The following is a 55,821-nucleotide window of genomic DNA, read 5'->3' as shown; positions in this document are numbered from 1 at the left end:
GACGACCAGGGCGTCGAGGGGCTCGGCGGTGGCCTGTTCATGGCGGAAGTACGCCAGGCCGTGCAGGGACAGGCCCTGCCAGTGGGCCGCCTGGACGACCGATGCCTCGGTGCCGGGCGGCAGGCGCAGGACGGCGTGCAGGCCGGCCGCGACACCGGTGACCTGGACGTCAGGGGCGCGTTCGGCGAGGGCGGTGACCAGGGCGTCCCGGCGTCGGCGGTAGCGCAGCCGGGAGGCGCGGACATGGCGGTCGTGGGCGCCGTGGGCGAGGAACTCGGCCAGGGTCAGCTGGTCGAGCACCCCGCAGGTGTCCACATCGCCCTTGGCCCGCGTCACCGGCTCCACCAGGGCGGGCGGCAGGACCAGCCAGGCCAGGCGCAGGCCGGGGGCGAGGGATTTGCTGGCCGTGCCGAGGTAGACGACATGGTCGGGGTCCAGGCCCTGGAGTGCGCCGACGGGCTGGCGGTCGTAGCGGAACTCGCCGTCGTAGTCGTCCTCCAGGACCAGGCCGCCGGTGCGGCGCGCCCAGTCCACGACGGCCGCGCGCCGGGAGCGGTGCAGGACGGCGCCCATGGGGAACTGGTGGGCGGGGGTGAGGAGTACGGCGCCGGCGTCGGTCAACTCCTCGGGATCCGTGCCGAGTTCGTCGAAAGGGAGGGGGGTGGTGGTGAGACCGGTCGCTGCCAGGATCTTGCGGTGTTCGGGGAGTCCGAACGACTCGACGGCGATCGTTCGGGCGCCGCGGGCTCGCAGGACCGTGCCGAGCAGGCGCAGGCCGTGGGGGAAGCCGGCGCAGATCACGATGCGTTCGGGGTCGGCGCGTACGCCTCGGGCACGGGAGAGATAGGTCGCCAGCGCCGTGCGCAGTTCGATGCGGCCGCGTGGGTCGCCGTAGCCGAGGACGTCGTAGGGGGCGGTGTTGAGGGCGCGGCGGGCCGCCTTGAGCCACTCGGCGCGGGGGAAGGCGGCGAGGTCGGGGGTGCCGGCGGTCAGGTCGTGGGTGGGGCGGGGGCGCGGGCGGCGGGTCGGGGCGGTGGCCGTGGGGGGTGTCGAGCGGCCCTCGGCGACTCGGGTGCCCGAGCCCTGGCGGGCGGTGAGCCAGCCCTCGGCGACGAGGTCGGCGTAGGCGTCGGCGACCGTGTTGCGGGCGATGCCGAGGTCGGCGGAGAGGGAGCGGGAGGAGGGCAGCCGGGTGCCGGGGGCCAGGCGGCCGGTACGGACGGCCTCGCGCAGGGCGTCGGTCAGGCCCCGGCGCAGGCCGGGTCCGGCGGTCGGCTCCAGGTGGAGGTCGATGCCCAGGGCTTCCGAAGTGGCCCATGTGTCTGCCATGGAAATGGACCATACTCCTGGGCCTTTCCCTTCGTAGGGTCGAGGGCATGACGATGACCAGTGATCACACCGCACCTGTCGAAGCCACGGTTGAACACGCCCCCGAGCACGCCCCCCGGCTGCGCTGGGCCGAGCAGGCGCCCGAGGTGTACAAGGCGATGGTCCGGCTCGACGCGGCCGCCCGGCGGGGCCTGGACCCGAAGCTGTTGGAGCTGGTGAAGGTCCGCGCCTCGCAGCTCAACCACTGCGCCTTCTGCCTGGACATGCACACCAAGGACGCCCTGGCGGCCGGGGAGAGCGTGGAGCGGATCATCCAACTCTCCGCCTGGGAGGAGTCGGCGCACTTCTACACCGAGAAGGAGCTCGCGGCGATCGCGTTGACCGAAGCGGTCACCGTGCTCACGGACGGTTTCGTGCCGGACGAGGTGTTCGCGAGGGCCGCGGCCCACTTCGAGGAGCCGGAGCTGGCCCAGCTGATCGCCGCGATCACGGTGATCAACGCCTGGAACCGCTTCGGTGTGACCTGCCGGATGGCGCCGGGCCACTACCAGCCGGGTCAGCGGTGAGCGTCGAGGCCTTTCGGGCCCTGCACCGGCGAACGGCTCCGGGCGACCCGCTCGTCCTGCCCGGCCCCTGGGACGCGGCGAGCGCACGGGCCCTTCAGGCGGCCGGGTATCCGGCGCTCGCCACTCCCAGCGCCGGGGTCGCCGCCTCCCTCGGGTACGAGGACGGGCAGACCCCGGCCGACGAGATGTTCGCGGCGGTCGCGCGGATCGTGCGGGCGGTGGACGTACCGGTGTCGGCGGATGTCGAGGGCGGGTACGGGCTCGCGGCGAAGGAGCTGGTGGAGCGGCTGCTGGAGGCGGGGGCCGTGGGATGCAACCTTGAGGACTCGGACGGGGGTGTGCTCAAGGACCCGCGGGAGCACTCCGAGTGGCTGGCCGAGGTGCGGGCCGCCGCCGGGGACCGGCTCTTCGTCAACGCGCGCATCGACACCTTCATCCGTGGGGTCGCGGAACCCGAACGGGCCATCGAGCGGGCCGCGTTGTACGTCGCCGCGGGCGCCGACTGCGTGTATCCGATCGGCGCCCCCGTCGCCGTACTGCCGCTGCTGCGGGCCGGGATCCAGGGGCCGATGAATGTGATCGCCAAGGTGGGCGAAGGCCCCTCGCCCGCCGAGCTCGGGGAGCGAGGGGCCACGCGGATCACCTTCGGGCCGTACTTGCAGCGCCGGGCCATGGAAGGGATCGCGGGGCTGCTGCGGTGACCGTCAGGACAGCCACGACCGCCAGGTGGACTCGTGGCTGTCCACCCACCTCTTCGCCGCCTCCTCGGGGGTCAGCTTCTGGTCGGCGATCATCAGGGAGACCTCGTTCTGGTCCTCGGTCGTCCACTTGAACTGCTTCAGCAGGGCCGCGGCCTCGCCGCCGTCCTTGGCGAAGTCGGCGTTGAGGTACTTCTGGAGCGGGGTGTGCGGATAGGCGCAGGCGACCTTCTCCGGGTCCGCGTCGCAGCCCTCCTTGTACGCCGGCAGTTTCACCTCGGTCATGGGGACCTTCTTGAACAGCCACTGGGGGGCGTACCAGTAGGTCAGGAAGGGCTTCTGCTCCTTGGCGAACTGCTTGATCTGGGTGATCTGGGCGGCCTCCGAACCGGCGAACACCACCTGGTAGTCCAGGTTCAGGTTCTCCACCAGCGCCTTGTCGTTGGTGACGTAGGAGGGCGAGCCGTCCATCAACTGGCCCTTGCCGCCGCTCTCCGGGGTGCGGAGCTGGTCGGCGTACTTGTTGAGGTTCTTCCAGTCGGTGACGTCCGGGTGCTGCTTCGCGAAGTACGTCGGGACGTACCAGCCGATGTGTCCGGTGACGCCGAGGCCGCCGCCGTTGACGATCGTCTTCTTGTCCTGGACGTACCGCTGCTCCTGGTCGGGGTGGCCCCAGTCCTCCAGGATCGCGTCGACCCGGCCCTGGCTGAGCGCGTCCCAGGCGGGGACCTCGTCGATCTGGACGGTGTCGACGCGGTAGCCGAGCTCGTGCTCCAGCAGGTATTGGGCGACGGCGACATTCGCCTGCGCGCCGACCCAGGACTGCACGGACAGGGTCACGGTCTTGGCGCCCTGGGCGTTGGCGAAGGGCGAGGCCTGCTTGGTCATGTCGGCGGCGCCGCAGCCGGTGAGCAGCAGCAGCGCGCCCACGGCAGCGGTCGTGGTGATGCGGACTCGCATGTCACGCTCCCTTCTTCGTGCGGCGATCCGTCGGCTGTGTCACCCGGTCGAGCATCAGGCCCAGGCAGACGATCGCGGCACCGGCCACCAGGCCCGTGGCCAGGTCGCCCTGGGCGAGGCCGAAGACGACGTCGTAGCCGAGCGCGCCACCGCCGACCAGGCCGCCGATGATGACGACGGCGAGGACCAGGACCACGCCCTGGTTGACGGCGAGCAGCAACGAGCGGCGGGCGAGCGGGAGTTGGACCTGCCACAGCTGCTGGGCCGGGGTCGCGCCGAGCGAGCGGGCCGACTCCAGGGCCGCGGGGTCGACCTGACGCAGGCCCTGTGCGGTGATGCGGACGACGGCGGGAAGCGCGTAGACGACGGCCGCCGCCACGGCGGGGGCGCGGCCTACGCCGAACAGCGCGACGACCGGAATCAGATACACGAACTGCGGCATCGTCTGGAAGATGTCCAGGACCGGGCGCAGGGCGCGGTCCACCCGGTCGCTGCGGGCCGCCGCGACGCCGGTCGCGATGCCCAGGACCAGGGTGACGGCGACGGCGGCGAGCACCTGGGACAGGGTGTCCAGGGACGGCTCCCACACGCCGAGCACTCCGATCGCAACCATGGCGAGGGTAGCGGTGAGCGCGGTGCGCCAGGTGCCGATCAGCCAGGCGAGGGCGGCGACGACGAGCAGCACGGCCCACCAGGGCAGCCACTGAAGGCCGTCGCGTACGGGGTCCAGGACCCAGGTGGTGAAGCGGCCGGCCCACTCCGCGGTGCCGCCGACGACGGGGACACCGGAGTAGAGGTGGGCGGTCATCCAGTCGACGGCTCGGTTGACCGGTTCGGCGATGTTCAGCACCCAGGTGTCGGGCCAGTCGAGGCGGCCCATCAGACGTCCGGCCACGGCGACGGCCGGCGCGGCGACGAGGGCGTACGCCCATCCCGCGCGGCCTGTGCGCTCGGTGCCGTCGCCTGCCGCGGCGGTGACGCGGTCCAGTACGACCGCCAGCAGCACGATCGGGATGCCGGCCGCCAGGGCCGCACCGACGTCGACCGAGGCGAGGGCCTGGTAGACGCGGTCGCCGAGGCCGCCGGCGCCGATGACGGACGCGATGACCGCCATGGACAGCGCCATCATGATCGTCTGGTTGACGCCGAGGAGGAGTTCCTTGCGGGCCAGCGGGATGCGGGCGGTCAGCAGCCGCTGGCGAGCGGTGGCGCCGAGGGAGTCGACGGCCTCCAGGACCTCCTTGTCGGCGCCGCGCAGGCCGAGCGCGGTGAGGCGGGCCATGGGCGGGGCGGCGTAGACGACCGTGGCGAGCACGGCCGCGGGGACGCCGATGCCGAAGATCAGGACGACCGGGAGGAGGTAGGCGAAGGCGGGGAGCACCTGCATGGTGTCCAGGACCGGGCGCAGGGCTCGGTCCATACGGCCCGAGAGGCCCGCGGCGAGGCCCAGGAGGGCGCCGACGACGACGGACGCGAGGACGGCGACCACCATCAGGGCGAGGGTCTGCATGGTCGGCACCCACATGCCCAGGGCGCCGCAGGTCAGGAAGGCGGCGGCGGCGCCGAGGGCGAGCCGCGCGCCGGCCACGCGCCAGGCGAACAGTGCGGCGAAGGCGGTGGTGCCGGCCCAGCCCGCGGCGAGGAGGAGCAGGTAGACGACGCGTACGGCGAGCACGACCGCGTTGCTGACGTGGCCGAGGAAGTAGAGGAACAGGGGATGGCTGTCCCGGTTGTCGATGATCCAGGTGCTGGTGTCGGTGAGGGGGGTGGTGAGGTCGACGGTGAGGGCGGTCGGCCAGGTGCCGCTGGCCCAGCGGGTGTGGGCAAGGGGGACGAGGATCGCCGCGGCGAGGGCCAGGACGAGGAGCTTGCGTCCGGCGGCGACTTTGAGGATGCCGGGTATCACCGCACGAGAGGCGGCTGCTGTGACGGTGGCCATCACACCAGCTCCTCGCTGGTGCCGGCGGCGGTGGGGATCGCTCCCCCGAGCCGGTCGGTATCCACCGCCAGGCCGGTTGCGCCTGCGACCACGTCGAGCAGGGCGTTCGCGTCCACCACGCCGAGACAGCGGCCGCTGTCCATCACCCGTGCCGGAGCGCCCGCGCGGGCCACCGCTTCGATGGCCTCCGACACAGTCGCGGTCGGGGCCACCGCCGGGCCGTTGCCCGCTTCCTCCGCCGACGCGGGACGCATAGCCGTGCGCACCGTCATGACCTGCTCGCGCGGTACATCACGGACGAACTCGCGGACGTAGTCGTCGGCCGGTGAGCCCACGATCTGCTCCGGGGTGCCCAATTGCACCACCTCGCCGTCGCGCATCAGCGCGATGCGGTCGCCCAGTTTCAGGGCCTCGCTCAGGTCGTGGGTGATGAAGACCATCGTGCGGCCCTCTTCGCGGTGCAGGCGGACGACCTCCTCCTGCATGTCACGGCGGATCAGGGGGTCGAGGGCGCTGAAGGGCTCGTCGAAGAGCAGCACCTCGGGGTCGACCGCCAGCGCGCGGGCCAGGCCCACCCGTTGGCGCTGGCCGCCCGAGAGCTGGCTCGGCCTGCGCTGCTCCATGCCCTCAAGGCCGACCTTGGCCACGACCTCGGCGGCCCGCTCGCGGCGCTCGGACTTGCCGACGCCCTGGATCTCCAGGCCGTACGCGACGTTGTCGAGGACCGTGCGATGGGGCAGCAGGCCGAAGTGCTGGAAGACCATCGCCGCGCGGTGGCGGCGCAGTTCGCGCAGGCGGGACTTATCCATGGCGCGGACGTCCTCGCCGTCGATGGCTATCGTGCCGGAGGTCGGCTCGATCAGCCGGGTCAGACAGCGGACCAGGGTGGATTTGCCCGAGCCGGACAGGCCCATGACGACGAAGACCTCGCCCTTGCGGACGCCGAAGGAGACGTCCCTGACCGCAGCCGTGCAGCCGGTGCGGGCGCGCAGGTCGGCGGGCGGGAGGGCGGACAGTTCGGGGTCCGTGGGGATGCGGTCCGCCTTGGGGCCGAAGACCTTCCACAGGCCCTCCACGGAGAAGACAGGGGTACTCATCACGCATCACCGCCGATCAGGTCGGCCGCGCGCTCCCCGACCATGAGCACGCAGATCATCGGGTTCACGGCGGGCATGGTCGGGAAGACCGAGGCATCGGCGATGCGGATGCCCTCAAGGCCGCGAATCCTCAACTGTGGGTCCACCACGGCCAGTTCGTCGTCGGCCGCGCCCATCCGGCAGGTGCCCGCCGGGTGGTACACGGTGTGCGCGACCTTGCGGGCGTACTCGCTGAGCTCCGCGTCGCCGAGGATCTCCGGACCCGGGCAGACCTCGCGCTTGAGCCAGCCGGCCAGCGGCTCGGTCTTGGCGATCTCGCGGGCAATGCGGATGCCGTCGACCAGCGTCTGACCGTCGTGGTCGTCCTCGTCGGTGAAGTAGCGGAAGTCAAGGGCGGGCTTGACCGAGGGGTCCGGGCTCGTCAGATACAGACGGCCGCGGCTCTTCGGCTTGGGGATGTTCGGGGTCATCGAGACGCCGAACTCCGGGCGCTCGTAGCCCAGTCGCTCCGGATTGTCCGTGAAGGGGATCTGGTAGAAGTGGAACATCAGGTCGGGGCCCGCGTGTTCGGGGTCGCGGCGCACGAACAGGCCCGCGTCGGAGTCCATCGCCGAGTTCTCCGGGATGGGTCCGTTCGTCTCCCAGACGATCACCGACTCGGGGTGGTCGAGCAGGTTCTCGCCGACGCCCGGCAGGTCCAGCGCGACGGGGATGCCGAGCGCCTCAAGGTCCTCGCGGCGCCCGATGCCCGAGTGCAGCAGCAGGCGCGGGGAGTCGACGGCCCCGGCGCACAGCAGCACCTCGCTGCGGGCGCGGACGAGGAACTCCTCGCCGTCCCCCGCGCGTACGTGCACGCCCTCCGCGCGCGTGCCGTTCAGCTCCAGCTTGTACGCCCAGGTCTCCAGCAGGATCGTCAGGTTGGGGCGCTCGTCCATCACCGGGTGCAGATACGCCACCGAGGCGGAGGACCGTTTGTTGTTCTCGGGGCGGTAGGCGAGGTCGAAGAAGCCGACGCCCTCGGTGAACGGCTTCTTGTTGAAGCCCTCCACGCGCGGGACGCCGAGGGCCTGCTGCGCCGCGTCGACGAAGTCGCGGGCGATGGCGTTCCGGTCCTTCTCGTCGACCGGGACGATGTTGTTCAGCAGACGGGCGTAGTACGCCTCCATCGGCACCGCGCCCCAGCCCTTGGCGCCGGCCGCCTCCCACTCGTCCCAGTCGGAGGGCAGCGGCTTGAAGGCGATCAGGGTGTTGTGCGACGAGCAACCGCCGAGCACACGGGCGCGGCTGTGCCGGATGTGGGAGTTGCCGCGCGGCTGTTCGGTGGTCGGGTAGTCGTAGTCGAGTTCGCCGCCGAGGAGGCCCATCCAGCGGCGCAGGGTCAGCACGTCGTCACGGCCGACGTCGCTCGGGCCGCCCTCGATGACGGCGACGGTGACATCGGGGTTCTCGGTCAGCCGGGAGGCGATGACGGACCCCGCGGTGCCGCCGCCGATGACGACGTAATCGTAGACATGGGTGTTCTCGGACAGGTGGGACATGGGGGGTTGCTCCAGGAAGGTGCGGGGAGGGGGTCAGCCGGCGAACCAACGGACTGGCTTCGGCGCGAGGTTCTGGTAGACGTGCTTGCTCTCGCGGTACTCGGCGAGGCCGGCGGGGCCAAGCTCGCGGCCGACGCCGCTCTTGCCGAAGCCGCCCCACTCAGCCTGCGGAAGGTAGGGGTGGAAGTCGTTGATCCAGACGGTGCCGTGGCGCAGCCGGCCGGCCACCCGGCGGGCCCGGCCCGCATCGGCGGTCCAGACGGCGCCCGCGAGGCCGTACTCGGTGTCGTTGGCGAGGGCGACGGCCTCGTCCTCGGTGCGGAAGGTCTCGACGGTGAGGACCGGGCCGAAGACCTCTTCGCGTACGACCCTCATCTCGCGGTGGCAGGCGTCGAGGACGGTCGGCTCGTAGAAGTAGCCGGCGCCGAGGCCCTCCGGGCGCTTGCCGCCGGTGCGCAGGATGGCGCCTTCCTCCAGGGCGGAGGCGACGTAGGCCTCGACCTTCGCGCGCTGCTGCGCGGAGACGAGGGGACCGCACTCGACGCCCTCGTCGGTGCCGCGGCCGAGGCGGATCTTCGCGGCGCGGCGGGCGAGTTCGGCGACGAAGCGGTCCCGTAGGGACTCCTCGACGATGAGGCGGGCGCCGGCCGAGCAGACCTGGCCGCTGTGGATGAAGGCGGCGTTGAGGGCCTGGTCGACGGCGGTGTCGAAGCCCTCGTCGGTGGTGCAGGCGTCGGCGAAGACGACGTTGGGGTTCTTGCCGCCGAGTTCGAGGGCGACCTTCTTCACGCTCGGGGCGGCGGCCTGGGCCACCTTGGTGCCGCTGACCAGGCCGCCGGTGAAGGAGACGAGGTCCACGTCGGGGTGCTCGGCGAGCCGGGCGCCGACCGAATGGCCGGGGCCGGTGACGATGTTGGCGACGCCGGACGGCAGGCCCGCCTCGGCCAGCAGGTCGATCAGGGCGACGGTCGTCAGCGGGGTGATCTCACTCGGCTTGACGACGAAGGTGTTGCCCGCGGCGAGCGCGGGTGCGACCTTCCAACTCGCCTGGAGGAGAGGGTAGTTCCAGGGCGTGATCAGGGCGCAGACGCCGACCGGCTCATGCACGACGACGCTGTGGATGTCGGGCGAGCCCGCGTCCACGACCCGGCCGGGGGCCTCGGCCGCGACGAGGTCGGCGAAGTAGCGGAAGGCGTCGGCGACGCAGTCGATGTCGACGCGGCCCTCTTCCAGGGTCTTGCCCGCGTCCCGGCTCTCCAGCGCGCCGAGTTCCTCGCGGTCGCGCACCAGGAGGTCGGCGACGCGGCGCAGGAGCGCCGCGCGTTCGGCGACCGGAGTGCGCGGCCAGTCCCCCTCGTCGAACGCGCGCCGGGCGGCCTCTACCGCCAGGTCGGTGTCCTTCTCGTCGCCCTCCGCGACCACGGCGAAGGGCCGGGCGACCGCTGGGTCGATGATGTCGCGAGTGGCGCCGGAGATCGCTTCGCGCCACTCGCCGTCGACATGGATCGTCCGTCGTTCCTGCTGCCTTGCCATGATCGGTATTGCCTTCCGTTCCTGTTCAGTTCCCCTGAGTCACATAGGTGTCAGCTTCGGGGACCGGCTCCGCCTGCCCTGGCCTCCCGGATGCATGCGCAATCCATGGCCGAACGTGGGCTGTGTCACTGAACATGCGGACAAATAGGGCGAACCGTACGCTGAGGGGGTGATGCGCACCACGGAGGTGACGCCATGGCCGTAAGGGCGCTGATCTCGGCCGCGGTGAGCGCGACGCTGTTGCTGGCGCCGGCGGCAGTTGCGGCGGCGCCGGCCGGGGACGATCCCACCGCGCAGGAGCTCGCCGACGAGGCGGAGGACAACCTCCTCGACGCGAAGTCCGTCCATCTGAAGCTCACGGATCGCAGCGCGGGGACGGAGACGAGCCGGACCCAGCCGACCTCGATGGATCTGGCGCTTGACCGGTCGGGGAACTGCGTCGGCACGATGGAGATGGGCTCGGACGGCGGCAGCGTCGAGATCGTCAAACGGGGCGAAGAGGTGTGGATGAAGCCGGACACGGCGTTCTGGAAGGCGCAGGTGCCGGGGGGTGAGGGTGACGCGGTGGCCGAGCTGTTCAAGAACCGCTACATCCATGGCTCCACGGATGACGCCCTGCTCAAGGGCATGGCCGACACCTGCGATCTGAACAACTTCCAGCGCGATGTGGGCACCGACTCCTCGCCCGGGGCCACCTCGCTGAAGAAGGGCGAGGAGACGACGCGCGACGGTACGAAGGTCATCCCGCTGGAGGGTGAGCTGGACGGCGCGCGGACCACGCTGTACGTCACGTCCGACTCTCCGCATCTGCTGGTCGAGGCCACACAGCGGGGCGACGACACCGATGTGCGGCTGACCTTCTCCGAGTACGACGAGCCGGTGCCGACCGAGACTCCGTCGGCCGACGAGACGGTCGACATCGGCAAGCTGCAGGACGAGTTGCAGAGCATCTAGACGAGGTCCTGGTAGGGCCAGTACCCCTCCGGCGGGTCCGCCAGCGCCTTGCGTATGTTCGCGCGGGATCGGGCCACCGTCTCCCGCCAGAGCGTGTACAGCTCCTCGGGGGTGTCCTCGGCGGCCGGACGCCACTCCCAGTCGGACCCGCGACCGGGGGTTCAAGCAAGATCTCGGTGTTCTCACTCATGCGCGGGAGCCTAGGCGCGGGCACTGACATTCACCCGCACTTTTCCGGGATGATTGACTGGACCGATTCTTTGACTACAGTCAAAGAAATATGGAACCCGTGTCGACGGAGCATGTGACGGCCTTCCGCCGTTTCAACCGCTATTTCACGCGCCGCATCGGCGCCCTCGACGACCACTACCTCGGCCAGGACCGCCCGCTCGGCGAGGCCCGGCTGCTGTTCGAGATCGGTGACGGAATCTCCCTGCGGGAGCTCAGAACCCGACTCGGCCTGGACGCAGGGTACTTGAGCCGGATGACCAAGGCACTGGAGGCGCAGGGCATGGTCGGGGTCCGGGTGCATCCGGACGACAGCCGGTCGCGGATCGTGGAGTTGACCCCGGCCGGCCGCGTAGAACTCAAGGAGCAGCAGCGGCGGGCCAACGCCCTGGTCTCGGACCTCCTCGGCGGTCTCACCCCCGGGCAACGCACCGATCTCACCGACGCCATGGCCACCACCCGCCGCCTCCTCCGCCTCGCCGCCATCACCGTCCGGCTCGTCGACGCCGCGAGCACGGACGCACGCGCGTGCCTCGACGCCTACGCCGCCGACATCGACGCCCGTTTCCCGGAGGGCTTCGACCCCGCCGATCTCGTACGGCCCGAGGAGGTGTCCGGGGACGCCGGGGCGTTCTTCGTGGCGTACGAGGAGGGGCTGCCGGTGGGCTGTGGGGCGCTGCGGCGGCTGGAGCCGGGCGTCGGCGAGATCCGGCATGTGTGGGTGCACCCGGAGGCCCGCCGCCTCGGACTCGCCCGCCGGCTCCTCGGCGCGCTCGAACGCGAGGCGTCCGCACGGCGGTTGTCGGTCGTACGACTGGACACGCATGCCGCGCTCAGCGAGGCTCAGGCGATGTACCGGGCGTGCGGGTACACGGAGATCCCGCGCTACGACGACAACGTCTACGCCAGCCACTGGTTCGAGAAGCGGCTCTCCTAGGACGTGGTTGACGTCCCGTCACGTGCAGTCGGCGCCCGTGGGGCAGAAGGAGGTCAGGGCCGTGGTGAGGGGCGCGCGGACGCGCTCCGGGGCCAGGTCCTCGGGACCGCTGGCGCGGATCGCGTACCTGGTGCCGTCGGCGGCCTCGAAACGGTGGTCGACGACCAGGCGGGGGCCCTTGTCCTCGTCGTCGTAGCGGTAGGTGAGTTCCTCGAAGCCGGGGCCGGAGTCGCGGGCGAGGGGCTGGTAGCCGGGACGGGTCGCGAAGCCGTAGCCGGGGGCGGTCTCCGCCTGCGACAGGGACTTTTCGAGGGTCGGCTCGGTGACCTTGAAGATCTGCAGCTGACGGCCGTCGTCCGGGGCGTCGTAGAAGACCACCGGGGCCTCCTCGCCCTGTCTCTGACGGCGGATCCAGTCCTCGGGGACGAGGAGGGCGTAGCCGACGGGGTCCTGGACGCGGCGGTAGCCGGGGGTGGCCGTGGTCGGCGGTGCGGAGGTGACGGTGACGTTCGTGCCCGGGGTGGCGCCGGGTGGGCTGCCGGCACCGCCGTCCCGGAGCAGGGCCCAGACGCCGGCTCCGGCGCCGACGCCGATCACCACCGCGGCCAGCACGGCCAGGAACAGCCGGTGTGGGCCGCCGGTGCGCGCAGGGTGATGGACGCCGCCGTAGGCCTGGGTGTCCGCCGCGGACCAGGGGGCCTGGCCCCGCTCCTCGCTCGGTTCGTGTCCCCATCCGCTCATCCCGCTCATCGCGAACCCCCGAATCACCGTGCCGGGCAACGCTTTTCCGACGGTAGCGGCAGAACGGGCCACAGGCCCCGTTCCGGCGGAAACCGGAACGGGGCCTGTGGGCGGAGGTTCTGACTGAGCCGAGGGCTCAGATGAGGCCGAGAGCGCGGACCGCGTCGCGCTCCTCCGCGAGCTCCGCGACGGAGGCGTCGATACGGGTGCGGGAGAACTCGTTGATCTCCAGGCCCTGGACGATCTCGTACTTGCCGTCCTTGCAGGTGACGGGGAAGGAGGAGATCAGGCCCTCCGGGACGCCGTAGGAGCCGTCCGACGGGATGCCCATGGAGACCCAGTCGCCGTCGGCGGTGCCGTTGACCCAGGTGTGGACGTGGTCGATGGCGGCGTTGGCGGCGGAGGCGGCCGACGAGGCGCCACGGGCCTCGATGATGGCGGCGCCGCGCTTGGCGACGGTCGGGATGAAGTCCTCGGCCAGCCACTTCTCGTCGCTCACGACCTCGGCGGCGTTCTTGCCGGCGATGGTGGCGTGGAAGATGTCCGGGTACTGGGTGGCGGAGTGGTTGCCCCAGATGGTGAGCCGCTGGATGTCGGCGACCGTGGAGCCGGTCTTCTTCGCGAGCTGGGTCAGCGCGCGGTTGTGGTCGAGGCGGGTCATCGCGGTGAAGCGCTCGGCCGGTACGTCGGGCGCGGAGGCCTGGGCGATGAGGGCGTTGGTGTTGGCCGGGTTGCCGACGACGAGGACCTTGATGTCGTCCGCGGCGTGGTCGTTGATGGCCTTGCCCTGCGGCTTGAAGATGCCGCCGTTGGCCTCCAGGAGGTCGCCGCGCTCCATGCCCTTGGTGCGGGGGCGAGCGCCGACGAGGAGGGCGACATTGGCGCCGTCGAAGGCGACGTTCGGGTCGTCGCTGATCTCGATGCCCCGCAGAAGCGGGAACGCGCAGTCGTCCAGCTCCATGGCCGTGCCCTCGGCGGCCTTGAGCGCCGGGGTGATCTCCAGCAGGCGCAGCTTGACCGGCACGTCCGCGCCGAGCAGCTGGCCGGAGGCGATGCGGAAGAGCAGGGCGTAACCGATCTGGCCGGCCGCGCCGGTGACGGTGACGTTCACGGGAGTGCGGGTCATGGCGTTCTCCGTATGACAGCTGGCGGTGGGGCGTCCCTGCCCCTGGGGTACGGGATCCCGTCCGCCCCGGCTTGTGACCGGTGCCCGCCGCGATGATCGATCACGGGTACGTTTGATCGATCTCTTGGCGTCAAGAGAGATCCAGCGGTCAGGCTATCGCGCATCCGGGATCCCGGACGTCCGGGTCGGTGTGGCCCACCCCACAGACCCCCGAAAGGGGCGGCCGCCCGGTCCGGGAGAGGAGGGACGAGGCGGCCGCCAGTGGGGGTACCGGTTGCCGGACTCCCGTGGGGGTACGGTGCGCGTGCCCGGGATGCCGACGACTATGCATACGCCCCGGAATCTCTTTTCGCCCTACTGCGTGCACCCCTCCTGCCCCGCCGCCAGCGTCACGCATGCCGTCGCGTCGCCCGCGTCCTTGACCGCGACCATCGGGGTGTACGCGATCGTGTCGCCGGCGACGGTGATCGTGCCCGTCTGTTCCGTCTTGCCCACGGTCACGCGCACCTCGTCGCCCTCTGCGCCCTGCGTGATACGCCCCCACGCGGCGCCGCACGTCTCGCTGTAACGGACCTCGACCACCGTCGTGCCGACAGTCGCCGTCTGCGCGGTCGTCACCAAGTCGCCGCTGCAGCCCATGCTCTCCGCGTCCTTGCCCGTGCAGGACGCCCCGCTGCACTCGACGCCCGGCGGCAGCTCCACATCCTTCGTCGCCGTCGGCGACGGGGACTTCGCACCGCCCTCGTTCTTCTCCCCGCCCCCGCCGTCCGTCAGGAAGAACGCGGCCGCGACCACCACCAGCACGCCCACGACACCCGCGAGGAACATCGTCAGCCGACGCTTGCCCCGGCTCTCGCCGGAAGGGCCTCCGGCGGGCCCTGGCCGGGGCGTCTGCGGCGGTTCACCGTACGAAGGAGCCGGTGACGGGCTCGCCGACGGACTCGTACCGCCGCCACCCGCACCCCCCGCCCGCGACGGGCCCCTGTACCCCGCCACGCCCCACGAGTTGCCGCCCGACGCCGCCGCTTCCTCCACCGCGTCCCGGACGACATCGGCATCCGTCGACCTCGGCGGCACCGTCGGTGCCACCCCCGCCGGCCCCGCGATCCCCGGCGTCGCCGTCGCGCTGCCGCTCTTGCGGGCCGTCCTGCCGCCCTTGACGTTCGCCGGAGGCGCGCCGAACTCCCCGAGCGCGGCGCGCGCCTGGGAGATCCGGATCGCCTCCATCGTCATGTCGTGCCGCATCTCCGAACGGCTCCACGCGCGTTCGGCCAGCTCCCACATCGTCGTGAGGTGGATCGGATTGGTCCCGGTGACCTCGGCCAGCGCCACGATCGCACCCTTCGGCGCGAGCAGCCGTCCGTTCAGATACCGCTCCCAGGACGTCTTGCTGTAACCCGTCCTGTCGGCCACCGCCGCGATGCTCAGACCGCTGCGGTCCACGAGCCGGCGCAACTGGCTCGCGAACTCCCTGACCTGCGGATCCAGTTCATCCGGCAAGTCCTTCCAACGAGGCATTGCTTCCCCCCTCTTCCCCCGGTCCGTGCTGTCTGTTCCCCCGCGCGTGTCGCCCTCTGCCGAGTCCCCGTTCTGGCTACCCACAGGGATGCGCCGAGTCAGGATCTCAGTTCCCGGGGTGGGGGCGCACGGGAGCACAGGGGGCCGTGGGCATGCACCGTCGCACGCCCACCGGGCCGTGGTCCAGTCTTCCACCGCCCGTTCCCCCTCGGCCGTTCTCCCCCCGGTGACACCGCTGACAGCCGTTCGAGACGTCCCGGACCGTCCCGATTGGCCACGCTAGCCCGACTGTTGAACGACTTCCGTCGAAATCCGCAAACTTGTCAACACATCGACACACAGAACGCACATATCCCGTCACGGAGTGCACACGACAGCTCTACGCCCGCAGCCGTCTCAGCCCAGCACCAACGCCCCGATCAACACTGCCAGCACCAAGACCACCGCCAACCCCAGAGCCACGTGGAGCAGCCGCCACGACGGTTTCTCCGGTGGCGTGTCCCACCACGGCAGGGTCGGATCGTCCTCGTACGCCTCGGCCTCCGCGGCCCCCTTCGGCGTCGCCGGACGCGGCCACGCCTGCACCGCGAGCTCCCAGCGCACGGCGAACCGCTCAGCGTCCTCCCCGGACTCCCCCGCCACCCGGCACAGCGCCACGACCGCCTGCCGCGGCGGCGGCTGGACCGCGTTCAGATAGCGCTGCCAGGAAGATTTGCTGTACGCCGTGCGCGCGCCCAGCGCGACCAGGCTGAGGCCCGTGCGGTCCTTGAGGAGCCGCAGCTGCGTCACGAAGTGCCGCACCTCCGGCGGCAGCTCGTCCGGCAGCGGCTGCCAGGCGCCCATCGCTCACCTCCCCGGCGCGTCCCACGTTCCCCGCCCCCGATCGAGTGACGACGACGAGTGGTGATCGGTTCCGCAGGGCCACTCGCTGTGGCAGGCCGGGGACACCGTGGCGGAACGGTCACCGCTGTGCCACAGCGCCCTGACAGCCGTTGAACAGGAACTTCCCGGCGCGGGAAGGTGAAGACACGGCGGCGGCCCGTCCTTGCTCGGGGGAGAGGACGGGCCGCCGCTGGACGTACGCGGAGCTAATTGCTGACCGTGAAGTGCAGGGTGTCCTTGAGGAACGGGATCTCCAGCAAGGGGTTCGGCTGCACCATCAGCGCCAGCAGGACGATCGCGGTGCCGAGGACGCCGTAGGTGAGGATGTCGGTGAAGCGGGAGCGGACCGCGAGCATGCCGACGTCCGGGAGCATCCAGCGCAGCAGTCCGCCGCCGAGCAGGGCGACGCCGATCAGCAGCGTGCCGGCGCGGAAGGCGTCCAGGGCGGTCACGAGCAGGCCGACACCGACCAGGGCGAGCACCAGCAGGATCGGCCACTGGCGGGCCGGTGCCGGGGCGTCACCGGGGGCCGCGCGACCGCCGCCCTCGGGGCGCGCGGTGTCCCGCGTGAACAGCGGGAAGCGACGGGTCGTACGGCGCGGCCTGCCCTCGGCGTCGGGCGCGCTGACCGGGTCCCGGACCTCGACGTCGTCCTCCTGCTCGAAGGGCCGCTCAGCCGACACTGCGCTCCGCCGCCTCGACCACGTTGACCAGCAGCTGGGCCCGGGTCATCGGGCCGACGCCGCCGGGGTTCGGGGAGATCCAGCCGGCCACCTCGGCCACGTCCGGGTGGACGTCGCCCACGATCTTGCCCTCGGCGCTGCGCGAGACACCGACGTCGAGAACGGCCGCGCCGGGCTTCACGTCCTCGGGGCGGATGAGGTGGGCCGAACCGGCGGCCGCGACGATGATGTCCGCGCGCTTGAGGTGCGCCGACAGATCACGGGTGCCGGTGTGGCACTGGGTCACGGTCGCGTTCTCGCTGCGCCGGGTCAGCAGCAGCGGCATCGGGCGGCCGATGGTCACACCGCGGCCGACGACCACGACCTCGGCACCCTTGATCTCCACGCCGTAGCGGCGCAGGAGGGTGAGGACCCCGTTGGGGGTGCAGGGCAGGGGGGCGGGCTCATTGAGCACGAGCCGCCCGAGGTTCATCGGGTGCAGGCCGTCCGCGTCCTTGTCCGGGTCCATCAGTTCCAGGATGCGGTTCTCGTCGATGCCCTTGGGGAGCGGCAGTTGGACGATGTAGCCGGTGCAGGCCGGGTCCTCGTTGAGTTCCCGTACGACCGCCTCGATCTCCTCCTGCGTCGCGGTGCCGGGCAGTTCGCGCTGGATGGAGGCGATGCCGACCTCGGCGCAGTCGCGGTGCTTGCCTGCGACGTACTTCTGGCTGCCGGGGTCGTCCCCGACCAGGATCGTGCCGAGGCCGGGCGTGACGCCCTTCTCCTTCAGCGCCGCCACCCGGGCGGTCAGATCGGACTTGATCGCGGCTGCGGTGGCCTTGCCATCGAGAATCTGGGCGGTCATGGCCCCATCCTCGCGGATGACCGGGTCCCTGTTCCAATCCGGGTCCCCGGGCGGCCGTCACGCCCATGATCAGCTCGGTCGCACTTGCACAACACATAGGGAATCCGGCTGGACAACGAACCAGCCACTGAAGAACGATTGTCGCCACAGTGCCGCGGGCAGTACCGGGGGGACGAACCGCATCTGTTGAACCTTCCTCCGAACCGTGCCGCTCGTCGTCCCCGCACATCGGTTTCAACGGAGGAACACCGCCATGAGTTTCGGCGAACCGAACAGCCCCTACGGGCCCCCGCCCCAGCAGCCGGCTCCCGGTTACGGCTATCCGCAGCAGGGCCCGCCGCCCGGCGTCCCGCCGCAGGCCCCGCAGGGTTACGGCGCCTACCCCGCGGCCCCTCCGATGCACCCCAGCGGCTACGGCTACCCGCCGGCCGGTCCCGCCCAGATGCCCGGCATCACCCGTGCCGCGCAGATCATGCTCGGCGTCATCGTGCTGGCGCACGCGGTCATCGCGGGTCTGTACGCCTACACCCTGACCGTGTGGGACGAGACAATGGCCGAGGCCGGTATCACCGGCGACTCCCAGGCCCAAGAGTTCGCGGACCTCGGCAAGGGCATCGTCGTCTTCTTCCTCGGCCTCGCCGCCGTCTTCGCGCTGCTCGGCCTCGCGCTGCTGTTCCAGTACGCGAAGGGCGGCAACGGCGTCCGGGTCTGCTCGATCGTGTACGGCTCGTTCGCGATCATCACCGGCATCTTCATGATCGCCGCGTGGGGCATCGGGCTGCTCATCATCGCCGTGGCAATCCTGCTGATCGTCTTCGCGGCGAAGCGGGCCAGCGCCGAGTGGTTCAAGCGCCCGCGCTACTGAGCACTTCGCGCCATTGCTGTCCACGGGCCGTGGCTCATCCTTTCGAGGGGGACACGGCCCTGCTCGCCTGGCCGACGAGGGCCGGCGGCTTCACCATCGTGTACGAGGGGGTGCCCCGGATCGTCGGCGACGAGGGCACGCCGTCGACACCGACATCGACGGCAAGTACCGCTTCTACCACAAGAGTGTGTGGCACTACGCGTCGTACAAGAGCAACAGCGGTTGCAGCTGACGGCTAGAGGGATGTGACGAAGAGGGCCCATGCGCGGGTGGGGAACACCAGCGCGGGGCCCTCTGGGTTTTTGGAGTCGCGGACGGGGACGCGGTCCTTGAGGCTGGACGCTACCTCGACACACTCACCGCCGGTCCCGTTGCTGTAGCTGCTCTTGCGCCACTGCACGGAGCTCAGGTCGATGTTGCTGTTCGGCTTCATTGCGGTATTCCTCTGCTACCGCCTCGATCATGGCCAGGGACGCCTCCGGCGGCAGTGCGGCGGCCCTGACCAGATCGTACGACTCGCGGTAGGCCATCACGAGGGCCGGATAGTCGATGAGTTGACTGCTGTGCAGACCCTCCGTGTACACCAGCGGCGGTGCGTCGAAGAAGGTCATGATCCGGGTCATCCCCATCATGAACGGGTGGGTCGCGTCGGTTTCCGGAACGATCTGCACAATGGACCGTGTGGACCTGACCACTTCGGTCATATGGCTCAGCAATTCGGCCATTCCCGCAGGCGGCAGTACTCGTCGCCGGATGACCGACTCGTCGAGAACCGCCCAGAGCTTCGGCGGCGACTCCCCTGCGAAGAGCCTCGCCCGGCCCAGGCGTGCATTCACGATCTCCTCGACCTCGACATCCGAAGCACGCGGCATCGCCGACCTGGTGATCGCCGCTGCGTACGCCTTGGTCTGCAGCAGCCCGGGTACGAACATGGGAGCCCAGTCCTCGATGGTCCGGGCCAGCCGCTCCATCTCAGCGACATCCGCGAAGTACTCGGCAATCCCCACCCGCCTCGCCTTCGCCGCGTCTTCACACCGCCGTTGGAAAAACCCGTCCGTCCCCAGCCGCTCATCAACATGCCGGGCCAGGTCCATCGGCATCCGACGCTCGCCCCGCTCGATCTGGCTCAGGAACGAGATCCCCCGAAAACTCCCCTCGGCCAACTGCTCCAGCGTCATCCCGGCCACCTCCCTCTTGAAGCGCAACTCGGCGCCGTAGAAGCAGGGAACGCTCACCGAGGCGTCAGGATCCTTCTTGGGAGGCACAACGCACCACCGCCCTTTGCCAGTTACCGTGCGCAACCCGAACGCCTTTCAAGGTACGCGGCTCGACGCCACTCTGTGAGCGAAACATCACAGAGCGCACAGGAAGGGCGTACGTGAATCCGTTGCTCCTCGATCTGCTCGCCGTACCCAAGGCCGTCCCGGAGGCCCGTCGTGCCGTGCAGGAGCACATGGCCGCCCCCTGCCCCGAACTGCTCCTGTGTGTCAGCGAGTTACTCACGAATGTGATCGCGCACGTCGGCGAGGGCACACCGGTGACGATCCGCGTTATCCGGGCACCCGACGGCCGTACCCGCCTGGAAGTCACCGACCCCGACCCCCACGCCTGGCTCATCACACGCGAGCCGGACACGGACGACCAGACAGGCCGGGGCCTGCTGCTCCTCGACGCGCTCGCGCAGCGCTGGGGCGTATGGCTGACGCCCGCCGGCAAGACGGTGTGGTGCGAGCTCCCGGAGGGACCCTGAAACATTGCAGGATCCCCTTTGTACTACCGGGAGATCCTCAGCCCGTACCTGTCAGCGGGTGCCCCCGAACCGGGGGCACCCGTCACGCGCGTCAGTGGAAGAAGTGCCGCGTCCCCGTGAAGTACATCGTCACGCCCGCCTTCTTCGCGGCCTCGACGACCTGCTCGTCTCGGACCGAACCGCCGGGCTGGACCACGGCCTTGACGCCGGCCTCGGTGAGGATCTCCAGGCCGTCAGGGAAGGGGAAGAAGGCGTCGGAGGCGGCGTACGAACCCTGCGCGCGCTCGGCGCCGGCCCGCTCGACCGCCAGCTTCGCGGAGTCGACCCGGTTGACCTGGCCCATGCCGACGCCGACCGAGGCGCCGTCCTTGGCGAGCAGGATGGCGTTGGACTTGACCGCGCGGCAGGCCTTCCAGGCGAAGGACAGCTCGGCGAGTTCCGCGGGGGACAGCGCCTCGCCCGTCGCCAGGGTCCAGTTCGCCGGGTCGTCGCCCTCGGCCTGGAGACGGTCCGTGACCTGGAGGAGGGCGCCGCCGTCGATGGGCTTGACCTCGACCGGGTTGCCGGGGCCCTCGGGGCAGCGCAGGACGCGGATGTTCTTCTTCTTGGCGAGGGCTTCGAGGGCGCCGTCCTCGTAGTCGGGCGCGACGATGACCTCGGTGAAGATCTCGGCGACCTGCTCCGCCATCTCCTTGCTGACCGGGCGGTTGACCGCGATCACACCGCCGAACGCCGACAGCGGGTCACACGCGTGTGCCTTGCGGTGCGCCTCGGCGACATCCGCGCCGACGGCGATACCGCAGGGGTTGGCGTGCTTGATGATCGCGACGGCCGGCTCGTCGTGGTCGTACGCGGCACGGCGGGCGGCGTCCGTGTCCGTGTAGTTGTTGTACGACATCTCCTTGCCGTGCAGCTGCTCGGCCTCGGCGAGACCCCCGGACTCCGAGGTGTACAGCGCGGCCGGCTGGTGCGGGTTCTCGCCGTAGCGGAGGGTGTTCTTGCGCTCCCAGGTGGCGCCCAGGAAGTCGGGGAACGAGCCCGCGGCGGAGCCGCTGTCAGACGCGGCGTCGGCGGGGGCGTACTCGGACGCGAACCAGTTCGCCACCGCGACGTCGTACGCCGCCGTGTGCCGGAAGGCCTCCGCCGCGAGCCGCTTGCGGGTGGTGAGGTCGAAGCCGCCGTCCCGCACGGCCGCCAGGACATCGGCGTAGCGCGAAGGGCTGGTCACCACGGCCACGGAAGGGTGGTTCTTGGCGGCGGCGCGGACCATCGAAGGGCCGCCGATGTCGATCTGCTCGACGCACTCGTCGGGGGTCGCACCCGAGGCGACGGTCTCCCGGAAGGGGTAGAGGTTGACGACGACCAGGTCGAACGGCTCCACGCCGAGCTCCGCGAGCTGGCGCTGGTGGTCCTCGAGGCGCAGGTCGGCGAGGATGCCCGCGTGGACCTTCGGGTGCAGCGTCTTGACGCGGCCGTCCAGGCACTCGGGGAAGCCGGTCAGCTCCTCGACCTTGGTGACGGGGACGCCGGCGGCGGCGATACGGGAGGCGGTGGAGCCGGTGGAGACGAGTTCCACGCCGGCTTCGTGCAGCCCGCGAGCGAGCTCCTCGAGCCCGGTCTTGTCGTAGACGCTGACAAGCGCACGGCGGATGGCCCGCTTGGCGTTGCTCTCGGCGGTCACTGGATAACTACCTTTCGTCCCTCAATGCGATAGCCGTTGCGGGCGAGCCGCCCCACGACATCGACGAGCAGCCTGCGCTCGACTTCCTTGATGCGCTCGTGCAGAGCGCTCTCGTCGTCCTCGTCCCGGACCTCCACCACGCCCTGAGCGATGATCGGTCCGGTGTCGACGCCGTCGTCGACGAAGTGGACGGTGCAGCCGGTGACCCTGGCGCCGTACGCGAGCGCGTCACGGACCCCGTGGGCGCCGGGAAAACTGGGCAGCAGGGCGGGGTGCGTGTTGACGAACCGCCCGCCGAAGCGCCCGAGGAATTCCTTGCCGACGATCTTCATGAACCCCGCGGAGACGACGAGGTCGGGCTCGTAGGAGGCGACGGCCTCGGCGAGCGCGGCATCCCACTCCTCCCGGCTCTCGTACTCCTTGACCTTTCGTACGAAGGTCGGGAGCCCGGCGCGCTCGGCGCGGGCCAGCCCCTCGATGCCGTCGCGGTCGGCGCCCACGGCCACGATCTCCGCGCCGTAGGCCTCGGTGCCGGTGGCGGCGATGGCGTCGAGCAGCGCCTGGAGGTTGGTGCCTGATCCGGAGACCAGCACGACTAGGCGCTTGGCAGCCACAGCGGGGGCCTTTCTCGGGGTGCGTCGGTACGGTGGCCGGGCACGCACGGCGTTATGTACGTTCGTACGAATGCTTCGCGCCCCTGGATACGGGGAAGCCTACGAAGCGGCCGACCGTCAGCAACGATACCGGCACACCGGGCAGCCCCCACGGGACGGGGGCGTGGCCGGAAGGTAGCGTCTGGGAGGGGCCTGGTCGGGAACGCCGTTCGTGGACGGTGCGTTCACAAGGTGACGGACCTGGTGCCGCCAGCAGTAGTCAGCCGTAATCACCTAGGGGAAGACGCTCACTTGATGCCGGACCGCAGCCTGCGACTCCTCACGCTCCCCCCGCAGTCGGTGCAGGGAGGGGAGCGCCATGGCGTGCTGCTCCGCGAGCGGCCCGCCTCGCCGCCCGATGCTCCGTCGGGCGGGAACAACGGCGACGGGCGGGACGACAAGTCGGGGGACGACAATCCCTTCGCCCCGCCGCCGGAGGGCACGCCGGACCGCCCGTGGCAGCCGCGCCGCCCGGCGTCGGGCGACGGCGGCGACTCCGGCGACGGCGGCCAGGGCTCGCCCTGGGGCAGCCAGTGGAGCGACCGCCAGCCCGGCCGGTCCTCCGGCGGCTTCGGCGAACGCCCGGGCGCAGGCCCGGAGGGCCCGAGCGGCAACGGCGGCCCCGGCGCGAACATGCGCTGGGACCCGACGGACCCGGCCCAGCGCCGTGCGCGCTACGCCCTGCTCTGCGGCATGTGGGCCTTCTTCTTCGCCCTGTTCAGCTGGCCGTACGTCGCCCTGATGCTCGGCGCGCTCGCCCTGCACTGGGGCATCAGCGCCCTGCGCGCCAAGCCCCGCACCCCCGACCCCGACACCCCGGCCCCCACGAACACGGGCCGCCCCCAGACGACGGCAGCGGTGAGCGGCCTGGTCACGGCGTCCCTGGCGATCGCCCTGGTGGCAGCGGGCTTCACGGCGAAGCTGGTGTACAGCGACTACTACACCTGCACGAACGACGCCCTGACGAACGAGGCGAAGCAGGCATGCAATGAGCTGCTGCCGGAGGAGTTGCGGGGGGTGCTGGGGACCAGCGGCTGAGCTGTACCCCGTCAGCTGTACCCCTCGGACGGGCCCTAGGGGGCGGGGGCATCCCCCCGCCCCGACGCCTCCCGCAGCGCGGCCCACCGAGCCTCCCGAGCCGCGTCATCGCCCGCCCAGGGCTGTTCCGGCTCGGCGGGCAGAAAGTCGTACGGCTCAAAGCTCCCGTCATCCCCACTCTCCGGAGCCTCCGAGCCCCCCTCCTCCCTCCGCGGCTTGCCCACCTTCGCTCCAGGCTCAACCGCCCGACACCGCCACCATCGCACCCCCACCGCCACAGGCACCGCGCCTCCCACCCCCCAAGCCAGCGCGGCCACCCCCACCTGCCACCACACCGGCCCGAAGCTCGCCAGCGCCCCCACCCCCAGCGCCCCACCCGCCATCGCCCCCAGCACCGCCACGCCCCCCGCACACAGCGCCGCCGCCACCAAAGCCACCCCCGCGGTCCGCCCCCGCGACCACACCGAACCACCGCCCCGCACGCTCCCGGCCCGCCCCACGAACCACCCCACCGTCACTGCGGCCACCACCGGCACCACGCCCGCCGCCCAGTTCACCGGCGCCCCCGCCCCCGCCTCCGGCACCGCCGCCAGCAAGGGAAACGGCGGCAAGAGCGCGGCGGGCGAGGAGGACAGCGGCCCGACGACATGCCCCGCGCCCAGGGAGAAGCCGGGCCCGAGGGAGTACGCCGTCCCCCACACCGCCGCGTTCGGCATCAGCACCAGACACAGCAACAGCACCGCGAACCGCCCCGACAGCCCCTCCGTGAGCTGGAGGAACGAGGCCCGCGCCGCCGCTCCGTGCCAGACCAGCGACACCGCCAGCAACAGCGCCCCACCCCCGACCAGCACCGCCACCCCGGCCCCCGCGGCCCGCGCCGCGGCGTCCAGCCGGGCCCGCGCCTCCACCCCGACGAACAGTCGCCGCACATCCGCCGGCATCAGGATCAGCACCTCGTCCACGGCGTCCCGAGGCCGTCCGTACGCCGTCCACACCCCCGCCCCGGCGGCCGCCGCCACGACCAACGGCACCCACACCCCCGTCCACACCCAGTCCGGCCGCAGCACCCCACCCGTCGCGTACACCGCCGCGGCCGCCCCCACGGCGAGATAGCCGACTACGACGCCCGCCCAGGCCGTACGGTCGGAGACAGCAGGAGCCTCCTCCCCCTCCACCGCGTCCCGCGCAGCGCGATGCACCAGCCACACCGGCAGCGCGAGCAACAGCAACGGCGTGACACCCACCGGCGCGGGCACGCCGGAGAGCGTGTCGACGCGGACCAGTTCGGCCCCGTGCGCCAGCAGCCACAGTGCCGCCGCGACATGCAGCGCACCCCCGGGCCCGCTGTCGGGATACGGCGAACTGATCCACAGCACCATCACCAGCACGGCGAACGAGCCAAGACCGAGTCCGGCGGCCACCGCACCCCCCAGGAGGCTCGCGGCCAGTCCGGGTGATCGGTCACGCAACCGGGTGAGCAGGGACGACAACGGCGATCGACGAACGGTCGGCTGGATCACGCCCGCCATGCTCCCAACGACACGCGCTTTCCCGTCGTAACAGGCGAACTTCCGCTGTGTCGCTCAATATACGTTTATGTACTTTTTCGTCCGAAGGGGCGCCCTGTGACGCAGAGCTCTCCAGCCCCTCTCCCCCCGCCCAAGGAACGCCGACGCCTGCGCGAGTCCTGGTCGTTGACGCAGGATCAGGTCGCGGCGCGGGTGGGCGTGACCCGGGAGACCGTACGCGCGTGGGAGACCGGACGTACGACTCCGCGCGGCCGGAAACGGGAGGCGTACGCGAGACTGCTGAGCGAGCTGACCAAGCCGCCCGTACGAACAGATCCGCCTGAGGAGCCGACGCCGGCGCTGAGGCCGGGGCCCTCGGCGGTCGGCTCGCCCCACTCGCTGACGCCCGCTCAGGCCTTCGACGCGCTCTACGCGTTCTGCGCGCCCTCCCTCGTACGGCAGACCTATCTGCTCACCGGGCGGCGCGAGCTCGCGCGGGAGTCCGTCGAGCGGGCCTTCGAACTCGCCTGGCATCGCTGGCCGGAGGTGGCCGTCGACCGGGATCCAGCGGGCTGGGTGCGGGCTTCGGCGTACGAGTACGCCCTCTCCCCCTGGCACCGTTTCCGCCCCCGCTACCGGCACCCCGAACCACCGCCCGCCAGCCCCTCCGACCGCGCGCTGATGGACGTACTCCTCACCCTGCCGCCGCCGTATCGCCGGACGCTGCTGCTCTACGACGGGGTGGGCCTCGATCTCCCGGACACGGCGGCGGAGACGGAGGCCAGCACGCCCGCGGCGGCGAACCGGCTGCTGCACGCGCGCGAGGCCGTCGCCGCGCGGCTGCCGGAACTCGCCGACCCCGCCGAACTCCACCGCCGCCTGGGCGAGGTGGCGGCGGCGGAACGTCTGCGCGCCGCGAAGCCCCCGACGGTACGCACCGGCAGCGAACGCCGAGCCAGCTTCTGGACCCGCGCCGCCATCGCCTTCACGGTCGCGCTGATCGGCACGACGGCCCTGACGGTACGCACGGCCCCCGGCCAGTACGAGCCCCCCGTCGCCCCGGGCGAGACGATCCAGGGCGTACCGCCGAAGGTTGCCCCGGGCCCACTGTCGGAGGCGGAACAGGAGCTCCGCGCAAAGCTGGGGGAGGAAACGGCAAGCGGTCCGCAGAGGCTGGTACCGCTGCCGAAATGAACGCCGATGGGCCCGCCCCCCATCCGGGGAACGGGCCCACCGACGCGTAGCCGGAAGGTCAGGCGCTCAGGATCTCGCGCGCCAGCTTCGCCGTCTCCGTCGGCGTCTTGCCGACCTTGACGCCGGCGGCCTCAAGGGCCTCCTTCTTCGCCTGGGCCGTACCGGAGGAGCCGGAGACGATGGCGCCGGCGTGGCCCATGGTCTTGCCCTCGGGCGCGGTGAAGCCCGCGACATAGCCGACGACCGGCTTGGTCACGTTCTTCGCGATGAAGTCCGCGGCCCGCTCCTCGGCGTCGCCACCGATCTCGCCGATCATGACGATCAGGTCGGTGTCGGGGTCGGCCTCGAACGCGGCGAGCGCGTCGATGTGCGTGGTGCCGATGATCGGGTCGCCACCGATACCGACGGCGGTCGAGAAGCCGATGTCACGCAGCTCGTACATCATCTGGTACGTCAGCGTGCCGGACTTCGAGACCAGGCCGATACGGCCCGGCTTGGTGATGTCGCCCGGGATGATGCCGACGTTCGACTGACCCGGGGTGATGATGCCGGGGCAGTTCGGGCCGATGATGCGGGTCTTGTTGCCCTTCTTGCCGGCGTACGCCCAGAACGACGCCGAGTCGTGCACGGCGATGCCCTCGGTGATCACGACGGCCAGCGGGATCTCGGCGTCGATGGCCTCGACGACCGCGTCCTTGGTGAACTTCTCCGGCACGAAGATGACGGAGACGTTGGCGCCGGTGGCCTCGATGGCCTCCTTGACGGTGCCGTAGACCGGTACCTCGGTACCGTCGAAGTCCACGGTCGTGCCCGCCTTGCGCGGGTTCACGCCGCCCACGACGTTGGTGCCGTCGCCCAGCATGAGCTTGGTGTGCTTCATGCCCGTGGCGCCGGTCATGCCCTGGACGATGACCTTGCTGTCCTTGTTGAGCCAGATAGCCATGGTGTGTTCTGTCCTCGTCCTGAGTGCTTACTTGGCGGCGTGGGCCAGCTCGGCGGCCTTGTCGGCCGCGCCGTCCATGGTGTCGACGCGCTGCACCAGCGGGTGGTTGGCGTCGGTGAGGATCTGCCGGCCGAGCTCGGCGTTGTTGCCGTCGAGACGGACGACGAGCGGCTTGGTGACGTTCTCGCCGCGGTCCTCAAGGAGCTTCAGGGCCTGGACGATGCCGTTGGCGACCTCGTCACAGGCGGTGATGCCACCGAAGACGTTGACGAAGACGGACTTGACGTCCGGGTCGCCGAGGATGATCTCCAGACCGTTGGCCATGACCTGGGCGGAGGCGCCACCGCCGATGTCCAGGAAGTTGGCCGGCTTGACGTTGCCGTGGTTCTCACCGGCGTACGCGACGACGTCCAGGGTGCTCATGACGAGACCCGCGCCGTTGCCGATGATGCCGACCTCGCCGTCGAGCTTGACGTAGTTGAGGTTCTTCTCCTTGGCGGCGGCCTCGAGCGGGTTGGCCGCGGCCTTGTCGTGGAGCTCCTCGAAGTCGGGGTGACGGAACTCGGCGTTGTCGTCGAGCGACACCTTGCCGTCCAGGGCGATGACCTCGCCGGAGGCGACCTTCGCCAGCGGGTTCACCTCGACCAGGAGGGCGTCCTCCTTGATGAAGGTGTCCCACAGAGTGATCAGGACGTTGACGACCTTGTCGGCGACCTCGGCCGGGAACTTCGCGGCCTCGACGATCTCGCGGGCCTTGGCCTCGTCCACGCCGTCGATGGCGTCGATCGCGATCTTCGCGACGGCCTCCGGACGGGTGGCCGCCACCTCCTCGATCTCCATGCCGCCCTCGACGGAGGCGATGGAGAGGAAGGTGCGGTTGGCACGGTCGAGGAGGAAGGAGACGTAGTACTCCTCGATGATCTCCGGAGCCGTCTCGGCGATCATCACCTTGTGGACCGTGTGGCCCTTGATGTCCATGCCGAGGATGTCCGTCGCGCGGGCGACGGCCTCGTCCGGGGTGGCGGCGAGCTTCACGCCACCGGCCTTGCCACGGCCGCCAACCTTCACCTGGGCCTTGACGACGGACTTGCCACCGAGGCGCTCAGTGGCTGCGCGGGCCGCCTCAGGCGTGTCGATGACTTCACCGGCCAGCACCGGTACATCGTGCTTGGCGAAGAGGTCCCTCGCCTGGTACTCGAACAGGTCCACGCGCTTCCGTCCCTATCAGTGATCTCGCGGTTCGTTGGATGCGTGGGCGTGCCGCGAAGGGCAACGTGACGTCCGCTGTCACTAGGGAGGCGCACACGGTGTCCGAGCGCGCGGCATGTCCGTCTCGCAGGTTATCGCCGCTCGACGGGGGCTTCTAAATCAGGGGTCACACCTGAGCGGTGATACCTGTCACATGATGCCGCGATCACTGGCACAGGGTGCCCCGTGTGAAGGGCCTCACCGGGCTGGGGTTGACCCGGTGAGGCCCCTTGAACAGCCCGACGGGGCACGAATCGGTACGCCCCCGGGGGCTTCGGCCGGACGGTCCCCACCCCAATGGGGACCGCCCGGCCCGTCCGTGAGGTCCCGTCCGGACGGTCCGACGGCTTTCGGCCGTCCGGGTCCTGTCGCCTCACGGAGTCGTGATTCAGATGCTGCGCAGGTAAGCAGGCGTGACCGACCGGGCGACGCCCTCGGCACCGGTGACCGCGTTGCCGGCCAGCGGCGTGCCGGCCAGGTCCTCGGCGAAGGGGGCGACGTGGCCGGCGACGCCCTGGGCGAAGGGCTGGACGTCACCCGCGACGCCGTAGGCCACGCTCTCGGCGGCGTGCGTGAGCGGCTGGACGAGGTCCGCCACGGGCTGGGTGGCGTGACCGACGACGCCGTGCGCGAAGGGGTCGACCTCGCCGGCCAGGCCGTACGCGAGCGGCTGGGCGTCGCCCGCCACGCCGTACGCCAGCGCACCCGCGTCCGCCAGGGCCTGCCCGGCGACCGGCCCGACACCGTGCACCGCGGTGTAGGCGGCGGGCGGAAGCACGGAACGCTGCGCGTCCGCGGCGACCTGACCGACGAGACCGGCGGCGTACGGGGGTACGTCCGCGAGCGCGCCCTCGACGGTCGGCTGCACGCCGGTGACGACGGGGTGGACGTCGGAGACGGCTCCGGCGGCTACGGCGTGCGCGTCGGCGAGGGTGCCGTGGGCGACGGGCCGGACGCCGGTGACGGTTCCGTCGGCGGTCGTGCGGACCTGGGAGACGGTACCCTCGGCGACGGGCCGTACGTCGCCGATGACGCCGTACGCCAGCGCGGTGGCGGCGTCCACGGCGTGCCCGGCGGCGGTACCGACCCCGCCGACGGCGTACCCGGCGGCCATGCCCACGCCACCCACGGCCTGCCCGGCGACGGGCTGCACACCGTCGACCACACGACCGGCCACCGGCTGCACGCCCCGCACCGCGTGAGTACCGGTGGGCGCGACCCCGGCGACGGCCTGCTCGGCGAACGGGGTGACCCCTTGGACGGCGTGACCGGCCGTGGGGAAGGCTCCGTCGACGGCGGAGGTGACGAGGGGCGGGACGGCCGCGGTGGTGGTTTCTTCGAGGACGGGGGTCGCGGTGCCGGGGACCGCGGTCACCGTGCCGACCACCTTCTGCTGGACTCCGCCGGCCGTGCCGGTGACATGGCTCGGGACGGCGGCGACGCTCGCCTCGGCGGCGGTCCGGATGGCGTCGGCCTCGGCGCCGGCGGTCGCGGCGACACCGGCGGCGCGGTTCTGGGCTCCGGCGACCGTGGCCTGGGCGGCGCCCGCCGTGGCACCGGCGGTGCGGCCCGCGGCGGCCGTGGTCTGCTGCGCCTTCGTCCGTACGACGCCCTCGGCCCCCTGTGCCTGGGCGCGGGCCGCCGCCTGGGTGCCCTGGACGCGGCTCTGCGCGGCGGCGAGGGCCTGCTCGACCTCGGGGGCGAAGGCGGCGAGGGGGCCGAAGAGGTAGTCGATGGCGTCGGAGGGGTCGGGGGCTTCGGGGGTCTCCTGCTGAAGGTGCGCCGCGGTGGCCTTGGCGGACGCGGTCGCCTCCGCGGCCGTGTGCTGCGCGGGCTTCGTGGCGCGGGCCGCCTTCGCGCCCTCGGTGAGCTGGGCGGCGCCGCCCTTGAGCTTGGTCGCCTTCGTGGTCTTGGTGGTCTTGGTGGCCTTCGCCTCGGTGGTCTTGACGGACGCCGTCTGCTTCGAGGTGCCGGCGACCGTCTCGGTCACGCCCTCGGTGACGTCTTCCGTCACGCCGGAGACGGTGTTCTCCACACCGTTCTCCACACCGGAGACGAGATCCTCGACGGTGTCACCGACCGGGTCGGAGCCGGCGTCCGGCACGGACAGGGTGGAGGAGGGGAGCTCGGACGCGTTGGCAGCGGTGGAGCCGAGCGCCCAGGCGCCGGTGACACCGGCGGCTATGACGATGGAACGGCGGATGTTCTTGTTCATACGTGCGTCAGATCCTTAGGGATTCCGAGACAGACGGGACTTGGGGATTCCGGCGCCGGGTCAAACGACTCCGGCGGCTTCCGTCCGGGGTTCGGAAAGGGCGTTCCGGACGGGCGGGCAGACCTGATTCCGCCCCCGCGCGGCAGGTCCACTGCGCGGGAAAGGCCTGCTCTAAGCGGGGGATACGGGAATGTCCCGGTACTCGTCCCGGGTCTCGTCGGCGCTGACGCGCGCGGCGGAGCCGGGCACCAACCGCAGCGGGGCCCGGTGGTTCAGGGCGACGGCATGGGCATCGCCGTGCCTGGGCGTGCCGTTGTCGACCGCCGCCTGATGGTCCAACGCACCGCCCGGATCATCGGCGGGCGCACGCCGCGCGGGCGCGGGCGATTCGGCACGGTGGGGGTGCGCGGAGGTGCGGGGCGGGGTGGTGTCGTACGACGTGATGCCCCGCGGACCGTGCGCGTGCGTCGTGGCCTTCTTGGCCGGACCCTCGGAGTCCTCCTCACCGCCCGGCGAGGAAGCCACCGGCCCCGGCTGCGGTGCTGTGGCGTCCGGTGCGGGCAGCGTCTGCTCCGGCAGTACGGGCAGTTCCGGCAGACCGGGGAGCACGGGCAGCCCCGCCCCCGGCGACGGGGACAGCCCCGGCAGGGTGGGCAGTGACTCCAGCGGCGGCACCTTGGCCCGGGCTTCGTCCAGCCCGTCGGTCACCGCGCCGACCACCTCACCGACCGGCCGCACGACGCGCTCGCCAACGGCCGGGACGATGTGCTCGCCAACGGCCGGGAGGATGTGCTCGGTGACAGGCCGAAGGATGCCGTCACCGTCGACGGCTTCGGGAGCCGACGGCCTTGGAAGCACGGGCTCTTGAACCGGGGATTCCTGAACCTGGGGTTCCTGAACCGGCCGTTCCTGAACCACCGACTCGGCAACCCGCTCAACCTGCGTGCGCACGTCGACCGACAGAGCCGTCGGCGTGTCCTCCGCCGCCTGCGCCTGCTGCCCGCCGAGGACTCCGAGTGCGAACAACCCGCCCAGCAGCAGCGCCAGATACAGCGCACGCCGTCCGGCCGCCGTGCGCAGTATGCGCAGAGCGGCACCGGGCAATACTGCTGACAGGGCCAAGAGGGGGTGGGTCCTCCCGTACGGCGGGACAAGAGACGCGTGACGCGGCGCACCGCTGAACGAGTCTCGATCCTTGCACGGGACTCCCGAGGCTGCGCAAGCCCCCCGTTACCGATGAGTACTCATGTCCGTTTTACTGACCCAAGTCGGGAGACAACGGGGCGTCAGTACGTCGACAAATCACCCGCGGAACGGCATCACACCGGGTCCGGTATCGGAATCGGCCGCTTCTCGATCGCCGCCGCCATCACCTCCGGGAACAGATCCGGCGTACAGGCGAACGCCGGTGCCCCCAGCGCGGCGAGCGCGGCCGCGTGCTCTCTGTCGTACGCCGGCGCCCCCTCGTCGGACAGCGCGAGCAGCGCCACGAACTGCACGCCCGACGCCTTCATTGCCGCCACCCGCTTCAGCATCTCGTCACGGATGCCCCCTTCGTAGAGGTCGCTGATCAGCACGACCACCGTCTCGGCGGGCCGGGTGATCTGCGACTGGCAGTACGCCAGCGCCCGGTTGATGTCCGTACCGCCACCGAGCTGTGTGCCGAACAGCACGTCCACCGGGTCGTCGAGTTGGTCGGTGAGGTCGACGACCGCGGTGTCGAAGACGACGAGCCGCGTGTCGATCGACCGCATGGACGCCAGCACCGCCCCGAACACCGACGCGTAGACCACCGACGCCGCCATCGACCCCGACTGGTCGATGCAGAGCACGACCTCCTTCTTCACCGACTGGGAGGCCCGCCCGTAGCCGATGAGCCGCTCGGGCACGATCGTCCGGTACTGAGGCAGATAGTGCTTGAGGTTCGCGGCGATCGTGCGGTTCCAGTCGATGTCGTGATGGCGCGGCCGGTTGATCCGCGCGCTGCGGTCGAGGGCGCCGGTGAGCGTGGCCCGGGTGCGGGTGGCGAGGCGCTTCTCCAGGTTCTCGACGACCTTGCGCACAACGGCCCGTGCCGTCTCCTTCGTCGTCTCCGGCATGGCCTTGTTGAGGGAGAGGAGGGTCCCGACGAGATGCACGTCGGCCTCCACCGCCTCCAGCATCTCCGGTTCCAGCAGCAACGTGGAAAGCCCGAGCCGGTCGATGGCGTCGCGCTGCATGACCTGCACGACGGAGGAGGGAAAGTAGGTGCGGATGTCCCCGAGCCAGCGGGCGACGGACGGTGCCGACGCCCCGAGCCCCGCCGAACGGTCCTTCCCTGTCTGCGCTCTGTCCCCTTTTCCATAGAGCGCGGCGAGCGCCCCGTCCATCGCGGCGTCCTGCCCGGCGAGCCTGCATCCGGTGCCGTCGGCGGTGTCGCCGCCGAGCACGAGCCGCCAGCGCCGCAGCCGCTCCTGCGCCGGGTCCGTCAGGTCGTTCGTCATCCGCGCGTCCCTCCATCGAGCCGCTGCCACAGCGGGATCACCGGCACGGTCGTCGTCGGCCGGCCTTCCACCCGCAGCCCCTCACCCTGCCCAGCGGAGTCCGCCGCCTGTACCCGCTCCCCCGGCTCCCTCAGCCCGTCGGTCGTCATCGCGCCACCCCCACCAGTTCGTCGTCTTCCGTCTCCAGTCCCAACAGCAGCCGCACCACCGGCAGTACGGCATCCGCCCGCGCCTGGTCCAGCTCGACCGCGAACCCGGGTACGCCGGAACCCGTGACCGCCGCCGCGCCCCGCTGCCCGGGCCCCCGCCGCACCAGCTCCCCGAGCGTTCTGCGCACGCCCGGCTCGTACGCCGAGAAGGTGCGCCGCAGCAGCGGCAGTACGTCGGTGAAGGCGTCCGCCGGCACCCCGGTCAGCCAGGCGTCGACCAGGCCGAGCAGCCGCTCGTCGTGCACGAGCAGCATCCCGCCGCCGGAGCCGCCGCCGACGAAGCCCTCGATCCAGGCCGCCGCGTCCCCGGGCGGTGTCCCTGGCGACAGCACGAGCCCCATGAGCCGAGCCGCCTCGTCCTGCGCCAACTCCCCTTCGTCCAGCAGGAGTCGCACAGCACGCCCGCGGATCACACCGGGAACCGTGTCCCGCACGGACAGCACCTTGAGCACCGCCCGCCAGCGCCCGCGCAGCTCGCCGTGTCCCGGCGCGGGCGCGTCGCCGAGCAGCCCCACCGCTCCGTGCACCGCGTCCACATGGCGCCGTATCTCCTCGGCGGCATCCGCGTCGAGGCCCGCGCAGGCCGGGGGCAGCCCGACGAAGATTCGCTCGGCGAGGCCCGCGGCGACCTCCGCGAGCGCCCCGGTGTCGGTGCCGCGCACATCGCCGTAGCGCAGGGAGCGGACCAGGGCCGGAAGGGCCTGGGCGAGATGGCCGACGTCCGTGTCGAGCGCGGCCCGGTCGGCGAGCACCCGCATCACCGTCGGCAACGCGTCCGGCAGTTCGGCCAGCAGACACCGCTCGGCGAGCGCGGTGACATCGGCGAGGTGCTGCGCGGAGACGGCGTCCGCCTCGGACTTGGCGGTCGCGGCGGCGAGTACGGTCGTCCCCCACCCCCCGGCCTCGGCGACCCGCACGGACAGCTCGGGCTCCCAGCGCAGCCGCCAGGTCTCCCGGAACGTGCCCGTGCTCCCCCGCGAGGCGACCGGCTCTCCCCACGGCACACCCAGCAGCCGCAGCCGGTGCAGCAGCCGGCTGCGCCCGGCGTCGGTCTCCTTGCGCAGATCCAGCTCCAACTCGCGCTCCAGCGCCTCCGGTTTGAGCCGCAGCCGGCGCTGGATCCGGTCGAGGTCCCGCTGGAGCGGCACGGCGGGCGCGTCCTGCGGCACCTCCCCCAGCACATCGCCGACGACCAGCCGGTCGTGCACCAGCGCCAGCGGCACGTCCGAGCCGTCGCACATCACCGCCCGTACGGCGTCCGTCGTCTCGCTCAGGCCGGGCAGCGGGCGGCCGCGCATCGCCGCGAGCGTTTCGGCCAGCCGTACCGCCTCGATGACATGCGCGGAGGACACGATCCGGTCCTCGGCCCGCAGCAGCCCCGCCACCTTGGTCAGCCACCGCTCGACCGGCCGGTCCTGCGCGCGGAACAGATGCCCGTACCAGCCCGGAGAGTCGATGCCCGCGCCGTAGCCGCTGGCCCGCGCCAGCCTGCGATGGGTCCATGGCACCCAGGTCATGTCCGCCTTGACCTTGGGCAGGCCCTTCAGCAGGGCCCGGTCGGCGGCGACGGTGGTCCGCTCGCTCAGCGCGGGCACATGCCACGCCCCGCACACGACGGCCACCGCGTCCCCGAACTCCTTCTGTGCGGCCCGCACTTGGAGCCGCATGTACGCCTCGCGCACTAGGTCCCGCTGATGTCCGCCGCTGCCGTACACCTCCCGCAGCGCGGCCATGGCCTCCGCCAGCACGGCGAACGGCGCGAGCGGATCCCCCGCGGCACCGACTCCGCGGTGCTCGACGACGTCCTCCCACCAGCGCTCGGCGTCGTCGTATCCGGCGGCTTCGGCGAGCACGGCGAGGGGGTCGATCCGGACATCGGCGGTCGCCTCCTCAGGGTCGTCGGCCGTCCCCTCCACCGCTTCCTTCTCCCAGGCCAGCGTGTGCGTGGCCGGAAGGTCGATGAAGCGGGCCGGTACCTCGTGCTCCAGGGCCCAGCGGATAGCGACCCACTCCGGGGAGAACTCTGCCAGCGGCCAGAACGCCGAGCGTCCTGGCTCGTCCACGGCGTGGGCGAGGAGGGCGACCGGCGGGCGCATGTCCTCCTCGGCCGCCAGCGGGATCAGCGTGTCCGCCTCGGGCGGCCCCTCGATCAGCACCGCGCGCGGCCGGGCCGTGTCCAGCGCCGCCCGGACGGCCCGCGCCGACCCAGGCCCGTGGTGCCGTACGCCGAGCAGCAGCGGCCCGGCGCCGGGGTCAGCTCCCGTCGTCATACCGTCCCCCTCGCCTGGCCGGCCACCTCGTGTCGTCGCCGTTCATCCGGTCCCCCTGGTACGCGGTCATGCGCTCACCTCCCGGCAGGCGCGGTAGAAGTCGGTCCAGCCGTCGCGCTCGCGGACGACGGCCTCCAGGTACTCCTGCCAGACGACCCGGTCGGCCGCCGGATCGCGGACCACGGCGCCGAGAATGCCCGCGGCGACATCGGCGGGCCGCAGTACGCCGTCCCCGAAGTGGGCGGAGAGCGCGAGGCCGCCCGTGACGACGGAGATCGCCTCGGCCGTGGAGAGGGTGCCGCTCGGCGACTTCACCTTCGTCCGGCCGTCCGAGGTCACCCCGTCGCGCAGCTCGCGGAAGACGGTCACCACCCGGCGGATCTCGTCGATGCCGTCGGGCACGGCCGGCAGGTCCAGGGAGCGTCCGATCTGGTCGACGCGCCGGGAGACGATGTCGACCTCGGCGTCGACGCTCTCCGGCAGCGGCAGCACGACTGTGTTGAAGCGGCGGCGCAGGGCGCTGGACAGGTCGTTGACCCCGCGGTCGCGGTCGTTGGCGGTGGCGATGAGGTTGAAGCCGCGGACGGCCTGGACCTCCTGGCCCAGCTCGGGGATGGGCAGGGTCTTCTCCGACAGGATCGTGATGAGCGTGTCCTGTACGTCGGCAGGGATGCGGGTCAGCTCCTCGACGCGAGCCGTCATGCCCTCCGCCATGGCCCGCATGACGGGGCTCGGCACCAGCGCGTCCCGGCTCGGGCCGTGCGCGAGCAGTTGCGCGTAGTTCCAGCCGTACCGGATCGCCTCCTCCGGGGTGCCGGCGGTGCCCTGCACGAGCAGGGTCGAGTCGCCGCTGACGGCCGCGGCCAGGTGCTCGGACACCCAGGTCTTGGCGGTGCCGGGCACGCCGAGCAGGAGCAGGGCGCGGTCGGTGGCGAGTGTGGTGACGGCGACCTCGACGATGCGGCGCGGTCCCACGTACTTCGGAGTGATCACCGTGCCGTCCGGCAGTGTGCCCCCGAGCAGATAGGTCGCCACGGCCCAGGGCGACAGCTTCCAGCGGGCCGGGCGCGGGCGGTCGTCCTGCGCGGCCAGCGCGGACAGTTCGGCCGCGAAGGCGTCCTCGGCATGCGGTCGCAACGCCTCGGTCGGTGTGCTCTCGCGGGTTGTCTCGGACGTCGGGTCCACGGACACGGTCATGGCTAAGTCCCCCTCCAGCTCGGCCGGTTCGGATCTGCCACCAACCGTGCACCACGCCACTGACAATCGGTCCTGACCTGCGCAAACGCGCTCGCCGAGCCGATTGTCAGTGGGGGGATCTACCTTCGAAGGCATGACTCAGCAGGGGGTGCGCTGGAGCGCGGAGCAGGTGCTGGCACTGGCGCCTGACGCCGCGTCACGCAAAGCGGGCGGCAAACTCGGCGCGGCCGGGCCGTGGTCCGAGGCGGGCAGTACCGACGAGGGGACGGTGTGGGGGCTGTGCAAGGGCAGTGGCAGCAAGCCGTATCAGACGGTCGTGGACATCGCGGACGCGTCAGGGCCCGCGTACAAGTGCAGTTGTCCGAGCCGGAAGTTCCCGTGCAAACACGCCCTCGGGCTGCTGTTGCTGTGGGCGGGCGGGGACGGAGCGGTGCCGCAGGCGGAGCCGCCGGAGTGGGCGGAGCAGTGGCTGGAGGGGAGAAGGAAGCGCGCGGAGCAGAAGCGGACGGAGGGCGGTTCCGGGTCCCCGTCGGGCTCGGCTGATCCGGAGGCGGCGCGGCGGCGGGCGGAGCGCCGGGCGGAGAAGGTCACCGCGGGGGCGACGGAGCTGGAGCAGCGCCTGGCGGATCTGCTGCGCGGCGGACTGGCCGGCGCGGAGCAGGCAGGGTACGGGCTGTGGGAGGAGACGGCGGCCCGCATGGTCGACGCCCAGGCGTCGGGACTGGCGGCGCGCGTCCGGGAGTTGGGGGCGATCCCGTCGTCCGGGCCCGGCTGGCCGGTGCGGCTGCTGGAGGAGTGCGCGCTGCTCCACCTCCTCGACCAGGGCTGGCTGCACCGCGAGCGGCTGCCGGAGGACCTGGCGGCGACGGTCCGCTCCCGCATCGGCCTGCCCGCGTCCCCGGAGGGCACGCCGATCCGCGACCGCTGGCTGGTCCTCGCCCAGTACGACACGGCGGACACCCGCCTGACCACCCGCCGGATCTGGCTCTACGGCGCCGACTCGACCCGCACCGCACTCCTCCTCTCCTACGGCGCCGGAGGCCGCGCCCCCGAACTCGCCCTGCCGGTCGGGCTGACCGTGGAGGCGGAGGTGTCCTCTTACCCGGGCGCAGGCCAGTTGCGGGCGTCGCTCGGCGAGCGGTTCGCCGCGCCCGTGCCCACGTCGATACGTCCGCCAGGGATGACGACGGCGCAGGCGGCCGCCCGTTACGGCGAGGCGCTGCGGGACGACCCCTGGCTGGACTCGGTCCCGGTGACGCTGGAACGGGTGATACCGACTCCGGACGGCGAGTCCTGGCAGCTGGCGGACGCCGGCACGGACACGGCCCTGCCGCTCACACCCACGGCCAGGTCCCGCCCCGGCCTGTGGAAGCTGGTCGCCCTGTCGGGCGGCGAGCCGGTCAAGGTCTTCGGCGAGTGCGGCCACCGGGGCTTCACCCCGCTCGCGGCCTGGCCACAGGGGACGGGCGAGGCGGTGGCGCTGTGCTGAACCGACGCCGACGCACCCCGAGGCCCCTCCCCGGCACCCCACAGAAGGGACGACCCTCATGAACAGGACCCCGGACGCGCCCGCCTGGGAAGAGCTCGTCACCACCGCCCTGCTCGGCACCGACCGCCGCACCCCACCGGGCGGCGACCCGGCCCGGGAGGCACCGGTCGCCCTGCTGGACGCGGCGGCCGTGGAGACCGTACGGCGGCGGGCGGGCCTGCTCCCGGCCCGTGCGGCGGACCGCCCCGAACCGGCCCCCGAGGACGCCCGCCCCGCGCTGCCCCCGGCGGCGGCCCGCAGGCTGGCGCTGCTGCTGGCCGACCGTGCGGGAGGCACGGGCGGCGGACGCAGAGGCACGTCGCCGGACCTCATGGAGCTGCTCCCCCAGTGGCTGACGGCGGCCAACGCCCACGGCTACGCGGCGCCCCCGCAGATGCTGCCCGCCCTGCTGGACGCGGCCCGGGGACGCACGGACCTACGGCCTGCGGCACTGCGTTTCGCGGGCACGCGCGCGGTGTGGCTCGCCAGGCTGAACCCGGACTGGCGGTTCGCCCTGCGCGCGACGCCCGGCGGCGGCACGGCGCTGCCCCGCCCCGAGGAGCAGGAGAGAGTGCAACGACTGTGGCGGGAGGGTCTGTTCGCCGAGCGGGTCGCCCTGCTCGCCGCGATACGCGCGCGTGAACCCGCTGCCGCGCGGGAGCTGCTCGCCACGACCTGGGCGACGGAGCGGGCGGAGGACCGGCTGATGTTCCTGGACTCGCTGCGGACCGGACTCGGCCCGTCGGACGAGCCGTTCCTGGAGCAGGCCCTGGCCGACCGGAGCCGCAATGTGCGGGCGACGGCGGCGGAGTTGCTGTCGGCGCTGCCCGGATCGGCGCTGGCCGGGCGGATGGCGGTCCGGGCCGGGGCGTGCGTGGCCGTGGACCGCACCCGGGACATCCCGACGATCACTGTTGAGGCACCGCACGAGTGTGATCCGAGCATGGAGCGCGACGGTGTCGTGCCCAAGGCTCCGGCGGGACGCGGGGAACGGTCGTGGTGGTTGGGACAGTTGGTGGAGGCGGCACCGCTCGGCACCTGGCCGGGGCGGCTGGGCGGCCGTACGCCCGCGGAGATCGTGGCCCTGCCGGTGGCGGACGACTGGCAGGCCGAGCTGCACGCGGCCTGGTGCCGGGCGGCCGTACGACAGCGGGACGCCGAGTGGGCGCGGGCGCTGCTCGGGACGCCGTCGGCGCCGGAGGCCGGCGGGCCCGGGGCGGTGTCGCTGGCCGAGCGGGCGAAGCTGCTGGGCACGCTGGACGCGGGCGAACGGGCCGAGTGGGTGGCCGGATTCATCGCGCGGCACGGGCTGTCCGAGGCGTTCCAACTGCTCGGGGTGTGCGCCGTGCCATGGGCCGCGCCGCTCGGGCGGGCGGTCGTCGACGCGCTCAATATCGCGCGGGACGCGGGGAGTTATCCATGGAGCTTCAGCGGAGTGATGGGCCTGGCCGAACGCTGCCTGGACCCGTCCGAGGCGAGCCGCCTCGACGGCCTGCTGGCCGTACCCGACGAACCGGAGGACGCGTCACCGGGGGCCGGGGGGTACTGGGCGGAGGCGTTCCAGCGCCTGGTCACGACGTTGCGGTTGCGGGCGGCGATGATCGAGGAGCTGAACGGGACGGCGCGGGCCGGCGACCAGCCCACCCGCGCCGAAAGAACCGCTCAGCCCCCGGAGACGCTCGGCTGACGCACGTTCGCCCGGACCCAGTCCACGATCGACTGTGTGGTCGCCCCCGGCGTGAAGATCTCCGCGACGCCCTTCTCCTTCAGCGGAGCGATGTCCGCCTCCGGGATGATGCCGCCGCCGAAGACCAGGATGTCCTCCGCGTCCCGCTCCTTGAGCAGCGCGATCACCGCGGCGAACAGCGTGTTGTGGGCGCCGGAGAGGATGGAGAGACCGATCGCGTCGGCGTCCTCCTGGATCGCCGTGTCGACGATCTGCTCGGGCGTCTGGTGCAGGCCCGTGTAGATGACCTCCATACCGGCGTCGCGCAGCGCCCGCGCGATCACCTTCGCCCCGCGATCGTGGCCGTCGAGCCCCGGCTTGGCCACCACCACGCGGATCGGACCGGCTGCCACACCCATCACTGCCTCCATGAAGCGACTACATCCATCCGTACCGTCAAGTACCGCACACATCACTCGCGCCGTACACGCCGCACACGCCGTGGCACGGACGCCCCGAGCCACACCGCCCGGGGAAGTGAACGAACGTTATCGCCAGCATCCCGCAACCCGCAGTTTCACGGTGGAGACCGAGGGGGAAATCACACGGTGGGACACGTTCGCCGCGCACCGTTCCGACCCTCTGCGGCTCACGGACCGCAGACAGAGGCGGCCGTCGGGCCACAGCCGGAACACGCGCATCGGGAGCCGCAACGAGGTCGCCGCACCACCGCGCCGCAGGCCGCGCGTCGTGGCGGTGCGGCGCGTCGTCGAGGGCACGAAGAGCACGTAGGGCAGGTAAGGCACGACAGCGGGGAGCCTCGTCGCCACACCGGCAGGGAGCCTCGTCACGTCAACGGCGTCATGGACGTCACACGCCGCTCCCACCCCGCGCAGCCCGCTCGCGCACCGTCGGCCGACCTCGGTGCGTCTTCCCATGAGGGCACACGGGGGACAGAGCCGTCCTCGGGTGTGCCGACAGGAGGTCGGCCATGAAGGTCACCAAGGCAGTGCTGCCCTTTCTTCCGCTCTGTCAGCGGCTCCTCCCGAGCCGACTGGCCGGACTGTCCATGGCGCTGTTGAAGGCCACCGCCCTCGAAATCGCGATCCTCGCCGGGCACCTCCTCCTCTATCCATCCGGAATCGCCCAGGAGCGCAGGACCGCGCTCCCTCCACAGGGCTCCCCGGACACGCCTCAGCTGCCGACGGAGACGAAGCCCCCGGTCGTGCTGCTGCACGGGTTCATCGACAACCGCTCGGTCTTCGTGCTGCTGCGCCGCAGCCTCGCCCAGCACGGCAGGCACCAGATCGAGTCGCTCAACTACTCCCCGCTGACCTGCGACATCCGCACGGCGGCCGAGCTGCTCGGCCGGCACATCGAGGAGATCTGCGCGCGTACGGGCAGCAAGCAGGTGGATGTCGTCGGGCACAGCCTCGGCGGCCTCATCGCCCGTTACTACGTACAGCGCCTCGGCGGTGACCTCCGCGTCCGCACGCTGGTCACCCTCGGCACCCCGCACTCGGGCACCCGCGTGGTGCCGCTGGCCAACGCGCACCCCATCGTCCGGCAGATGCGCCCCGGCTCGCCGGTGCTGGAGGAGCTGGCCCGGCCCGCCCCCGGCTGCCGTACGCACTTCGTCAGTTTCTGGAGCGACCTCGATCACCTGATGGACCCGCTGGAGACGGCCTGCATGGACCACCCCGATCTGCTGGCGCAGAACGTGCGGGTGAGCGGGGTCGGACATCTCGCCCTGCCCGTGCACCCGGCCGTGGCGGCGGGGATAAGGCAGGCCCTCGACACCGAGACGACAGGAGCCGAAGCCGCTCGCGCCGCCGGTCTGACGGTGGCGTGAGCCGTCCCGGAAACGACTGAAGCCTCGAACGGTATTCGAACGAAAGGCCAAAGTCGCGTCCACAGTCCCCCGAAACACGGCCGAATGCCCGTTTCCCGCAAGCGTGAAACCTGCCGAAGATTGTCGTGCCCGCGTACCGCCGGGTACAGTCACCGCACTGCTCTGGCAGCCCCTGTTGTCGAGGCGAAAGAGAAGTTGGTGAACGACCGTCACCCGTCGGGGACCATGACCACCCCGGCTCCGGCTTCCGACGCCGCCTCCGCGCACTACGCGTCGTACGGCACCCAGGAAGCCCAGTACGGCGACTTCACCACGTACGGTCACTACGACGCCACCGGTTTTCAGCAGACCACCGGAACCTTCGACACCGACCCGCTGTTCGGCTCGATGCCGGGCGAGAGCACCGGCACCTACGACTCGGGTCAGTGGTCGACGGGCGGTCATCAGCCCCTGAACTACGACGCGTACGCGGCCCAGCACCACGCCGCCTATGACACCGGCGCGTACGAGACGACGGCCTGGTCGGCCGAGTACCAGCAGCTGTCCAGCGTTCCGCCGCAGGCCACGAGCCCCGACACCAGCGGACAGTGGGACGCGGGCGCCTGGCTCCAGCCCGACCCGTCCGGCGCCCCCGCCGACCAGACCCAGCACTGGGAATGGGGCACGCAGACCTTCGACACCGGCGCGTACGACGCCACGCAGTGGAACTCCGATGGCGCCACGACCGGGGCCGACGACTTCGAGCAACGAGCCGAATCGTTCGGCCAGCAGGCGACGGCGACCTTCGAGCAGCTCTCGGCCGAGGAAACGCCGTACGACCAGACGCAGACGCCGTACGAGGAAACGGTCTCCGGCGAAGGCGAGTTGATCTCCACCGGCGAACTCCCCGCCGTCAGCCTCCTCCTCGACGACCAGGAGGAGACCGCCGCCCCCGCCCCGGGCCCCCGCACGGCCGCCCGCGGCGCGTCCCGCTCCCGGCGCCGTCCCCCCGCCAAGCGTTCCGCGCTGCTGACCGTCGCCGTGCCGTCGGCCTGTGTCATGGGGGTGGCCGGGATCGCCGCCGCCTCCGTCGGCACGCTGACGACCGACGAGAAGGAGACGTCGACGACGGCGTCGGACGCGCAGGCGGTCAAGCCCTCGACGGCCAACAACAAGCTGGACACCCAGTTGGAGAGCCTCTCGGCCGGCGCCGACGACTTCGCCGACCGGGCCAGCCGTACGCAGGAGCGCATCGACCTCAAGGCCGAGCAGGAGGCCGAGCGGAAGAAGGCGGCCGAGGAAGCGGCCCGCAAGGAGCGACTGCGCCCGAAGTTCGCACTGCCGGTCGCACAGCACGGGCTCAGCGCCTATTACGGCCAGGCCGGCATCAACTGGATGTCCGTGCACACCGGCATCGACTTCCCGGTGTCGTACGGCACCCCGGTGCTGGCCGCGACCGACGGCACCGTGCGCACCCAGTGGAACGGCGCCTACGGCAACATGATGATCGTGACCGCGATGGACGGCACGGAGACGTGGTACTGCCACCTCTCCACGTACCAGGTCGCCTCCGGTACGACGGTGAAGGCCGGCGACCAGATCGCGTTCTCCGGCAACTCAGGCAACTCGACAGGCCCGCACCTGCACTTCGAGGTCCGCCCGGGCGGGGGGTCGGCCATCGACCCGCTGACCTGGCTGCGCAGCCACGGCCTCGAACCCTCGTAACCGCCCGACGAGCCCCCGCCGTTCGGCAGCGGGGGCCTTTCGTCGCTACAGCTTCTCCACCGGCGCGTACCGCAGCAGCAGCCGCTTCGGCTTGGTGTCGCCGAAGTCGATCGTCGCCTCGGCGTTCGCGCCCGTGCCCTTGACCGCCATCACGGTGCCGAGCCCGAACTGGTCGTGCGTGACCCGGTCCCCGACTGCCAGCGAGACGACCGGCTTCTCGGAGGTCCGCCGGGTGGCGAAGCCGGACGCGCCGGACGCCGAGGAGCGCGAACGCGACGACGACAGCGAGGCCGCCACACCGGACGCGGGCCCGGAGGACACCGGCGAGGTGGCGCCCGTGCGCTTCCAGTCGACGTGCTGCGCGGGGATCTCCTCCAGGAAGCGGGAGGGCGGGTTGTACGACGGCTGCCCCCACGCGCTGCGCATCGACGAGCGCGTCAGATACAGCCGTTCACGCGCGCGTGTGATGCCGACGTAGGCGAGGCGCCGCTCCTCCTCCAGCTCCTTGGTCTGGCCGAGGGCGCGCATGTGCGGGAAGACGCCGTCCTCCATGCCGGTGAGGAAGACGACCGGGAACTCAAGTCCCTTGGCGGTGTGCAGGGTCATCAGGGTGATGACGCCGGAGCCGTCCTCGTCCTCGTCGGGGATCTGGTCGGAGTCGGCGACCAGCGCGACCCGCTCCAGGAAGTCGGCGAGCGAGCCGGACGCCTCGCCCTCGCCGGACTCCTGCTCGAACTCCAGGGCCACGGCGGCGAGTTCCTGGAGGTTCTCGATCCGGGTCTCGTCCTGCGGGTCGGTGGAGGCCTGCAACTCGGCGAGGTAGCCGGTGCGTTCGAGCACCGCCTCCAGGACGGTCGCCGGTCCCGCGCCGGACTCGACGATCGTACGGAGCTCCTCCATCAGCGCGTTGAACCGCTTGACGGCGTTGGTGGAGCGCGCGGCCATGCCGTACGCCTCGTCCACGCGCTTGAGCGCCTGCGGGAAGCTGATCTTCTCGCGCTGGGAGAGGGCGTCGATCATCGCCTCGGCGCGGTCGCCGATGCCGCGCTTGGGGACGTTCAGGATGCGCCGCAGGGGGACCGAGTCCTCCGGGTTGGCCAGCACCCGCAGGTAGGCCAGGACGTCCCGGACCTCCTTGCGCTCGTAGAAGCGGACGCCGCCGACGACCTTGTAGGGCAGGCCGACGCGGATGAAGACCTCTTCGAAGACACGGGACTGGGCGTTGGTGCGGTAGAAGACGGCGACGTCGCCGGCCTTCGCGTCGCCCGCGTCCGTGAGGCGGTCTATCTCGTCGGCGACGAACTGCGCCTCGTCGTGCTCGGTGTCGGCGACATAGCCGGTGATGCGCGCGCCCGCGCCCGCGTTGGTCCACAGGTTCTTGGGGCGGCGGGACTCGTTGCGCTCGATGACGGCGTTGGCGGCGGTGAGGATCGTCTGGGTGGAGCGGTAGTTCTGCTCCAGCAGGATCGTCGTGGCGTCCGGGTAGTCCTCCTCGAACTGGAGGATGTTGCGGATGGTCGCGCCGCGGAAGGCGTAGATCGACTGGTCGGCGTCACCGACGACGCAGAGCTCGGCGGGCTGCAGGTCGTAGTCGCTGGGCGGTACGTCGACGGGGTGCTCGGAGGTGCCCACGAACTCGCGCACGAGCGCGTACTGGGCGTGGTTGGTGTCCTGGTACTCGTCGACGAGGACGTGCCGGAAGCGGCGGCGGTAGTGCTCGGCGACGTCCGGGAAGGCGCGCAGCAGATTGACCGTCGTCATGATCAGGTCGTCGAAGTCCAGCGCGTTCGCCTCGCGAAGGCGGGACTGGTACATCGCGTATGCCTGGGCGAGGGTCTTCTCGAAGCCGTCGGTGGCCTGGGCGGCGAAGTCCTCCTCGTCGATCAGCTCGTTCTTGAGGTTCGAGATCTTCGCGCTGAAGGACTTGGGCGGATACCGCTTGGGGTCGAGATCGAGATCCCGGCAGACGAGCGCCATCAGACGCTTGCTGTCGGCGGCGTCGTAGATCGAGAAGGAGGAGGTGAAGCCGAGCTTCTTGCTCTCCCGCCGCAGGATCCGCACGCACGCGCTGTGGAAGGTCATCACCCACATCGCGTTCGCGCGCGGGCCGACGAGCTGCTCGACGCGCTCCTTCATCTCGCCCGCGGCCTTGTTGGTGAAGGTGATCGCGAGGATCTGCCCGGGGTGCACATTCCGCTCGGCGAGCAGATAGGCGATGCGGTGCGTGAGCACGCGCGTCTTGCCGGACCCGGCGCCGGCCACGATGAGCAGCGGGGTGCCGGAGTGCACGACGGCCGCGCGCTGGTTGTCGTTCAGCCCCTCGATGAGCGCGGCCGCGTCGATCGCCGGGCGCGGGGCGCCGTCACGGTAGTAGGCGTCCCGGTCCGGCGGCACGTCGAACTTCCCACCGAACAGATCGTCCGGAACCGGCTCCGGAGCGTGATCGTCCTCGGGCGGTGGCGGGGGTTCCTCGTCGTGCCCGCGAGGGGCCTTGAGGTCCGCCAGGAAGCTGTCGTCAAAGAGGCTGCTCATCGCTCTCCGAGTCTAGGGCTCCCCACTGACAGCCCGCCGCCGCCCTTGAGAACATCCCCCGAATCAGAAGCCGAGGATCTTCCAGACCTGGCCGCCGGGGGTCTTCTTGCCCTCCAGTACGGTGCCGTCACGGTCCGCGATCGACCAGGCCGAGACATAGACCTTTCCGTCGTACGGGTCGACGGCCACGCCCGCCGGGAACGGGACCTTCACGTCGGTGCGCTTGCCGCCGGAGACCTTGGTCACGACGCCGGCGAAGAGCTGGCTGACGTACAGGTCTCCGCTGTGGTTGACGGCGAGGCCGCTGATCGGGCCGAAGCCGGACTTCCAGCCGAGGATCTTGCCGGTCCAGGGGTCGACGCGCCACACGCGCGCGGTGGGCTTCTCGGTGAGGCCGTTCAGCTCGCCGACGTAGAGCCTGCCGCGGGGCCGAGCGCCAGGGACGTGGGGACGGACTCGCGGCCGTTGTGGTCCGGGAAGACGGTGAAGGGGCGGGCCTTGCCGGACTTCGAGATCTCGACCAGGTCGTTCCCTGCCGCGTCCGCGACGATCTTCCGGCCGTCGGGCAGGGCGAGGACGGCGTACGGGTTGGACTCAAGGCTCGCCTTGTGCGGGTTGTACTTCAGCTCCACGGCGGACACGTCGGCACCCCGGCCTCCGGCGGGACGAAGGTCTCCACGCCCCAGGCGGCGGCTGTACGAGGACCCCGTCAAGGCCTTCGTACAGCCGCCGCCTGGCACTCTCATGAGGGCGCTCCCTCATGCCCGTACCGTCCCTAAGCAACGAGCAGAGAAGCCCGCTCGCAGGCACGCCCCGAACGGTCTTGGGCGCACTGGTCGTCCGCTTTCGCATCCCGGGCGGCGACACGGATCCTGTCCGCGGTCCGAGCCGGGGGGGCGGAGTCCCTCACGACCTGGCCAAGTGGATGCAGCCAGAGGCGACGGGGAGGCCCTGAACCATCACTCCGGTGGAGCAGGGGCCCCGCACGCTGACACCGCACCCCGCGTTCCAGATCGCACCACGACGGTACCCCGCCCGGCGCAACGCGCCGCAAGCATGCGAGGCTGCGATCACCCGATCGAGCTACCCCGAACTCTGGCTGGAAGCTAGCGCCCGGAAGCGGGCGGACGATGTCACTCCGGAGAAAATACGCACAAGTCGCCGCAGATCCGTCCGGATTGACCACGCCCAGCGACGCCCTGACCTGAGGTCACGAAAATGTATCGGGCATATCACCCATCAACCTTCACAGGGGCCACATGAGTTGGCTACCGTGCCGGGCAGGCCGTACGACCCCCACCGGCGAACCTCGCCGGGCCGCGCGGCCTCCGCCGAGTCCGCTGCCCGCCCACGGCAGCCGGAGCCGGGGACCCAACCGAACATGGGGTGAATCGACCCAACTCCCTTATCGGGAAAGGGTCGTAGGGCAAACCTTCCTAACCACCCGCCCGAACCCGACAGCTAACTCGGTAGGCGGAACATGGAAGGAGTCGCCTCCCTTGGCGTCGCACCGCAAGTCGCGTCCCGCGGGTACGCGCGTAGCAGGCATACGGACCCCCGCCCTCGCCACGGCCGCCCTCACCTCCGTGGCCCTGCTGTCCCAGACGGCCAACGCCAGCCCGTCCACGGACGACAAGCCGAGCCTCGAAGAGGTCGAGAAGAAGGTCGACGACCTCTACCGCCAGGCGGAGACGGCGACCGAGAAGTACAACGCCGCCAAGGAGAAGACCGCAAAGCAGCGCAAGCAGGCCGACGCCCTCCTGGACGACGTCGCCAAGCGCACCCAGAAGCTCAACGACGCGCGTGAGGAACTCGGTTCCTTCGCCGCCGCGCAGTACCGGACCGGCGCCTCCGCCCCCGACACCGCGACGTTCCTGCTCGCCGACTCCCCGCAGGACTACTTCGACCAGACCCAGCTGATGAGCCGGATGACCGGCCGTCAGAAGGAGGCGGTCGACGACTACATCACGCAGCAGTCGGCGACGATGAAGAAGCGCAAGGAGGCCACCGAGAGCCTCCAGACGCTGAACGAGTCGCAGACCGATCTGAAGACCGCCAAGTCCACGGTCCAGAAGAAGCTCGCCGACGCGCGGGAGCTGCTGTCGCAGCTGACCGCGGAGGAGAAGGCGCGGCTCGCCGAGATCGAGCGCAAGCGCCAGGAGGAGGCCGCGCGCAAGGCCGCCGAGCTGGCCGAGCAGCAGGCGGCGGAGGAGCAGCGCCGCGAGGAGGCCGCCGCGGAGGCGGCCCAGCAGCAGGAGAGCACCTCCTCCGACTCCGGCTCGACGTCCACGGGCAGCACGGAGTCCGAGTCCACGGCCGACTCCACCTACGCCACGAAGGCCGAGAAGGCGCTCGCCTTCTCCCGCGCCCAGATCGGCAAGCCGTACGTCTGGGGCGCCACAGGCCCCGACTCCTACGACTGCTCCGGCCTCACCCAGGCCGCCTGGAAGGCCGCCGGCGTCGACATCCCCCGCGTCACCTACGACCAGGTCAACGCCGGCACCACGGTCTCCCTCGCCAACGCCCAGCCCGGCGACCTGATCTTCTTCTACGACGACGTCACCCACGTCGGCATCTACATCGGCAACGGCATGATGATCCACGCCCCGAAGCCCGGCACCTACGTCCGCGAGGAGTCGATCTACTACGACGGCGAGGGCTCGATCCACAGCGTGGTTCGGCCGGCCTGAGACGACACGGCACGCACGCGTGGGGCAATTCGTCGCCCCCGCGCGCGTGCCCCCCAGGTAACACGCGCCCCGCTCCTTAGCATCGGCGCATGTCCGGCTCCTCTGCGCTTCGCTCGCTTCGCACCTGGTGGGCGCTGCGCCCTCCGGCGGCCAGGGCCGCGGTGATGGCGACCGGCATTGTGTCGGTCGGTCTGCACCTCGCCGGGTACGAGGTCCTCTCCCTGATCGCCCTGGCCCTGGCCTGCCTGGCCTGGCTGGGGCTCGCCGCGGACTTCGTCGTACGGCTGCTGTGGCAGCCGGAGCGATGGCGGAAGGAGGCCGGTACCCCCGCCGCGCTCACCGCCGTCGCGGCGACGACCGTGCTCGGCACCCGCTTTTCCGTCGAGGGGTGGCAGACCCTGGCCGGTGCCCTGCTGGCGCTGGCCGCCCTGTTGTGGTCGGGCCTGTTCCACGTCGTCGTGACCCACTGGCGCCGCGGTATGCCCGGCGCGGTGTTCCTGGGCTGTGTGGCCACGCAGGGCCTCGCCGTACTCGGCGCGACGCTCGCCGCGGCGGAGTCGACGGCCTGGCTCGCGCACGCGGCCCTGGTGCTGTTCTGGCTCGGCCTGGTCCTCTACGTCGTCGCCCTCACGTGCTTCGATCTGCGCCAGGTGTTCGAGGGCGCCGGGGACCAGTGGGTCGCGGGCGGCGCCGTGGCCATCTCCGCGCTCGCCGGGTCCAAGCTGATCGCCGCCGACAGCGCGCGCCTGTACCTGTGGAACGAGGACGCCGACGACGTCCTGCGCACGGTCACCGTCGCCCTGCTGGTGCTCGACCTCGCCTGGTACGCCGTACTCCTCGCGTCCGAGGTGATCAGGCCGCGGACCCGCTACGACGTCCGCCGCTGGGCGACCGTGTTCCCGCTGGGCATGACCGCGGCGGCGACACTGTCGGTCGCCGCCGCACTCGACGTCTCGTGGCTGGAGACCCCCGGCGAGGTCCTGCTGTGGATCGCGGTGGCCGCTTGGCTCGCCGTCGCCATGGGGGCGGTGCGGGCGGCGCGCGCCTACCCCGTGTCCGCCGCGGCCGAGGACGCCGACCTCACGTCCACAGCACCGCGATGAAGATGTTCGCCGTGGTGAGCAGCCCCACAAGACCGAACAGGTTCTTGTCCACCTTCTCGTCGTCCCGCTTCACATAGACGAGACCGAGGATCACGATCAGCAGGGCCAGCTTCACGCCGATCTTGACGTTGTTGACGGTCTGGTCGTCCGCCTGGTTGAGCCCGACCAGGATCACCCCGGTGACCAGCATCGTCAGCGCACCGTGCAGCATCGCCGGCACGAACCGGGCGGTGCCCTGGCCCATCGCCTTCATCTGGGTGAGGAATCCGCCCAGGAGGGAGGCGATGCCGATGATGTGCAGGCCGACGAAGAGATGGATGAGTACGTCCATGAGGCCGGAGCCTAATCAGGGGTGCCTGGGGCGTCCGACACCGGCCCGCCGTCCCCGCCCGAAGGATCTTGCATATATGCGCGCCATAGCACCCCGCCGCCCCCACGCGCCCCGGAAACCACCGCTTCGGTCATCGCGCAGTGTGAAGGCGACCGCCCCGTTCGCGGATCACGGTCACATACGGTCACCCGGCGATCCCCTCATGGCAGTTCCGCACAACGCGTTACCAACCCGACACATCCAGGTCTAGCGTCCTCCACCAGGTGACCGGCTCCCCACCGCCGCCCGGGCCAGGGGCGGCAGTCGGACACCACCGCCGAGAAGGTCCGGCGGCGGCCTGCTCCCCCTGTGCGGGCCGCCGCCGGACGCGTCACCAGGCGGCCATAAGGAGTCGTGCGAAAGGACGTGCAGTCCACGTGGCAGCGCACCGCAAGCCCCGACAGCGCTCGGCCGGCGGCAACACCGTCCGTACGGCCGCCACGGTCGCCCTCGCGGGCGCGGCGACCGCGACGGGCTTCGACGGGACCGGGCACGCCGAGCCCGAACTGACACCGACGCAGGTCAAGGCGAAGGTGGACCGGCTGTACCAGGAGGCGGAGGCCGCCACCGAGAAGTACAACGGCGCGAAGGAGAAGGCGGACGCGGCCGAGGGACGGCTGAAGTCGCTGCGCGACGAGGCGGCCCGCAAGACCGACGAGCTCAACTCGGCGCGGGGCACGCTCGGTTCGATGGCCGCGGCTCAGTACCGCGACGGCGGTCTCGACCCCGCCCTGCAGCTCACCCTCTCCGACGACCCCGAGCGGTATCTGGACGGCGCCGAGTTCGTCGGGCGCCTCGGCACCCGGCAGGCCGCCTCCGTCGCCGACGTACGCAAACAGCTCCGCGAGATCGAGCAATTGCGCGGGGCCGCGCACATCGAACTGACCTCGCTTAAGTCACGCCAGGCGGAGCTGAAACGGCACAAGCAGACGATCACCGGGACGCTGGACGCCGCGAACCGGCTGCTGTCCCGGCTGTCGGCCGAGGAGCGCGCGGGGCTCGACGGGGGTGCCGATCGTGCCTCCCGCTCGGTGTCGAGTGCGCGAGAAGGGCTCGCGGCCCCCGGGGCCGTCACCACCCAGGCCCCCAACTCCCGTGCGGCGGACGCCGTCGCCTACGCCTACCAGAAGCTCGGCAGCCCCTATGTGTGGGGCGCGACAGGCCCCGACGCCTTCGACTGCTCGGGCCTCACCCAGGCCGCCTACCGCGCGGCCGGTGTCTCACTGCCCCGCACGACCTACGCCCAGATCGACGCCGGCCGCCGGGTCTCCCGCTCCGAACTCCTCCCGGGCGACCTGGTGTTCTTCTACACCGGCATCAGCCATGTCGGCATCTACGTCGGCAACGGCCAGATGATCCACGCCCCGAACCCGTCCGCCCCGGTACGGCTGGCGCCGATCACCGAGATGCCGTTCGCGGGGGCGACCCGGCTGGTATGAGGGGCGGCCCTCACACCAGCCGTCGGGCCGTCGCCCACCGGGTCAGCTCATGCCGGTTGGAGAGCTGGAGCTTGCGCAGCACCGCCGAGACATGGGACTCGACCGTCTTCACCGAGATGAAGAGCTGCTTGGCGATCTCCTTGTAGGCATAGCCACGGGCGATGAGCCGCAGCACCTCGCGCTCGCGCTGGGTGAGGCGGTCCAGGTCCTCGTCGACGGGCGGGGCGTCGGTGGAGGCGAAGGCGTCGAGGACGAAGCCGGCCAGCCGCGGCGAGAACACCGCGTCGCCCTCCTGGACCCGGAAGATGGAGTCGACCAGGTCGGTGCCGGTGATCGTCTTGGTCACATAGCCCCGCGCACCGCCCCGGATCACGCCGATCACATCCTCCGCGGCGTCCGAGACGGACAGGGCGAGGAAGCGGACGGGCTCTTCGGCGTCGGCCATCAACGGGGCGCAGCGGCGCAGCACTTCGACCCCGCCGCCGCCCGGCAGATGCACATCGAGGAGCACGACCTCGGGCCGGGTCGCGGTGATGACCGTGACCGCCTGGTCGACGTCCGCGGCCTCGCCGACGACCTCGACGCCGGTCTGCTCGGTCTGGCCGATCTCGGCCTGGACTCCCGTACGGAACATACGGTGGTCGTCGACGAGGACCACACGCACCCGGCGCTCACCCGCGCTGCCGGTGGCCTCCGCCGTACCGTTCACCTCGTCGCTCATGACGTCTTCTCCGCCCTCTCCATCTCCAGTTCGACCTCCGTGCCGCCGTCGGGCACCGCGCGCAGCCGCGCCGTGCCGCCGTTGCGCTCCATGCGGCCGATGATCGATTCTCTGACGCCCATGCGGTCGGCGGGTATCGAGTCGAGGTCGAAGCCGGGGCCACGGTCCCGGACGGACACGAAGACCGTCTTCCCCTCGACCTCGGCGTAGACCTGTACGGCGCCGCCCTCGCCACCGTACTTGGCGGCGTTCACCATCGCTTCGCGCGCCGCCTGCATCTGGGCGCCGATCTTCTCGTCGAGCGGGCAGTCGCCGACCACCACGACCTCTATCGGGACGCCGTGCTTGTCCTCCACCTCGGCGGCGTTGCGCCGGACCGCGTCGGCGAGGGTGTCGGGCTCGTCGGCCTCGTCCTTGCCGGTGCCCTCGGGCTTGTAGAGCCAGGTGCGCAGATCACGCTCCTGGGCGCGGGCGAGACGGCGCACCTCGCCGGCGTTCTCCGCGTTGCGCTGGATCAGGGTCAGGGTGTGCAGCACCGAGTCATGGACATGGGCGGCGACCTCCGCGCGCTCCTGGGCGCGGATGCGCATCAGGCGCTCCTCGGAGAGGTCCTGGGTCATGCGGACGAGGTACGGGCCCGCGAGGAGCGTTATCCCGACGAGGACCGCGAGGGCCGCCTGGAGCACCGAGCCGAGGTGGGCGGCGGAGCCCTGGAGCACGAAGATGCCGGAGACACCGGCGGTGACCAGCAGCACTCCGCCGGCTGCGCGCAGCAGGGTCAGGGTGCGCCGACGGCGGCCGACCTCCATCCAGCGGGCCCGACGGGCGTTGTCCGCCTGCCGCCAGACCAGGGCGACGCCCGCGCTGACCAGTACGGCGGGCCAGAGATAGGCCTGGGCGCCACGGCCGACGTCGACACTGCCCACGAAGACCATGGCCACCACGACCATGAGGAGCAGGGCGACGATCTGGCCCTTGTCCGGCTTGCGGGCGACGAGTCTGCGGCGGCCGTCCGCCGAGGTCTCGGTGCTGACGAGGGAGGGCGGCCGCTGCCCCGCGACACCTCCGACGCCGAGCGGCACGAAGAACCAGAACGCGGCGTACAGCAGCGCGCCGAGGCCGTCCGCCATGAACAGGCCGACGAAGACGAGCCGCACCCAGATCACGGGCAGCCCGAGATGCCCGGCGAGCCCCCGCGCCACACCGCCGAGCCAGCGTCCGTCGCTGCTGCGGTAGAGCTTGCGCGGCGGCCGCGGTTCGGCGAGGGGCGCTGCTGCGGCTTCCGACATGCCATCGATGGTCACACGGTCGGCGCAGCGGAGCATCAGGGTTCACCCCCGAGACTCCCCCGATCTTCGGGCCGCCGCCGTCTCGAACACGTCCCGGGCGGCGGCTCGGGGGCGATATCAGGGTCCGGCCAGGGTCGTTCCCACTGCCGCCGGGGCGCCGCGCCCGTCACCATGGACGCATGACTGATCACGAGCACGCCGCGACGGGTCCGGGGCCCGGCTCCGGCCCGGGCCCCGCCGCGGGCACCGGGCCGCAGGATGCCGCGCCCGCCGCGGACTCCGCTCCCGGCGCGGGCGGGGGCTCGCGTGCACACGGGCGGGCGGGCGCGCGGGAAGAGGGAGGAGTCGCCGAGCCGCCCGGCCGGTTCCGCCGGGACCGGCGGCACAAGATGCTCGCCGGGGTGTGCGCGGGGCTCGGACGGCAGTGCGACATGGATCCGGTGATCTTCCGGATCACACTGACGGTGCTCTCCGCGACCGGCGGCCTCGGCCTGATCTTCTACGGCTTCGCCTGGCTCCTCGTCCCGTACGAGGACGAGGAGGAGAACGAGGTGCGCAAGCTGCTCACCGGCCGGGTCGACGGCCAGGCGCTGACGGCGGTGCTGTTCGCGCTGGTCGGCTGCGGGGTGCTCCTGACCATGCTGAGCAACGGCGGGGTGCTGTCCTTCGCCGTCATACTCTCCCTGCTCCTCGCGGGCGCCGGGTACTGGTCGCGGCAGCGCGGCGGCGCCGACCCCGATCCACTCGCCGCGCAGGCCGTCGCCGACGCCCCGCCGGAGGCCCAGGCGCCCCCGGTGCCCGCCGCCTACCTTTCCTGGTGGCGCGAGCCCATCGTCAAGGACGGTACCCATGACGGCGGCACCGGATATCTGTGGGGCCCGCGGGACTCCCGCGACCGGGACATCGCGGCGGCCGTCAACATCAGCCTCGGCACCCACAGCCACGGCCGCGAGGATCTGCGCGCCCGGCGAACCGAGCCGCCGAAACCGCGCGGCCCCCGCTGGATCGGCGGCTGGGTGCTGCTGCTGGCCCTGGTCGCGGGCGGCCTCGGCACCGGCCTGACCTGGGACGAGCACCCGCTCGGCACCAGCCTCCAGACCGGGCTCGCCTGTGCGCTGATCGTGTTCGGCACAGGCATCGCGGTCAGCGCGTTCCTGGGGCGCACGGGAGCCGGGTCGGTCTTCCTGGCGGTCGTCACCGCGGGACTGCTGGCCGCCTCGGCCGCCCTGCCCAAGGACATCGGCACCGAGTGGATACGCACGACCTGGAAGCCGGCCACCGTGGCGGCCGTCCAGCCGCGGTACGACCTCGGCACCGGTGTCGGCACGCTCGATCTGAGCCGTCTGGACGTCGCCGAGGGGAAGACGGTGACGACGAGCGCCGAGGTGGGCGTCGGACAGCTGAAGGTGATCGTGCCCCCGGAGGTGACGGTGAAGGTGAGCATCGACGTGGGCGTGGGAGACATCCAACTGCCCGGCGACGACGAGCAGGACGTGGATGTGGCACCGGGCAAGCACAAGGTCGTCACGCTGAAGCCGGCCAAGAGCGCCGAGGCCGCGGGCACCGTCGAGCTCGACCTCAATGTCGGTGTGGGACAGGCGGAGGTGAGCCGTGCTGCGTCATGAGTTCCAGCCCGGGCGGCTGGTGACGGGTGCCTTCCTGACTCTCGCGGGTGTCATCTACGCCGGTGACGCGGGCGGGGCCTGGGAGACGCCGTGGTTCGTGGTGATCCCGGTGGTGGTGGCGGGGATGTGTCTGGCGGGTGCGGTGGCGCTGGTGACGCGGGGCATACGCAGGCGTCGCCGGGTGGGCCGTAGGGGAGGCGGTTCCGCGGCGACGCCGACGCAGGCCGAGCGGGAGGCTTCGCGGTGACCGGGGGCGCCGTGCCCTTCGCCTCCTCCTACTGGTAGCCGAGGCGCTGCCGTTTGCGGGCGCGGAGCATGGCGTCCAGCGAGAGGTAGGGGGCGCCGGCGAGGACCAGGGGGAGCCAGGCCATCAGGTAGGCGAGGTCGTTGCCGTAGTAGTAGGGGTCCGTGGCCCAGCTCACCGTCAGCCACAGGCTGAGCGAGATCAGGGCGCCGCCGAGGGCGGCGATGCGGG

At 71.5% G+C, this 55,821-nt stretch carries 50 protein-coding genes and 1 riboswitch (2 of these 51 running past the window's edge); of the genes, 17 read left to right on the top strand and 33 right to left on the bottom strand.

The features are described 5' to 3' along the window. A protein-coding gene (gene pdxR, locus H4N64_RS07155; protein ID WP_186281244.1) for a MocR-like pyridoxine biosynthesis transcription factor PdxR crosses the window boundary here: on the bottom strand, window positions 1-1,329 show its 5' portion. The gene continues 69 nt to the left of window position 1, outside the view; the window shows 1,329 of its 1,398 coding nt (coding positions 1-1,329); its start codon is at window positions 1,327-1,329; its stop codon lies beyond the left edge, outside the window. Window positions 1,330-1,382: 53 nt separating this feature from the next. Here pdxR and H4N64_RS07150 point away from each other — a divergent pair, with 53 nt between their 5' ends. After that, window positions 1,383-1,895, top strand: coding sequence for a carboxymuconolactone decarboxylase family protein (locus tag H4N64_RS07150; RefSeq protein ID WP_186281304.1), 513 nt, complete (start codon window positions 1,383-1,385; stop codon window positions 1,893-1,895). Next, entirely contained in the window at window positions 1,892-2,596 is a 705-nt protein-coding gene (locus H4N64_RS07145) for an isocitrate lyase/phosphoenolpyruvate mutase family protein (RefSeq protein WP_186281243.1), read from the top strand. The genes H4N64_RS07150 and H4N64_RS07145 overlap by 4 nt, the downstream gene beginning before the upstream one ends. A gap of 3 nt (window positions 2,597-2,599) precedes the next feature. Here H4N64_RS07145 and H4N64_RS07140 read toward each other — a convergent pair whose 3' ends face one another. Genes H4N64_RS07140 through H4N64_RS07120 form a run of 5 tightly spaced genes read right to left on the bottom strand, consistent with a single transcriptional unit; the run spans window position 2,600 to window position 9,660 of the window. Beyond that, complete coding sequence (locus H4N64_RS07140; RefSeq protein WP_186281242.1) at window positions 2,600-3,553, bottom strand: ABC transporter substrate-binding protein; 954 nt, start codon at window positions 3,551-3,553, stop codon at window positions 2,600-2,602. A 1-nt stretch (window position 3,554) separates the two neighbouring features. Further along, entirely contained in the window at window positions 3,555-5,492 is a 1,938-nt protein-coding gene (locus tag H4N64_RS07135) for an ABC transporter permease (RefSeq protein WP_186281241.1), read from the bottom strand. Then, a complete protein-coding gene (locus H4N64_RS07130; RefSeq protein ID WP_186281240.1) occupies window positions 5,492-6,589 on the bottom strand; it encodes a quaternary amine ABC transporter ATP-binding protein in 1,098 nt (365 codons plus the stop codon). The genes H4N64_RS07135 and H4N64_RS07130 overlap by 1 nt, the downstream gene beginning before the upstream one ends. Beyond that, window positions 6,589-8,118 (bottom strand): GMC family oxidoreductase, encoded by a 1,530-nt coding sequence (locus H4N64_RS07125; RefSeq protein ID WP_186281303.1) that lies wholly within the window; start codon window positions 8,116-8,118, stop codon window positions 6,589-6,591. Before H4N64_RS07125 ends, H4N64_RS07130 begins: the two co-directional genes overlap by 1 nt. A 42-nt stretch (window positions 8,119-8,160) precedes the next feature. After that, window positions 8,161-9,660, bottom strand: coding sequence for an aldehyde dehydrogenase family protein (locus tag H4N64_RS07120; RefSeq protein ID WP_186281239.1), 1,500 nt, complete (start codon window positions 9,658-9,660; stop codon window positions 8,161-8,163). A gap of 195 nt (window positions 9,661-9,855) precedes the next feature. On the opposite strand from H4N64_RS07120, the gene H4N64_RS07115 reads away from it, so the two are divergent. Further along, entirely contained in the window at window positions 9,856-10,614 is a 759-nt protein-coding gene (locus H4N64_RS07115; RefSeq protein WP_186281238.1) for a LolA-like protein, read from the top strand. Between the two features lie 280 nt (window positions 10,615-10,894). Continuing rightward, window positions 10,895-11,779, top strand: coding sequence for a bifunctional helix-turn-helix transcriptional regulator/GNAT family N-acetyltransferase (locus tag H4N64_RS07110; protein WP_186281237.1), 885 nt, complete (start codon window positions 10,895-10,897; stop codon window positions 11,777-11,779). A gap of 18 nt (window positions 11,780-11,797) precedes the next feature. Here H4N64_RS07110 and H4N64_RS07105 read toward each other — a convergent pair whose 3' ends face one another. The 6 genes from H4N64_RS07105 to H4N64_RS07080 all read right to left on the bottom strand — a co-directional run bounded on the left by H4N64_RS07105 (window position 11,798) and on the right by H4N64_RS07080 (window position 17,573). Next, entirely contained in the window at window positions 11,798-12,520 is a 723-nt protein-coding gene (locus tag H4N64_RS07105; protein ID WP_260859577.1) for a hypothetical protein, read from the bottom strand. A gap of 136 nt (window positions 12,521-12,656) precedes the next feature. Then, window positions 12,657-13,646, bottom strand: coding sequence for a malate dehydrogenase (locus H4N64_RS07100; protein ID WP_186281235.1), 990 nt, complete (start codon window positions 13,644-13,646; stop codon window positions 12,657-12,659). Between the two features lie 354 nt (window positions 13,647-14,000). Further along, complete coding sequence (locus H4N64_RS07095) at window positions 14,001-15,164, bottom strand: helix-turn-helix domain-containing protein (RefSeq protein WP_186281234.1); 1,164 nt, start codon at window positions 15,162-15,164, stop codon at window positions 14,001-14,003. A gap of 396 nt (window positions 15,165-15,560) precedes the next feature. Then, the gene (locus tag H4N64_RS07090) at window positions 15,561-16,007 is read right to left on the bottom strand and encodes a helix-turn-helix domain-containing protein (protein ID WP_186281233.1); all 447 of its coding nucleotides are present in this window, start codon (window positions 16,005-16,007) and stop codon (window positions 15,561-15,563) included. A gap of 245 nt (window positions 16,008-16,252) precedes the next feature. Continuing rightward, window positions 16,253-16,729: a DUF3017 domain-containing protein gene (locus H4N64_RS07085; protein WP_186281232.1), complete on the bottom strand. Its 477-nt coding sequence runs from the start codon at window positions 16,727-16,729 to the stop codon at window positions 16,253-16,255. Next, window positions 16,719-17,573: a bifunctional methylenetetrahydrofolate dehydrogenase/methenyltetrahydrofolate cyclohydrolase gene (locus H4N64_RS07080; RefSeq protein ID WP_186281231.1), complete on the bottom strand. Its 855-nt coding sequence runs from the start codon at window positions 17,571-17,573 to the stop codon at window positions 16,719-16,721. The genes H4N64_RS07085 and H4N64_RS07080 overlap by 11 nt, the downstream gene beginning before the upstream one ends. 253 nt (window positions 17,574-17,826) lie before the next feature. Here H4N64_RS07080 and H4N64_RS07075 point away from each other — a divergent pair, with 253 nt between their 5' ends. Next, a complete protein-coding gene (locus H4N64_RS07075; protein WP_186281230.1) occupies window positions 17,827-18,438 on the top strand; it encodes a hypothetical protein in 612 nt (203 codons plus the stop codon). 235 nt (window positions 18,439-18,673) lie between these two features. On the opposite strand, the gene H4N64_RS07070 is transcribed toward H4N64_RS07075, so the two are convergent. Continuing rightward, window positions 18,674-18,871, bottom strand: coding sequence for a DUF397 domain-containing protein (locus H4N64_RS07070; protein ID WP_186281229.1), 198 nt, complete (start codon window positions 18,869-18,871; stop codon window positions 18,674-18,676). Continuing rightward, window positions 18,795-19,703 (bottom strand): Scr1 family TA system antitoxin-like transcriptional regulator, encoded by a 909-nt coding sequence (locus H4N64_RS07065; RefSeq protein WP_186281228.1) that lies wholly within the window; start codon window positions 19,701-19,703, stop codon window positions 18,795-18,797. The genes H4N64_RS07070 and H4N64_RS07065 overlap by 77 nt, the downstream gene beginning before the upstream one ends. 113 nt (window positions 19,704-19,816) lie before the next feature. Here H4N64_RS07065 and H4N64_RS07060 point away from each other — a divergent pair, with 113 nt between their 5' ends. Then, window positions 19,817-20,188, top strand: a complete 372-nt coding sequence (locus tag H4N64_RS07060; protein WP_186281227.1) for an ATP-binding protein — start codon at window positions 19,817-19,819, stop codon at window positions 20,186-20,188. A gap of 91 nt (window positions 20,189-20,279) precedes the next feature. Here the strand turns inward: H4N64_RS07060 and purH are convergent, their stop codons facing one another. Both purH and purN read right to left on the bottom strand, forming a co-directional pair. After that, complete coding sequence (gene purH / locus H4N64_RS07055) at window positions 20,280-21,869, bottom strand: bifunctional phosphoribosylaminoimidazolecarboxamide formyltransferase/IMP cyclohydrolase (RefSeq protein ID WP_186281226.1); 1,590 nt, start codon at window positions 21,867-21,869, stop codon at window positions 20,280-20,282. Continuing rightward, a complete protein-coding gene (purN, locus tag H4N64_RS07050) occupies window positions 21,866-22,483 on the bottom strand; it encodes a phosphoribosylglycinamide formyltransferase (protein WP_186281225.1) in 618 nt (205 codons plus the stop codon). The genes purH and purN overlap by 4 nt, the downstream gene beginning before the upstream one ends. A gap of 294 nt (window positions 22,484-22,777) precedes the next feature. On the opposite strand from purN, the gene H4N64_RS07045 reads away from it, so the two are divergent. Beyond that, window positions 22,778-23,560 (top strand): hypothetical protein, encoded by a 783-nt coding sequence (locus tag H4N64_RS07045; protein WP_186281224.1) that lies wholly within the window; start codon window positions 22,778-22,780, stop codon window positions 23,558-23,560. 35 nt (window positions 23,561-23,595) lie between these two features. Here the strand turns inward: H4N64_RS07045 and H4N64_RS07040 are convergent, their stop codons facing one another. Continuing rightward, a complete protein-coding gene (locus tag H4N64_RS07040) occupies window positions 23,596-25,089 on the bottom strand; it encodes a cell division protein PerM (protein WP_186281223.1) in 1,494 nt (497 codons plus the stop codon). A gap of 96 nt (window positions 25,090-25,185) precedes the next feature. Here H4N64_RS07040 and H4N64_RS07035 point away from each other — a divergent pair, with 96 nt between their 5' ends. Then, complete coding sequence (locus tag H4N64_RS07035; RefSeq protein ID WP_186281222.1) at window positions 25,186-26,262, top strand: helix-turn-helix domain-containing protein; 1,077 nt, start codon at window positions 25,186-25,188, stop codon at window positions 26,260-26,262. Between the two features lie 58 nt (window positions 26,263-26,320). On the opposite strand, the gene sucD is transcribed toward H4N64_RS07035, so the two are convergent. The 8 genes from sucD to H4N64_RS06995 form a co-directional block, all read right to left on the bottom strand. Next, on the bottom strand, window positions 26,321-27,205 hold the full coding sequence (gene sucD, locus H4N64_RS07030) for a succinate--CoA ligase subunit alpha (protein WP_015658361.1): 885 nt from the start codon (window positions 27,203-27,205) through the stop codon (window positions 26,321-26,323). 27 nt (window positions 27,206-27,232) lie between these two features. After that, window positions 27,233-28,414 carry an ADP-forming succinate--CoA ligase subunit beta gene (gene sucC / locus H4N64_RS07025; RefSeq protein WP_186281221.1) on the bottom strand — a complete coding sequence of 394 codons (1,182 nt, stop codon included), beginning with the start codon at window positions 28,412-28,414 and terminating at the stop codon, window positions 27,233-27,235. A gap of 427 nt (window positions 28,415-28,841) precedes the next feature. Continuing rightward, entirely contained in the window at window positions 28,842-30,668 is a 1,827-nt protein-coding gene (locus H4N64_RS07020; RefSeq protein ID WP_186281220.1) for a hypothetical protein, read from the bottom strand. A 171-nt stretch (window positions 30,669-30,839) separates the two neighbouring features. Next, window positions 30,840-31,790 carry a hypothetical protein gene (locus H4N64_RS07015; RefSeq protein WP_186281219.1) on the bottom strand — a complete coding sequence of 317 codons (951 nt, stop codon included), beginning with the start codon at window positions 31,788-31,790 and terminating at the stop codon, window positions 30,840-30,842. Window positions 31,791-31,987: 197 nt separating this feature from the next. Continuing rightward, complete coding sequence (locus H4N64_RS07010) at window positions 31,988-33,151, bottom strand: VWA domain-containing protein (RefSeq protein WP_186281218.1); 1,164 nt, start codon at window positions 33,149-33,151, stop codon at window positions 31,988-31,990. After that, window positions 33,148-33,300 carry a hypothetical protein gene (locus H4N64_RS07005; protein WP_186281217.1) on the bottom strand — a complete coding sequence of 51 codons (153 nt, stop codon included), beginning with the start codon at window positions 33,298-33,300 and terminating at the stop codon, window positions 33,148-33,150. The genes H4N64_RS07010 and H4N64_RS07005 overlap by 4 nt, the downstream gene beginning before the upstream one ends. Further along, window positions 33,297-35,630, bottom strand: a complete 2,334-nt coding sequence (locus tag H4N64_RS07000; protein ID WP_186281216.1) for a DUF5682 family protein — start codon at window positions 35,628-35,630, stop codon at window positions 33,297-33,299. Before H4N64_RS07000 ends, H4N64_RS07005 begins: the two co-directional genes overlap by 4 nt. Before the next feature lie 66 nt (window positions 35,631-35,696). Beyond that, complete coding sequence (locus tag H4N64_RS06995) at window positions 35,697-36,827, bottom strand: ATP-binding protein (protein WP_186281215.1); 1,131 nt, start codon at window positions 36,825-36,827, stop codon at window positions 35,697-35,699. Window positions 36,828-36,960: 133 nt separating this feature from the next. Between H4N64_RS06995 and H4N64_RS06990 the strand changes: the two genes are divergently transcribed. Together H4N64_RS06990 and H4N64_RS06985 are read left to right on the top strand one after the other, a co-directional pair. Next, on the top strand, window positions 36,961-38,316 hold the full coding sequence (locus H4N64_RS06990; RefSeq protein ID WP_186281214.1) for an SWIM zinc finger family protein: 1,356 nt from the start codon (window positions 36,961-36,963) through the stop codon (window positions 38,314-38,316). Window positions 38,317-38,374: 58 nt separating this feature from the next. After that, window positions 38,375-40,042: a DUF5691 domain-containing protein gene (locus tag H4N64_RS06985; RefSeq protein WP_186281213.1), complete on the top strand. Its 1,668-nt coding sequence runs from the start codon at window positions 38,375-38,377 to the stop codon at window positions 40,040-40,042. Here H4N64_RS06985 and H4N64_RS06980 read toward each other — a convergent pair. Beyond that, window positions 40,018-40,440: a cobalamin B12-binding domain-containing protein gene (locus tag H4N64_RS06980; RefSeq protein ID WP_186281212.1), complete on the bottom strand. Its 423-nt coding sequence runs from the start codon at window positions 40,438-40,440 to the stop codon at window positions 40,018-40,020. The two genes, H4N64_RS06985 and H4N64_RS06980, sit on opposite strands and share 25 nt — an antisense overlap. Before the next feature lie 572 nt (window positions 40,441-41,012). Between H4N64_RS06980 and H4N64_RS06975 the strand changes: the two genes are divergently transcribed. Together H4N64_RS06975 and H4N64_RS06970 are read left to right on the top strand one after the other, a co-directional pair. Continuing rightward, window positions 41,013-41,873, top strand: a complete 861-nt coding sequence (locus H4N64_RS06975; RefSeq protein WP_186281211.1) for an esterase/lipase family protein — start codon at window positions 41,013-41,015, stop codon at window positions 41,871-41,873. Window positions 41,874-42,098: 225 nt separating this feature from the next. After that, on the top strand, window positions 42,099-43,577 hold the full coding sequence (locus tag H4N64_RS06970) for a M23 family metallopeptidase (RefSeq protein ID WP_260859587.1): 1,479 nt from the start codon (window positions 42,099-42,101) through the stop codon (window positions 43,575-43,577). A gap of 45 nt (window positions 43,578-43,622) precedes the next feature. Here H4N64_RS06970 and pcrA read toward each other — a convergent pair whose 3' ends face one another. From pcrA to H4N64_RS06955, 3 genes are all read right to left on the bottom strand, one after another. Further along, on the bottom strand, window positions 43,623-46,109 hold the full coding sequence (gene pcrA / locus H4N64_RS06965; protein WP_186281209.1) for a DNA helicase PcrA: 2,487 nt from the start codon (window positions 46,107-46,109) through the stop codon (window positions 43,623-43,625). 63 nt (window positions 46,110-46,172) lie between these two features. After that, window positions 46,173-46,478, bottom strand: coding sequence for a hypothetical protein (locus tag H4N64_RS06960; protein ID WP_186281208.1), 306 nt, complete (start codon window positions 46,476-46,478; stop codon window positions 46,173-46,175). Window positions 46,479-46,507: 29 nt separating this feature from the next. Further along, window positions 46,508-46,750 (bottom strand): hypothetical protein, encoded by a 243-nt coding sequence (locus tag H4N64_RS06955; RefSeq protein WP_186281207.1) that lies wholly within the window; start codon window positions 46,748-46,750, stop codon window positions 46,508-46,510. 678 nt (window positions 46,751-47,428) lie between these two features. Continuing rightward, window positions 47,429-47,600, top strand: a riboswitch (cyclic di-AMP (ydaO/yuaA leader). A gap of 8 nt (window positions 47,601-47,608) precedes the next feature. Between H4N64_RS06955 and H4N64_RS06950 the strand changes: the two genes are divergently transcribed. Continuing rightward, a complete protein-coding gene (locus tag H4N64_RS06950) occupies window positions 47,609-48,799 on the top strand; it encodes a C40 family peptidase (protein ID WP_186281206.1) in 1,191 nt (396 codons plus the stop codon). An 89-nt stretch (window positions 48,800-48,888) separates the two neighbouring features. Continuing rightward, entirely contained in the window at window positions 48,889-49,902 is a 1,014-nt protein-coding gene (locus H4N64_RS06945; RefSeq protein ID WP_186281205.1) for a tellurite resistance/C4-dicarboxylate transporter family protein, read from the top strand. Here the strand turns inward: H4N64_RS06945 and H4N64_RS06940 are convergent. Further along, a complete protein-coding gene (locus H4N64_RS06940) occupies window positions 49,880-50,233 on the bottom strand; it encodes a hypothetical protein (RefSeq protein WP_186281204.1) in 354 nt (117 codons plus the stop codon). The two genes, H4N64_RS06945 and H4N64_RS06940, sit on opposite strands and share 23 nt — an antisense overlap. 416 nt (window positions 50,234-50,649) lie before the next feature. Between H4N64_RS06940 and H4N64_RS06935 the strand changes: the two genes are divergently transcribed. Beyond that, entirely contained in the window at window positions 50,650-51,711 is a 1,062-nt protein-coding gene (locus tag H4N64_RS06935; RefSeq protein WP_186281203.1) for an NlpC/P60 family protein, read from the top strand. Between the two features lie 10 nt (window positions 51,712-51,721). Here the strand turns inward: H4N64_RS06935 and H4N64_RS06930 are convergent, their stop codons facing one another. After that, on the bottom strand, window positions 51,722-52,432 hold the full coding sequence (locus tag H4N64_RS06930; protein WP_186281202.1) for a LuxR C-terminal-related transcriptional regulator: 711 nt from the start codon (window positions 52,430-52,432) through the stop codon (window positions 51,722-51,724). Continuing rightward, a complete protein-coding gene (locus H4N64_RS06925) occupies window positions 52,429-53,721 on the bottom strand; it encodes an ATP-binding protein (protein ID WP_186281201.1) in 1,293 nt (430 codons plus the stop codon). The genes H4N64_RS06930 and H4N64_RS06925 overlap by 4 nt, the downstream gene beginning before the upstream one ends. Window positions 53,722-53,900: 179 nt before the next feature. Between H4N64_RS06925 and H4N64_RS06920 the strand changes: the two genes are divergently transcribed. After that, window positions 53,901-55,346: a PspC domain-containing protein gene (locus tag H4N64_RS06920; protein WP_186281200.1), complete on the top strand. Its 1,446-nt coding sequence runs from the start codon at window positions 53,901-53,903 to the stop codon at window positions 55,344-55,346. Continuing rightward, a complete protein-coding gene (locus H4N64_RS06915; protein ID WP_186281199.1) occupies window positions 55,333-55,593 on the top strand; it encodes a hypothetical protein in 261 nt (86 codons plus the stop codon). The genes H4N64_RS06920 and H4N64_RS06915 overlap by 14 nt, the downstream gene beginning before the upstream one ends. A gap of 28 nt (window positions 55,594-55,621) precedes the next feature. Here H4N64_RS06915 and H4N64_RS06910 read toward each other — a convergent pair whose 3' ends face one another. Further along, window positions 55,622-55,821: the final stretch of a DoxX family protein gene (locus tag H4N64_RS06910; protein ID WP_186281198.1), read on the bottom strand. Its footprint extends 328 nt past the window's final position; the window shows 200 of its 528 coding nt (coding positions 329-528); the start codon falls outside the window, past its right edge — the gene reads right to left on this strand; its stop codon occupies window positions 55,622-55,624.

The organism is Streptomyces cupreus (assembly GCF_014257025.1).
Classification (GTDB): Bacteria; Actinomycetota; Actinomycetes; order Streptomycetales; family Streptomycetaceae; genus Streptomyces; species Streptomyces cupreus.
This window is presented reverse-complemented; position numbering and strand designations above follow the sequence as displayed.

What these genes read in the sequence shown, in the direction of transcription:
- H4N64_RS07070 (WP_186281229.1), bottom strand. Translation starts at nt 18,871, where the DNA reads ATGAAGCCGAACAGCAACATCGACCTGAGCTCCGTGCAGTGGCGCAAG.
- H4N64_RS07080 (WP_186281231.1), bottom strand. Translation starts at nt 17,573, where the DNA reads ATGACCGCCCAGATTCTCGATGGCAAGGCCACCGCAGCCGCGATCAAG.
- H4N64_RS07135 (WP_186281241.1), bottom strand. Translation starts at nt 5,492, where the DNA reads ATGGCCACCGTCACAGCAGCCGCCTCTCGTGCGGTGATACCCGGCATC.
- H4N64_RS06920 (WP_186281200.1), top strand. Translation starts at nt 53,901, where the DNA reads ATGACTGATCACGAGCACGCCGCGACGGGTCCGGGGCCCGGCTCCGGC.
- H4N64_RS07150 (WP_186281304.1), top strand. Translation starts at nt 1,383, where the DNA reads ATGACCAGTGATCACACCGCACCTGTCGAAGCCACGGTTGAACACGCC.
- H4N64_RS07100 (WP_186281235.1), bottom strand. Translation starts at nt 13,646, where the DNA reads ATGACCCGCACTCCCGTGAACGTCACCGTCACCGGCGCGGCCGGCCAG.
- H4N64_RS06970 (WP_260859587.1), top strand. Translation starts at nt 42,099, where the DNA reads ATGACCACCCCGGCTCCGGCTTCCGACGCCGCCTCCGCGCACTACGCG.
- H4N64_RS06980 (WP_186281212.1), bottom strand. Translation starts at nt 40,440, where the DNA reads ATGGGTGTGGCAGCCGGTCCGATCCGCGTGGTGGTGGCCAAGCCGGGG.
- H4N64_RS07075 (WP_186281230.1), top strand. Translation starts at nt 17,827, where the DNA reads ATGAGTTTCGGCGAACCGAACAGCCCCTACGGGCCCCCGCCCCAGCAG.
- H4N64_RS07090 (WP_186281233.1), bottom strand. Translation starts at nt 16,007, where the DNA reads ATGGGCGCCTGGCAGCCGCTGCCGGACGAGCTGCCGCCGGAGGTGCGG.
- H4N64_RS06940 (WP_186281204.1), bottom strand. Translation starts at nt 50,233, where the DNA reads ATGGACGTACTCATCCATCTCTTCGTCGGCCTGCACATCATCGGCATC.
- H4N64_RS06975 (WP_186281211.1), top strand. Translation starts at nt 41,013, where the DNA reads ATGAAGGTCACCAAGGCAGTGCTGCCCTTTCTTCCGCTCTGTCAGCGG.
- H4N64_RS07020 (WP_186281220.1), bottom strand. Translation starts at nt 30,668, where the DNA reads ATGAACAAGAACATCCGCCGTTCCATCGTCATAGCCGCCGGTGTCACC.
- H4N64_RS06945 (WP_186281205.1), top strand. Translation starts at nt 48,889, where the DNA reads ATGTCCGGCTCCTCTGCGCTTCGCTCGCTTCGCACCTGGTGGGCGCTG.
- pcrA (WP_186281209.1), bottom strand. Translation starts at nt 46,109, where the DNA reads ATGAGCAGCCTCTTTGACGACAGCTTCCTGGCGGACCTCAAGGCCCCT.
- H4N64_RS07095 (WP_186281234.1), bottom strand. Translation starts at nt 15,164, where the DNA reads ATGCCTCGTTGGAAGGACTTGCCGGATGAACTGGATCCGCAGGTCAGG.
- sucD (WP_015658361.1), bottom strand. Translation starts at nt 27,205, where the DNA reads ATGGCTATCTGGCTCAACAAGGACAGCAAGGTCATCGTCCAGGGCATG.
- H4N64_RS07110 (WP_186281237.1), top strand. Translation starts at nt 10,895, where the DNA reads ATGGAACCCGTGTCGACGGAGCATGTGACGGCCTTCCGCCGTTTCAAC.
- H4N64_RS07040 (WP_186281223.1), bottom strand. Translation starts at nt 25,089, where the DNA reads ATGGCGGGCGTGATCCAGCCGACCGTTCGTCGATCGCCGTTGTCGTCC.
- H4N64_RS07140 (WP_186281242.1), bottom strand. Translation starts at nt 3,553, where the DNA reads ATGCGAGTCCGCATCACCACGACCGCTGCCGTGGGCGCGCTGCTGCTG.
- H4N64_RS07000 (WP_186281216.1), bottom strand. Translation starts at nt 35,630, where the DNA reads ATGACGACGGGAGCTGACCCCGGCGCCGGGCCGCTGCTGCTCGGCGTA.
- H4N64_RS07115 (WP_186281238.1), top strand. Translation starts at nt 9,856, where the DNA reads ATGGCCGTAAGGGCGCTGATCTCGGCCGCGGTGAGCGCGACGCTGTTG.
- H4N64_RS06930 (WP_186281202.1), bottom strand. Translation starts at nt 52,432, where the DNA reads ATGAGCGACGAGGTGAACGGTACGGCGGAGGCCACCGGCAGCGCGGGT.
- H4N64_RS07045 (WP_186281224.1), top strand. Translation starts at nt 22,778, where the DNA reads ATGCCGGACCGCAGCCTGCGACTCCTCACGCTCCCCCCGCAGTCGGTG.
- H4N64_RS07120 (WP_186281239.1), bottom strand. Translation starts at nt 9,660, where the DNA reads ATGGCAAGGCAGCAGGAACGACGGACGATCCATGTCGACGGCGAGTGG.
- H4N64_RS06925 (WP_186281201.1), bottom strand. Translation starts at nt 53,721, where the DNA reads ATGTCGGAAGCCGCAGCAGCGCCCCTCGCCGAACCGCGGCCGCCGCGC.
- H4N64_RS07130 (WP_186281240.1), bottom strand. Translation starts at nt 6,589, where the DNA reads ATGAGTACCCCTGTCTTCTCCGTGGAGGGCCTGTGGAAGGTCTTCGGC.
- H4N64_RS07010 (WP_186281218.1), bottom strand. Translation starts at nt 33,151, where the DNA reads ATGACGAACGACCTGACGGACCCGGCGCAGGAGCGGCTGCGGCGCTGG.
- H4N64_RS06995 (WP_186281215.1), bottom strand. Translation starts at nt 36,827, where the DNA reads ATGACCGTGTCCGTGGACCCGACGTCCGAGACAACCCGCGAGAGCACA.
- H4N64_RS06990 (WP_186281214.1), top strand. Translation starts at nt 36,961, where the DNA reads ATGACTCAGCAGGGGGTGCGCTGGAGCGCGGAGCAGGTGCTGGCACTG.
- H4N64_RS07105 (WP_260859577.1), bottom strand. Translation starts at nt 12,520, where the DNA reads ATGAGCGGATGGGGACACGAACCGAGCGAGGAGCGGGGCCAGGCCCCC.
- H4N64_RS06985 (WP_186281213.1), top strand. Translation starts at nt 38,375, where the DNA reads ATGAACAGGACCCCGGACGCGCCCGCCTGGGAAGAGCTCGTCACCACC.
- H4N64_RS07005 (WP_186281217.1), bottom strand. Translation starts at nt 33,300, where the DNA reads ATGACGACCGACGGGCTGAGGGAGCCGGGGGAGCGGGTACAGGCGGCG.